Raw genomic sequence first — 55373 nt, 5'->3', positions numbered from 1 at the left:
CCCCGTCGCGCGGGGGCTTTGTAGCACGTGATCCCCGGTCAGCCAAACCGGGGAATGTGCGGATGGTTGAACTCCAGCCCCTCTTTCAAATTCCAACGTGCCGCATGCGGCTGCGAGGAGAGACCTTTCGTGCTCGAACCCATAGACGGACCCGACGGCCAGCCGATGGATCCGATCCGTGTTCCCGAGGCCGACCTGGAGAGCATCGAGGCCAGCGTCCGCAAGCTCCTGGACCAGTCGGCCCAGCAGGCCCGGCAGCTCGACAGCCTGGCCGCCGCACCACCGGACCCGATGCCCTTCGCCGGCTTCTCCATGCCGGGCCTTCCCGGCATGCCCGCGCCCGTGCTGCCGCCCGACCCGAAGCCGATCCTCGAGCTGGACGGCGAAGAGCGGGAGAACGAACTCGACTCGCTGACCGACTGGGTAGAGGACTTCCTCATGCCGGTCTACGGCGCGGAGATCACCACCGCCGCGCCGTGGTGCGAACGGTGGCAGGAACACCTCGACGTCGTTGCCTGGCTGCACGCCCTGTGGATGGCCTACCAGCAGCACAAGGACCCCGAGGCCGGACCGTCGGGCATGTTCGTGTGGCACCGGGACTTCCTCACCCACGCGATGGCGGCCATCCGCTCGGCCGGCGGACCGCTGTCGGCCTGCCAGACCGACCCCGACCGCCCCGCGCACCGCCTGCTGCAAGGCCCCGGCCGATCCACCCGCCCCACGGCCACCGCGGCCGACGAAACGGGCCACGCCTTCGAGGCAGTCTCGTGAGCGGCAACGACCAACCCGCCTTCGGTCTGACCTTCGACCCCCGCGCCCTGACCGACCTCCTCCAGGCTCCGAGCGACATCCGCGACCTCGCGCTCGCCAAGCTCCAGGACGTCGTCAACGCCAACCTGTTCGGCGGGAAGCTCACCCACGAACTCGACGGGCTCCGCAAGGTCTACGTCGACTCCCGCTCGGCCTGGCGCATCGTCTACGCCACCCGCCGAGCTCCCGAAGGGGCTGCGTTCCGCAGCGAGATCCACGTCGTCGCGGTCCGGCCCCGGGAACAGAGCGACGTCTACCGCACCGCCGCCGCCCGCCTGGGGATCAAACGCCGGCCGGTCGATGCCCTCACCCACGCGGCCAGGGGCCGGTCTCCCCAGCTCGGCACCACTCGCACCATCCCCAAGCCCGGACCCCAGCCCTACGCGGTCCCCGGACTTCCCCAGCCCGCACTTCCCCTCACCCCGAAAGGCCCCACCCGTTGATGCCCTTCCCCAACTTCATCGACAGCTTCGCCACCAACATCACCGGTGCCACACCGCTTGAGACAAACCCTCAGCACCAGGCCCTTCTGGACGCCTTCATCGCTGTCCAGAACTGCGACCGGCGTCTGCTGACCGACATTGCCACCGCGATCGAGACCGGCAAGGGAACCGCCCAGCAGCTGGAAGCATGTGCCGATGCCCTGACCGAGCGCTTCATCGCCGGGGTCGAGCTGTCCAGGCTCCTGTCCGTGGACTGCTGCTGCGCGCAGGATGCCGAACCCTGTGTGCCGTGCGGTCTGGAACAGGGCGAGGAGTGCTGCCAGGACCCTGAACTGCCGGGCAGCCTGCTTGAAGCCTGCCTCGACGTGTTCGCCCAGCTTGGCGATCCGTATGCCGTGGCCTCCGCCGACCTCGTCGACGCCCTTCGAGACCTGCCCGGCACCGCCGGGAACCACTGGCGATACAGCGACCTCACCCAGGCCCGGCTCGCACAGCTCTTGGCCCCGCACGGCATGCGGACCCGCGACATCACCCTGCCGGACGGCCGACGCCGCAAGTCCTACCAGCGCGACGCCCTCCTGGCGGCCATGGGCGTGTGCACCAGCTGCTGAACTCCAACGGTGCCACCCTCGTCCGGACCGCGGCCCTGGCCGACTGGCCGCTCATCGAGGCGTTCCACCGCAAGTGCTCCGAGCAGGCCCTGTACCGCCGCTGGGGCAGGACGCAGATCAGCCGCCGCGACATCGAGCGCCTTCTGGACCACTCCCGCTGCTGGATCGCTCTCCATGCCACCGACGGGGTGGTCGCCCTGGCTTCGGCCGGCCCCCTCAGCCGAGAGCCGGGCGTCTTCGACCTCGGCCTGCAGGTCGCCGACGCCCACCAGCGCCGAGGCATCGGCCTGGCCCTCGCCCGGCACGCCGCCACCCGCGCCCGATCCCGCGGCGCGCACACCCTCTCCGTGTACGCCGAGGCGTCGAACCTGCCGATCCTCGGCCTGGTCCGGCACTTCGGCCACCCCACCACCCTCCGCCACGAGGGCACCCACCTCGACGTCCGCGTACCGCTCCACGGAACCGGTGCCCACTGCCCGGCAATGCCACCACCGGCTCCCTTCTAGGAGGTGACCTTCTCGCCGTCCACCCCGCCCCCGTCGAGAACACCGACCGATCTCGACCACCGCGTCGAGGAGTCCAGCGGCCACGACATCGACAGCCTGTGGACCTACCACGATCGAGGCCTGCTCGATGAACCGCTGCACCAGCTCACCGAAGCCCACCGCGCCCTCGCCGACGCCGAGCGCAGTGTGACCTTCAACCAGAACCGCCTCCAGCGCCTCGCCTCTGGTGACCTGCCCTTCGACCAGGCGCTGTTCACGCGCATCGAGCGGGCCGTCGCGCAGCTCAAGGAGGCCGCCGCCACACGGGACATCCGCCAAGGCCATGCTCTCGCCGTGCTGGAGGCGCTGGACGTCGCGGCCCCGGCGCACACCACGGGGCAGAGCGTGGACCTGCTGGCCCACGAGTTCGCCGCGCTCCTGGCCATCAGCCAGGGAGCGAAGCTCCACCAAAACCTGCAGACCGGGCGGATGGCCGTCGTCACGGCCTCCGGTGCACGCATCGCCCATCCCCTCTACCAGCGCCTGGAGGACGCCCGCCTGGTGGCCCGCGATACCTCCCACCCCCTGCACGCCGGTCAGCCCATCTCGCTCACGGACATCGGCCGCACCACGCTGACCGGCACCACCCGCCGGCCCGCGGTGCCGGCCTCTGCGGTGCCGAGGGCGGGCGCCTGGCCGACCCCTGCCGCGCGGTCTCGCTGACCTTCCGGCGGCCACCAACCCCCTTGTACGAACGGAGCTCCATGCCGCCAACCGATCGCCGTCCTGATTTCCGCCTCGACGGGTTCGAGCCCGTCAGCGAGGCCGTCGAAGAGGCGTTCTGGAATCACCTCGACGCGGAGAGCGAGTCGATGACCACGCTCGCCACCCACCACAGCCCCGATGGCAGCAACAGCTTCTACGTGATCCACGACGGATCCGTCACCTGGGGAACCCCCGGCGATCCCCAGATCATCGCCGCGCACATCAGACGGGACGGCGCCACGGCGACGTACGACTTCGAGCACGCCGAGCTGCCGCTTCCGGCGATGGCCCAGTCCTGGCTCATCCGGCGCGGCTGCCCCGCCGAAGCCATCGCCTTGCCGCCGGGCATGGGGACCACGGCCGCCGACGCGGCCACGGTGGCTCTGCAACAGCGGCTCATGCGCGACGGAGACAACTTCGTGCTGCTCGACAGCCACACCGACGACACCGCGCCTCACACGGAGGTCGTGGTGCTCTTGCAAGCGCTCGGCGAGCGCGTACACAAGCCGTTCCGGGTCCTGCTGGAGCAGGCCGATCTCGACAGCTTCACCCACACCCTGCGCGAGGGCGCCTTCGAGACCTTGGAGGAAGCCGTCGACTGGATGGAGGACCGGTCCACTCCGCTGCCGGCGCCTGCACCGTCCACAGCCCGTACAACGGGCCCGAGCGCCCTCCCGAGCCCCCCGCCGAGGACGCCAGGGCGGACCCGATGAACGCGGCGGGCCCGGAACATAGCAGCACTTCCCCGGTCAGCCAAACCGGGGAATCTCCGGACCCTAGGAACAGGCCCACCACGCAGCAACGGGCGGCCCCTTCACCCTTCCCACCCCATGCCCTCATGGAGAGGACTTCGCCATGCCCGAAGAAGTCGACGACGTGCTCGGCGCATTCACCGAGCAGATCGAATCCCGCTTCCAGATGCCGCTGCACCAGCTCCGCCAGGCGGTGGCCGCGGCGCCCCAGGCGAACGCCCAGGCGACGACCGTGGCCCGCTGGTACGGACTGCTCGAGGAAGCCCAAGCGGCCCTCTCCGCCGCCGAGAACGACCTCCTCGCCGCGTTGGACCGCGCTCCGGCCGGCGAGCTCGACGACCCCGTGATGGCGCTCGCCGACCGCGTGAACACCCTCGTAACCGTGCGCGACGGCCGAGCCATGGTCGTCAGCCACTACCTCAACGACAACGCCCCCGGCAACCGCACACCGGGTCCTTGGCGCGGCACCGCCCGCACCGGGCCCGCCATCGCGACCACCCCCGTACCCCGGCCCGCCGCAGTGCCCGCCGTACCCGTCAGGGGAGGCACGCGATGAGCACCTGGACGAAGCCGTCCAGCCAGGACGCTCACCTCGAAGAGGCCTTCGGCACCCCGGTCGCGCAGCTCTACACCGCTGCGGCGGCAGGTGCCGCCACGCCCGCCGCACAACGGGCTCTGGAACTGCGTTCGTTCCTGGCACTGGCCGAAGAACAGGTTGCCCGCGTCCGCGACCGCGTCCACCGGAACACCGCCCCGGACGCCGACATGGGCACGCTGTCCGCCTCCGAGCTCCGCTTCGATGCGCAATGGATGGACGCAGCCCTCACCGCCCGCACCCAGTACGTCACGGCCCTGCGCGAACTCCTGCGCTCCATGCCGCCCCCGGGCACCGCACGCGAAGGGCCGCCGAAGCTGGACCAGCCATGGGCCACCACCCGTCCCGCCACCGCGACTGCGCCCGTCGGCGTGCGCCCGGCGGCACCGAGCGTGAGAGGCCGCTGATTGACCCACACCACATCCCGGCAGATCACCGAGCACATCGAAACCCTCTACGGCCGCCCGCGCGCCGAACTTGAAGCGCACGCCGACTCCACGACCCACCCGAACATGCTGTCCGCGCTCTTGGCCGCCAACAGCGCCATCGAGTTCGCCGAGACCGACATCGGCTTCCAACTCCAGCGCCTGCGCAAGCTGGTAGACCCCGAGCGCGAAGTCGGACGCCACGACGCCGGCCACATCTTCGACTGCGCCCGCCGCATCGGCGAAGCCGTCGCCGTCCGCGACACCCAGGCCCGGCACGTCTCCGCAGTGCTGCAGAGCCTGCACCGCACCCCCGCGCTGGAGACCACACCCGCCGCCCCGGTCCCACCACCGGCCCCCGCCGCCGTCCCGGCCTCCCGTACCCGCTGAACCTCGTCCCCACCTTCCAGGAGCACCCGCTTTGGCTACCACCGGCCTGCCCGAATCCATATCGTCCGACCTTTCCCGTGTCACCGAGAGCCTGCAGATGCTGTCCCCGCGGTGGAACGTCTGGGTGCTGCTGACCATGTCCGAGAAGCCGCTGCGCTACCGGGAGCTCAAGAGCGCACTGCCTTGGCTCCCCGACGGCCAGCTCCACCCCCGGCTCGTCAGGCTCACCAACTCAGGCCTTCTCGACCGAACCGAGTACGACGCCCAGGACGTGCTGTACGGCCTGTCCGCACGGGGCCGCGAGCTGCTGCCGGTCCTCGGCGTGATCGCTGCCTGGGGCGCCAAGCACCTGGAGAAGGAGATGGTGCTGGACCCGGCGACCGGTCAGCGTGTACCCAAGGCGGTGCCCCGCGCACAGGACATCGAGGACGCCATCGCTCTCATCGCCCCGCGACAGGCCACCCCGATCCTTTGGACACTGCGCGTACGCGGAACCTCCAGCCCCAAGGCCCTGGCCGCCACCGCCATGCCCGACCGCCACCTGACCGGCGTCTACGCCCCGCTCAACCGCCTGGCCGAGGACTTCCTCGTCACCAAGGACCGCGAGGGCCGCGTCGAACTCACGGCCGCCGGCCGAGACCTGGCCCCCGTCTACCAGGCACTGTCCGCCTGGGCCGCTGGCACTCCCCTCACCGAGGCCGTGACCCACCCGGTGTGGGCACCCACACCCACGCAGCCACAAGACCACCCGACGAAGTGGGCCACCACCCAGCCGCGCATCGCGGCGACGCCGACGCCCCAGGCCCGTCCGGCATGGAAGCGCCTCTTCTCCCACACCCCCACCGCGATCGGCCCCGCGGGCGGGCCGGGGACGGGAGGACGCACCCGATGAATCCCAACGACACCCACGCGAAGGCTCTGGTGCCGGCTACGGCCGCTCTGTCCCACCCGGGCCTCATCCGGATCGTCAGCGACCTCGACGACAACGGTCCGCTGGAACGACACCTCCTGAGCCGGACCCTCACCGGCCTCTCCCGCTGGCAGCGACGCCAGGCCTCCGCGGTCGGGCGCGCGCTGGGCCTGCTGCAGGCCTCCACCGACGAAGGCATACCGACCCTGGTCCTCACGCCGGCCGGTGAGGCGCTGGCCGAGGTCTACGACACGGCAGCCCGCTGGGCCCGCACCCACCACCACCCCAGCGACGTCAGCGACTTCGTCACACGGGTCCAGGCCACGCTCGCCCTGCTCGGCTCTGCCCAGCCCCTTCCCGGGCACGCACCGGAGCTGGATTACGACTCCCTGGACGAGCCCAGGACGGCACTCACCTCGTGGATCCGCGACCACGGGGCGACCCTGGCCGCGCAGCTCACCGGTGCCTCCCGCGACGAGATGGAGCTGGCCGCATGAGCACCACACCGCGCTCGGGGGCTATCACCGACCTGGGGACCAGCGAAGTGGCGCGCGTGGTCGGCATGGACCCGAACGTCTGGGCCTTCGCGGCGATGAAGGAAGCACCCGATCATGTGCAGCACATGGTCATGGCCGTGATGGACACGGCTTTCAGCATTGACACCGTGCAGCGGCAGCTCCTGGAGGACGCGGCTCGTGGCGTCGAAGAGCTGAACGCGACTCTCAGCGGCCGTGACATGCGGTGGGGCGGTCACCGCTGGACCGCAGGCCCCCTCGGCAGCCGAGCCGCCCGTATCGAAGCGGCTGGCCTCAGGCGCGGCTCCCTGTTCCGTCAGCTCGACACCCTCCTGGCCCTCTACCAGCAGGCCGTAGCCGAGCCGAGCCCCCCGGCCACTGCTTCGAATGCCCTGGGCGTGACGCCCCCGGCAAAGAACCCGCCGAAGCCGCGCGCACCGCGCCGCTGAACCGTTCCTGTCCTGCTCGCCGCGGCGGGCGTCTTCTTGCGTGAAAGCGACGATGACCGACCTTGTGATCGCCGGCCCACGGCACGCCCTCCTCCCGCAGCTGTCCCTGCTGCGCCGCATCTACCTCCCGCGTACTGCCGATGCCGGGGCGTTTGCCATGAGCACGTACGGCATCCCGCTGATCGTGCTGGCCACCACCCGTTCAGCAACCCTCACCGGGCTGGCGTTCGCGCTGGAGTGGATTCCCCGCCTCGCCGCGTTCTCGCTGGCTGGGACGATGGTCGACCGGCACGGAACGAAGAGGGTCTTCCGTGTCGCCTCCGTGCTGCGGGCTCTCGTGGTCCTGGCTGCGGCGGTCATCCTGCCCACCCAGGCTGGCGGCCCCGGAGCGACGATCACGGTGATGGCGCTCGCCGCGATCACCGGCGTGGCCACCGAGTTCTCCTACATCGCGGCCGAGACGGCCGGGGCGGCGGCCAGCAAGGACGCGGGGGAGCGGGCCCACCGGGTGCAGTCGGCGCTCCTGGGCATCGACCAGACCGCTACCCTTGCCGGTCCCGCAGCCGCCGGATTCCTCCTGCACTGGGCTGGAGTCACCGGCACCCTGATCACCATCGCCGCCTGCTCCCTCCTGGGCGCCGCCCTCGCACCCTGGCACCGCGAGACCCGCCTGGCCCCGGCCGCCGCGTCCGCGCTCACCGGACTGCGCACCGGATGGAAGACCCTCGTCTCCCTGCCGGCCCTCGCGTGGCTGATCGCCGGACTCACCGTCTCCAACCTGGCCACCGGCATGCTCCAGGCCGCCGCCCCGATCATCGTCGTTCAGCACCTGGGCTACTCCAGCGCCGCCGTCGGCGTGATCTGGTCGGCCGCCGCCGCAGCCTCCCTCGTCACGGTCGCCTGCTGCCGCTTCGCCATCGACCGCGTCGGCCTGTGGCCCACCGGGGCCGCCAGCGCGCTGGTCGCAGCCCTGGCCGGCCTCGCCGTCTCCCAGGCCGGTACCTACCACCAACTCCTCGTACTGACCGCCGTACTGATGGCCGGCGAGGGCGGCATGACCGTCGTCCTGCGCACCCTGCGCTCCCACCTCATCCCCGAGCGGGTCTTCGGCGCCACCCTCAGCATCACCATCCTGATCATGCTCGCCCCGTTCCCGCTCGCCGGAATCCTCGTCGCCCTCACCCCCGCAGCGGCACTCGGACACGTCCTGACCGGCTGCGCCGCCCTCCAGGCCATCGGCCTCCTCGCCGCGTTCTGGCGCCTTCGCCAAGAACCCGCCATGCGCCACCACCGCTCTCCCGCGCACAAGCGGGCCTGACCTTCCCACTGCTCACCCGACCAGGGAGCCCCATGCCTCCGAACTCTTCGGCCATCTCCTCGCTCCACGCGGACCAGGCAGCCGCCGCGGGAAGCCTCGTCCGCCTGCTCACCGACCGCTTCGACACCCTGGCCACCGCCGAGACCACGGTCCTGGCCCAGACCCTGCTGGCCCACGACGGCCTCGTCGCCGACATCCACCAGCTGCTCCGCGCCGTATCCCACTGGGCGGGCACCACCGGCCCCACCCTCTACGAGGGACCGCTCCTTCTCGAAGTCCAAGACGCACTGGGCAAAGCGGCCGACCAGCTGGAACCGCTGGGGGCCCTCGCCAAGGAGACGTCCTTCCCGCTGTCCCCCTCTCGTAGGCAACCACCACCCGCTGCGGCGGTGCCCGCGTCCCACATCGCGGCCTCTGCCCAAGGCCCCGGCATGCGCCGCTGAACCTCCCCGCCCCGGTAGCTCCTCGCTCCCCGTCTGTTCCGAAAGGCCTCCTGAACCTTGACCCCGTCCAAAAACCTCCGTACTGCCCCGGCTCGCCCCGTCGTCCTGGTCGTCGCGCCCAACGACGAGCTGTACCGCGGCTACTGCCTCGAGTCCGTGGCCGCCGCCTACGACACCGTGGTCATCACGCCGGCCGCCCTCTCCTGGGAGAAGTCCCTCGTCGTCGACCACGAGGTTGCCGACCCGTACGACATCGAGTCGCTGCTGGCAGCGGGGGAGGCGCTGGCCGCACGGCAGCCCATATCCGCCGTGCTCACCTGGAACGAGATGCTCCTGGTGAACACCGCTGTCCTGGCCCAGCACATGCTGGTGGCCACCGACGGCCCGGACGTTCTCCACGGATGCCGTGACAAGTCCCTCAGCCGCGAGCTCTTCGACCTCCACAGGGTTCCCTCCGCCCGGTCGATGAAGTCCGCCGGCCTCCTGGAGGCAGCCCTCGCTGCCGAGTTCATCGGCTACCCCGTCGTCGTCAAACCGTCCGGGCAGGCCGGCAGCGTCGGCGTCATCCGCGTCGACCGTGCCGAAGAACTCGCCGCCGGCTTCGAGTTCGCGACCGAAGGGGCGAGCCTGTGGGGCGGCGAGTCCACCGACGTCCTGGTCGAGGAGTACCTCGACGGCGAAGAGATATCCGTCGAATGCGTCACCCACCACGGAGTCACCACCCCGGTCGCCGTCACCCGTAAGCAGCTGGCCTTCGCCCCGTACTTCGAGGAAGTCGGCCACACCGTGGACGGGTCCGACCCCCTGCTCCGCCGCGTCGGCCCCGTCGCCCAGGCCGCCATCGCCGCCCTGGGGATCACCACCGGCATCCAGCACGTGGAGATGCGCCTCACGGCCACCGGCCCGCGGATCATCGAAGTGAACGGCAGGATCGGCGGCGACCTGATCGGCAAGCTCGTCCTGCTCGCCACCGGCATCGACCTGCCGCGCGCCGCCGCCGACCTCGCCCTCGGCCTCCAGCCCGACCTCACCCCCACCCGGCAGCAGGCCGCAGCCGTCGCCCTCCTCTACCCCGAGGTCTCCGGCACCGTCGTCGCCCGCGGCATCGACCCGGAGTTCGCGAAGGCCACCGACTGGCTGGAGCAGACCAGCTGGATCCTCTCCCCGGGCGAACAGGTCACCCTGCCGCCGGAGGGCGACGTCGATGTCGCCCGCGTCGGCCTCCTCGTCGTCACCGCCCCCGACGCCGACCAGGCCGCAGCACGCATCCAGGCCGCCCGCGACCACCTCACGATCACCGTCACGCCGACCGCGTAGCCGCCACCCACCCCAGCCTCCTGGACTGCTCTTTGACCGACATCGCACCTGACCCGATCGAGGGCGACGTCTACGTCACCCCCCGCTACCTGGCCGGCAGCGCCTGGATCGGAGACCCAGCCCTCCAACCCCTGTTCGAACTCGGCTGGGACCGCCACCACGACGACGTCGGAAACCTGTACGTCGCCTCCCCGGACCGCAAGGTCCGGCTCGGCTTCCTCCCCGAAGGCGACGATGACGGCCTGTGGCGCATCACGGCCTACCGCGACCCCTTCGCTGCTCCCGCCTGGGGAGTGTGCTTCAGCGACATGACCCCCACGGAGCTGGTCACCGCCTTCACCACCGCCCTCGCCGCCGCGTACACCCAGGGCCCCGACGCTTACCTCGACAAGGAGCCGCGCGACCGGTTCGAGGCCGTAGACCCGCTCCTGAAGGGAGGTTGGGAACTCCAGCACCCCCGTTGGGGCGTTCTGGAACTCCAGAGCGGGGACGGCCTGGCAGGCCTGGAGTACGTCACCGGCCGGCTCGACGAGACCAAGGAGCTGACCACCTTGGAGGCTCGCTGGTACATGTGGGGCGGCCCGAAGGGGCCCCGCTGGTACGCCACCGCCTCCACCGGCACCCCAGTCCACCTGGTTACCGCGATCACCACCGCCCTGGCCGACCCGGCCCCCGTTCCTCGCTGGCAGGAAGGGATCCTCTCCTCGCTGCTCCCGCACATCCAGCTCACGCCGATCGTCCCGCCCCCGCCGCCGGCGCCCACTCCGCTCGATGTGCACCGCCGCACGGCGGCCCGACCGCGGCCGGCGCTCACCACTACTAGCGTGCCGCGCTGGAGCACCAGCACCACCCCAGCACCCGCCCGCCGCTGACCATGACCTGGAGGTTCACCTGTCCCTGCACGCACCGGAGTTCTTCGCCGAACTCCAGCCACCCTTCCCCGTCGGCGCAGTCGTCGGGAACACCTACTACGGCAGCCCCGCAGCCGATTCCCCGATACGGATCCGCATCGACTTCCAGAGCACGATCCGCCACCGGGAATACGGCGGCCTGAGCCTGGCGGCCATCCATCCCGACCGGGGAACCCTGGACACGGCCTACCTCTCCTTCGCCGACCACCAGACCTTCGCCCGGCGTGACGCCGCAAAGGGCATCGGCCCCGGATGGGACGGCTACGCCCGCATCCGCGACTGGCACGAGAACGGGCCCCCGCCCTGGAAGGGCGCCGACCTGACCGGCCTCCGCCGCGCCATCACGCACTACACCCAGATCTGGGCTCCGGCTCCGGCACCCGATCACTCCCGCCCGAGTCTGCCCACCCTGCCTACCGCGCGCCCCGCCGCCGGCCGCTCTCGCTGACCTCCGGCCTCCTACGCCGCCCCGGCACACCGCCCTCCACGATCAAGGACACCACTACCTCCATGCACTCCAGCGCCACCAGCCGCTTCCCGACCGTAGTCACCGCAACCGTGGCGGCCCTCGTGGCGAGCACCCTGCTCAGCGCCCCGACCGCCTGGGCGGAAGCCCCCGAACCGCAGCCCGGCACCGTCGAGGTCACCAAGAAGGACCCCGACGGAGCCCTCCTCGCAGGCGTCGAGTTCAACCTGCTCGACACCCTCAACGGGACCAAGGCCCTGACCGGCAAGACCAACGCGGACGGCGTCCTTCGCTTCGAAGGCGTCGCCCCCGGCGTCTGGCGACTCAAGGAGACCGCCACCGGCAGCCCGCTCCACGACCTCGCACCGGACCAGGACGTCATCGTCACCCCCGGACAGACCGTGAAGCTCGCCATCGTCGACCCGTTCAAGCCCGCCGACCTCACGGTCACCAAGACCGACAAGGCCAGCGGCAAGCCGCTGGCCGGCGCCGTCATCAACATCATTCCCGCCTCCGGCGACGGCAAGCCGCTCACCCTGACCACCGGCAAGGACGGCACTGCCACGACCAAGCTCCCGGTTACCGCCCGCGCCGGCACCAGCTACACCGCCACCGAGACCAAGGCCCCCGACGGCTACCAGCTGAACTCCACCCCGGCGAAGATCACCGCCAAGCCCGGCGCCCCGGTCACCGCCGCCTTCACCAACACGAAGAAGGAGCAGCCGACCCAGCCGCCCACCACCCCGGCACCTACCCCGACGAACCCCACCACCCCGCCCGCCACACCGTCGGGCAAGCCGACCCCGAGCACGCCGGCCACCTCCCAGCCCCCCACCAGCTCCGCGGCCCCCACCCCGGAACAGACCACCTCCAGCACCTCCTCGCCCGCCCCCACGGGCTCCCTCGCCCAGACCGGCGCGGACGCCACCGGATGGCTGCTCGCCGGAGCGGGAGTGCTGATCGCCGCAGGCGGAGGCGCACTGATCGCCGTACGTCGGCGCCGCGATGCTGACAAGGATGACCAGACCACCGGCTGACCAGACCGCCACCCAGAACTGATCACCAACGCCAAGGCCCCAGGAACCGAGCCCGACCGGTTCCTGGGGCCTTCGCGCGTCTCCGCTGCGGGCTGCTCGCCAGCAGACGTCCCTCTCCGCCCTGACCGCGGAACTCGTGGGCTCCACGGAATCGGGTACTCAACTGCTGCAGTGTGGTCCGACAGTCGCGGCGCATGTCGAACGCTCCGCCGGCGAATCGACCTGCTCACAGCGCAGTCGAACTGTCGGGCCGAGATGCTCGCGGCCCTTGCCCGGATCAGCCTGGGCTGCCTCGAAAGCGTCGGTGTCGAGATCCAGTGACGTTTACCGAGTCGAGATCGGGGCGCGGGGCCTGGCCGGGCACGGGGTCCTGCCAGGTGGACGGCGGGCGATCCCCCGCAGTCCGCCCGAGGGTGGGAGCAATGGCAGGCGCACTCCGGTCCCAAACGCTGGGGACCAACACCCTGTTCTCTCCGTAGTGCACCTTGATGCTGTCCTGGCGCGTCGTGCGCATCCACAACGGAGCCCCAATCAGGATGCGGCTGACGCCCTCCAACTCCGGTTCTCCTCGGAGGTTCCAGCGGCTCGGCGTGAGCGTCACGTCCTTGTAGATGACGGCCACGTACTCAGTCGCGTCGAACCCCATAACCGTGTAGCCGCGGGTTTCGGGACGCCCCCGGTGATCAGCCAGGGCTCCGTAGATGCCCTGCGTCAGCGCGACCTTGAGGATCTCCAGGGCAGCCCCCTCATCGTCGAGCGAATACGCCGGTCCCCTCCTGGCGCTCGCCTCCGCGCCCCTGAGGGCCATGAACTCCTCGATCAACGGAGCATTCGACGAGGTCCATCCGCCGGCAGAGTCTTCCTCCGGGACCTCGTAACCCCTCAGGTTCTTCAGGCTCCCGAACAGGCAGAGGTCGACACGGCGGCCCTGCTGAGTGACGGTCTGTATGTGCGTCAGGGCGGTTCGCCCCGGAAGGCGGTGCTCCGGAAACCCCCACCGCTGGAACTCCGCCACCTCGGCCCAGCCCGCTCCCTGAACGTACTGCCCGGAAGTCGGGGCGTCGAAATCCGTGACGATAGACCTGCGGAGCTTCCTCTTAAGCTTCTCGGCAACGTCGAAAGTGGTGTTCTCGCGGTCCCGGCTGGCGAGATTGACGCCGTTCCCCGCCAGACCAAGATTCAAGGCGGGCTTGATGCGATGGTCCAGTCGAATCCCGTTGTCGTCGATCACCTCACCGACGAGCCTCTCGGACCAGTAGACGTATCTGCCTACAGGCTTGGGCAAGGCCGACCTCCGCAGGAAATCAGGCCCGGCTACGGACGCGAGGCCACTGACCCTGCAAGACGATCGCCAGACGGCACCAGTTCCCGATGTCACCCATTCCGGTGACTCCCTTACCACTCGGTAAAGTTGGGCATTCCGAAGGGAGCCGCCTCCTTGGGTTCCGTGAGAAGGGGCGACTGGCTGTCCGACTTCGGTAGGGTGCTGCCCTTCACGGAGGTACGACCATGACCGACGAACCCCTCGAACGCTGGGCCGCACGCCGTCAGGGGCGTCTGCGCAAGCCCGGCGAACGAAAGGCTGTCACCCTCGGCACCGGCCCGCAGCGCGCCAACCATGTTGACCCTGAAGCCCCACGCATGATCCTGGAATGGGATGGGTTCGCCTGGCAGCCACTGATGCCCGTGGCCAACTACGCGGCGGCCTGCCGCGTCCTCAACTCGCCATCTGGAGACTGGTCCGTTGAAGAGGTCGAGACGACCGGCCCCGTTGTAGGGCGCAACCCGCTGGCCCCAGGTACTGGTCGTCACCGGAAGCCGCCGCCGTGAATCATGCCGATGACCTGAGTGCATCGGCCGCCTCCGGCAACGGCTTGCCTGCCGCATGGGTCCCTGGCCCTGGTGGGAGAAAGTGCCCTGGACCGACTGCTGGCCGGAGGAGAAGCCTCATCGGCCAGCGTCGGCTCTCACGCTGCTGCCGGAGGCACGTACGGCTGATCGAGCACCCAGGAAGCGGCCAGGTCCTGGCATGCACTCTCCCGGGAGGCAGTCAGTTCGTCCGCCACCACACCAGCCGCTGTAACCCATCCGTATGTGAATCCATCGCCGTAGCCGAGATGGGTAGGGACCACGCTGAAGGTCCAGCCGAGGAGAGTTCGGTCGGGGTTCTCGCCGAGGACGGGGACCAGGTCGAAGGCGCGACGGTGGGCGGAACGCACCCGCGTCCGAGCCTGGTCGTCTTGCCAATGTTCCGCCGGCCCGTCGAGGTGCTTCAGCAGAGCGGCAGCCGCGACACCTGGGTCTGAGTACATGCGGCGGCTCACCGCATCGGCGGCAGTAACCCACGAGGCCTGGCCAAGGGCTTCGGTGCTGGTGTGGTACGTCCACCCTGCGACTCGTCCGCCCGCATCCTGAACCGGACGGAACAGATGCGCGGCGGGATGGACGTGCGCGACGGCGTGGCGAGCGCTCTGCGTCTCGTTCAGTTCCCGCCGGCGTGCCTGGCGCAGGGCCTCGGCGGCCTCGTCCTGTGAGGAATAGCGGGGCTGTTCGGTCTGGGCGTCAGCCGTTACCCAGCCGAATTCCCGGTTGTAGACGCCGTACACCCACCCCACGGTCTGGCCGCCGTCGGTCGTCTCCATGTAGCTGTGGCCGCGCTGCCGGTGAATGCGGGCGGCCTCCAGCAGGGCAGCTCCCCGGATCCGAAACGCGATTTGTTCGGGCAGGTCATCACCAGGAACAGGCGGCGCGACAGGGGCAGGAATGCTGACCGACACAGGCGTACGATCCCGCGCCCCATGCTCCGCGACCCACTCCAGCCGTCCGAGGTGAGTGACGACGGCAAGCCCTTCACGCTCCAGCTCTTCGAAGGCGCGCCTGTCGATGCCGGCGCTGGAGTGGACTGCCCCGTACCGATCGTGCAGTGCCTGCCGGGCCTTCCTCGCACGCGGAGACAGCTTCACGGGCGGACGGAATCCGAGGTTGGTACGGGTCATGGAGAAGGCCTTCCCGGGAACGTAGACGGCGCGCTCACGGGGTTCGGAGCACGCGACACCAGCCCGTGCCGGTGGCGGGCTGCATCCCCACGCACGCGGGGACCACGGGGAGGCCGGCTGTGCTCCAGGAGTAAGTCTGCCCTCCTGCACGGTCCCGGCTCTACCTTTTCCAGGAGGACGGGACCAAAGCCTCAGGCGACCGGGTAGGGCCTCGGATAGCCCATCCGCTCGTACTCCGCAGCCTTCGCGTCGACTTCTTCTAGCGCGCGGACACGGCCAAGGGCCTCCAGTGCCATGACCGCGGTGCACACCGAGATGGCATGGACCTGATCGGGTAGCGCCAGGTCCCCCACCGCGGCGGTAAGTCCCGTCTGCCGCAACGCGACGCGGCGTACAGCCGACGTCGTCTCGAATTCGTTCTCCATGGGGGACAGGGCTGCCATCGCGTCGATCTCCCGTACCGCCATGGATGGCTCGCCCAGCCGGTCGAAGAGCTCATCGTGTTCGAGGACGAGCCAGGCCAGCACACGCTCTATCCGATTGGTGTCCAGGCCGGCGACACACTCCGCAACCTGGGCCCGGTTCTGGGAGAGGTAGGCGCGTGTCAGGTCGGTAGCCCGCCAGATTGCATCGATCAGCCATGGGTCATCGAATTTCACCATGCCCCTGTCCTATCGGAATCCGGGGAGCTGTAGGGGTAGTCCTCCTACCTTTACTGCTATCGGTACACGCGGCGGCATCTCGAATACCGCCGGCAGCAGCCGTAAACAGGGCATCACGGCCTGGCCTATCTCTTGACGGACCGTTCCGAAGTGCCAGTTCGCCCGGGGCAGACAAGAAAGAGCCCCAAAAGACTGGTGCAACGTCGAAACGGATGTCAACGTAGACACCTTCCCAAGAAACCCCAGGTCAGAGAGGTGTGCGGTTGACTCTGGATGCGGCGAAGTCCGGATTCTCTACGACGATCGAGGCACTCCGATTGCGCACGTGGCTGCTCGGCGCCGGGAATCAGGGCATGGTGATCGACCAGTTCACCGACGAGGACTTCAAGTTCGTCGTCGATGACCGGGCCGACATGCACATCAGCTCCCGCGACGGCTGCTTCTATCTCGGATGGTTCCCCGAGGGCCGGCCCGGAACCAAGGGCGCCGGCTGGGTGCTCGCCGTCACAGGGACGGCTACCACGCCTGGGTATCGCGTCACCTTCGACACCGAGACCCCTGCCCAAGTCGTAGCCGCGGTGGTGGCCGAGGTTATCGCCACATCCGCACCCGTACGCTCACGCTGACCCCTGCCCTGCGTGCGCCGTGGGCACGAACCCCGCGCGCGTCCTGATGATGAAGGAGACCACATTGGACCCGGAGTACACCGTCGGCGAGATCATCGACCGGCTCTCCGCCTTCGACCGTGACGCCACCTTCCGGCTGGCCATCAACCCGCTCTGCCCGATGGAGCACACAGCAGGCTCCATCGTCGGCGTCGTCGATCCGCAGGGCCGGACGGTGGTCTATCTCGCCGAACGCGGCGAGCAGCTCGGCCCCGTACCCAAGTCCGTTGCCGTTGACCTGGCCTGGCACGAGCCGATCGAAGCCCCGCCGCGCAGGCGCCGAAGCGCCACCGGCGATCAGTAAGACATCCCGCTTGTCCCTGCTGCCCTGGAGGCGCCCCTGAACACCAGCCCTTCGCGCTACCCGTCCACCCCCGACCCCGGCCCGTTCTACTGGGTCACGCCCCGCCACCTTGCCGGCGACGACGGTGCCCTCGCCGACCGGATCTGCGACACCCTCGCCGAGTCCGGCTGGACGAGCTGGACGACCGCCCGCAGCACGCTGCTCCTGCTGAGCCCGAACAGGCTGTGTGCCGCCGAGTGGATCCGTACCGACCACGCCTTCCTGCTCGGCGGGCTGCCGGTGGCCTGGCAGATATCCGCCCGCACCCACCGTGACGGCGCTCTGCCCGAGTGGAACGCGTACTTCACCCCCGGCACCCCGCACGAGGCCATCGCTGACTTCCTCCTCGCCGTCGAGGCGCGCACGGATCCCGTCGTCAACTACAGCGGCCCGGACAGCGTCATGTCGGCCCTGACGGCGCTTGGCTGGCTCCGCGACTTCGACCAGCCGGAGACCACCGCCTGGGACGCTGGAATGTCCGCCGGCTTCACCTGGGGGGAACTACCGCCGGGCATCCAGGACGGGGACCCGCGCCCGGATCTTGTGGGCTGGCAGGCGTGGGCCGAGCCGGTCCTCGGCGCCCCCTACCTCTGGTGCGCGACCTTCAGCGCCAGCACCCCGCACGACCTGGTCGCGGCCTTCGCCGGCGCAATCGCCTCTCCCGCCCCGGTACGGCGCCGCATCCTGCCGGAACTCGCCGCGGGACGTCTTACCTTCAGCCTCCCTGGCTAACCCTGCCTGCTTGCACCGCAACGGGCTGCCGACCGGCCTTCTCCCGGCCGACGGCAGCCCCTTCGGCACGCCCACTTCTCCGACGGCCAGGAGGCCCTTTGCCCTACCCGCTGATCCGATTCTCCACTGGCCGCACCAACGGCGTCGCCCACTACGGCGTGCTGTTCGAAACCGGCGAGCCCTTGACGGCGTGCGCCACGCACTCACCCGACCTCGCCCCGATCGGCGAGCGTACTGCCCACCAGACCTGCCAGAGCTGCACGAGGGCTCTCCTGGCGATGGCAACCCCGCCCCATCCCGGCGAGCTCGAGGCCCGGCCCGCGACCGGTGTGGGAAGGAGCGCAGCCGCGCACCGCCCGATCCCCGGCCACCTCCTCGGCTACTGCGGCAAGGCCCTTGACTACTGCCGCGCCACCGGCAAGCGGGCATGCGCAAACTGCGCCCAACTCACCAAGACCTTGGAGGCACTACGGGGGAGAGCGGGCGAAATCATCCTGCCCGCGGTCGAGCCTTGTCACAGCGACGACAGCCTGCTGTGGACTCCACCCGGCGCCGGCCCCCTCACCTTCGGCCACCGGCGCAACGGCGCCACCGGCCAGACGTACTGCGGTGAACGCCAGACCACCGTCCCGAACCCTGGGGCACACGAATGTCCCGCCTGCCTGCGGCTGTGGGCGGAGGAGGAGACCTTCCGCCAGATGTACGTACTGCCCGACATGCGGGAGCACGCCGCCGTGTGGGAGGCCGATGTGCACGGTGCCTTCGAGGAACGGGCGTGGGTGCTGGCGCAGGGCGACCGGTACACGATCTCGGGCTGCGCCGAAGCCCACCACGTGGTCGCCGTCTCGCGGCACCGCTACGTCAGCCACGTCGACCTCGTCGTCTATCTGCCCGGCGAGGACCGCGTCATCGACGCCCGAGTCCACCGCGACCGCCTTCTCGGTATCCAGCGTCCCTTCGCCGGCAGTAGCGCGAGCGCACTGCCCGCCCCGCAACGCCAGGCGTAGCGTGCCGTGTGCCGCCTGGGGAGATCCACCGAGCGGCCCTGGGCCACCCTGAGCACGGGGTGACCGCCCTCCAACACGCGTCGTCAGCCGGTCAGGCCCGGTTCCCGCTCCAGCAGGAGACGGGGACCGGGCCTGACGCGTACTACCCGCCCAGCGCCTACGCCGGTTCCGGCGGCCCACCGCTGTATGCACGTCGGCCCCGCCGGTCCTGGGGGAGCGGCGGGGCCGTACAGGCAGTGGGGTCAGCTTGCGGTGTTGGCCTTGGAGAGGGCCTTCTCCACGTGGGAGTCGACCAGGGCCGGTGATCCGGAGACGACGAGCAGGATGGTCCCGGTGCGGACGGCGGTCTGCTTCACGATGCTGTCCTGCCCGCCGGCGGTGAAGGTGAGGAGCTGGCTCCAGGCCTCGTCGCCCAGAGCGGGGGCGGCCAGCTTCTGCGTGGCGATCTTCACCGGCTTGCTGCCGATCACCAGCTGGTAGACGGGGCAGCCGTTCATCGCATCGAAGATCCTCTTCGTGCCGTCGGCCAGCTTCGGCGCGGTATCGCTGTAGAGCTCCTCGGAGATATCGGAGCCCGTGCTGCCGGTGTAGACGAATGTTGCCGTCGCCTTGTTCGGGAAGTTCAGGTTCCCGCCGACGGCGGCTTCGCCTCCGAGCTGCTCCAGTGCCGGGCAGCCGATCACCGTCGTGTCGTCGTGACGGGCGGTCTTCTCGGGCTTGCGCGTGTAGTCCTGGCCGAGATCGCCCTCGGCGAGGAGCCGTCCGGCAAGGGAGGAAGAGGACAGCGGAGTGGTGGACACCGGGGCGCCGGACTTGGTCTGCCCCGCCGGCTTCCCGAGGGGGGAGACGGAGTCTGCGGTTGTGCTGCCGGAGCAGCCGGAAATGGCGAGGCAGGCGGCGACGGCCAGGCCGGTGGCGATGGTGCGGATGCGCATGGGAACCCCTGTTGTTTCGTGCGGGTCTGACGGCCGGACCCCCGTGGGGTTCTCCTCCGGCGTTTCGGGTGGCAGGGGTAGGGGTCAGTGGCCGAGGAAGCGCAGGCATTCCTCGTATGTGGCGTGGTGTCCGGTGGTGGGCCCGCTGGTGCGGTTGTACCAGGCGGCGTCGAGCCCGGGCTCGACTTGCTCGTGGCCGGCCGGGCACCGCAGCCACACCCCGTCGGGGGTGCTGACGACGATCCACTTTCGATAGGCACCACACTCGGAGCAGGCGCGGACCTCACCGTCGAGGACGAGCGGAAAGTCGTGGGCCATCAGCATCCCGGCCAGCTCCTCGCGCGTCGGCAGGCGCAGGTCGGGCGGCAGGAAGTCGTCCACGACCGGCACAGCCGACTCCTGGTGGTCCGGGCCCAGCGGCGGCTCGACGTGCCCCGCGGTCCATGCTTCCCACCGCTGCTGGGCTTCGAGCCGTTCTCTGCGTTCGCGATTGCGTCCGAACATAAGGTTCCCCCCTCGTCCTTGTCCTGCCGGGCACCATAGATCGTGCACCACGCCCCTGTCGTCGTTCTACTCTAGAAACTCTCAAAGTCCACGGCCCCGGTCACGGCCATCTCGGAGGGCGTCTGCAAGGCCACTCGTGTGCGAACGCGATGGCTGGGCAGTGAAGTTCCCGGGGAGCGACATCGCGGACGCGCCGGCGGGAAGTCCGGCCAGGCGGCACAGCCGCCACACCAGGAGGCGGCCCCGCTGGTGCAGTACGGCCGGAGTGATTGGCTTTGGTGGGTCAATTTGGCCGCCTGCCCGGTTAGCCCTCGGGCGGGAGGAACAGGTGGGGACGGGGCAGGGGCGACCGTTGGCCGGAGCCGCGCCTTGGGACTTCAAATCCCGTGCGTCAGGCCGGTGGTCTTCGGTACGGTGATCTCTTCGCCTTCGGGCGGAGTCCTGTAGGAGACCGCGATGGCTTCACTGCCCACCGGCCTGTTCCCCGTGACCGACGCTGCACGCCATGCGAAGGGGCGGCAGAAGATGCACGGGCTCGCCCTCGCCATCACCCACGTATGGGAAGCCAGCGCCACCACCGAGACGTCACTGTGCCGCGATCACGGCATGCACGTCGACACCGAGCGCATCGCCCTGGAAGCCGCCCCCGCGCTCGCGGCCATCCGGACCGTTGACCACGAAGTGATCTACAACAGTCAGGCCCCCGCCGACAAGACCCGGTACGAGCAGCTCCGGAAGGACGACCCGCAAGGCCGCGTTGTCCGCGGCCTCACGCTGCTCCGCAACGCCGACACCCACGTGCCCGCGACCATCGACGTCCCCGCAGACCGCGTTGTCGGCGGCTCCGGCCTCGGATACCGCGTGATGCCAACCTGGCTTCCATTCGACCAGCTTCCCGCAGCCATCCAGAACAACCCGGAGAACAGGGCCAGTGTCGTCGAGGCCTACAAGGACGCAGTCGGCGGCCAACTCGTCATGGACACACTCCTCGACGCCTTCGCCTTCCTCCGGACCTGCGACCCCACCCTCGCCCGTTACGTCGGGGGCACGGACGACCTGGAGTACTTCCCGCTCCATCCGTACACGACCCACGACTACGACCGCCGCCACCCCGACCAGCCCAGCCGGCCCCGCCTCGAAGCGGAGATCCGACGGCGCACCCAGGAGAACCCGCCGTACGGCACAGGCCGGATCATCCTCCACAGCTTCACGCGCGACGGCCGGACGATCTACTGCGGTAACACTGTTCGCCACGACATCAACACCGCCTTCGTCGAGCCGGACGAGCAGGTGGCGAGGGACATCCGGGCCGGATTCCCGTACACCACAGTCGCCCCAGACGGCCGCAGCTTGAACGTCACCGCGAACGAGGACGGCGACCTGCTCGTAGACGGGGCCCTGCTCGCCGCCGTGCCGTTGCTTGCTCCTCAGCACCACGCGAACCCTGCGGTCTGCGAGGGCTGGTGGGAGCTGACCAGCAGCGACGCATTCCTGTACCGGAGGCAGCGGCACCTCCAGGACGGCATTCGCGATATTTGATGCCTCGCTGGCGGCGCTCAACGGGTCCGGTTGCGACTGTCCCGGTGGGTGCCTGCGGGGCCGCTCGTGTGCGAACGCGAGGGCTGAGCGGTGGAGTTTCCGGGGAGTGGCATCGCGGACGCGTCGGCGGGCAGTCCGGCCAGACGGCGCAGCCGCCACACCAGGACGTCACTGACCGAGGACGCGGTGTCCAACTCCCTTCGCCCAGTGGCCTGCACGAGGAGTTCAGCGGGATCGTGCCCAGCCGCTTCGGCGTCAGCAAGCGTCGAGGCGAGCGCCGGCCAGCCCGCCTCGGCCAGGATCTGCTCGGCGAGCTCCGGCACCGCTTCACGCAGGACGGCGGCATGCCGCCGCTGGAGCGCGGGGGGCAGGAGGCGGCCCCGCTGGTGCAGTACGGCCATGGGGTGGCCAGCCGCGGCCTGGTAGGCGGCGCGCAGGTGTTCGGCGGCCTGGAGGGCAGCAGCGGCCTGCTGGGCGTGCTCCTTCCTGCCGTGCCAGGCCGCGGCAGCGGTGACGAGGAAGAACACCATGTCGATCAGCATCGCGGTGCTTGCCCCGTCCTCCCCGCGGCCGAGTGCCGGCCCGCCGTGGATGAGGTCACGGGCAGCCTGACGCAGGGCACGATCGTGCCCTCGCGCCGCCCGGACGTGGGAGCGTGATGCCCGCTCGAACGCGGAGGCTGCTTGACCCAGTTGCTTGCGGGTGTGCGCGGCGGAGGTCTTGGCGAGCGCGTCCAGGACCTCGCCCGCCGCCGCGATGTGCGCGGAGATCACACTGTCTTCGCCGTCGTCGAAGATCAGCACCGCCTGCCACGCGGCGGTCGTCGTGGTACGCCGTGCGGAGGCGGGCCCGGGCACCGAGCGCAGCGGACCATCGGAGGTGACGCCCTCGCCGTCCTGGCCGGGGGACACCATGGCCGTCCAGCGCTCGCGGATCCGGGGCAGGGACAGGTCCGGGGCGAGCCGCGCACCGGGGTAGAACACCGGCTCACCGTCCTTGTTGCGGTCGTCGGGGAGCGCGACCTTGTACCCGAGGAGATCACCGGACGGGGCGACCCGCTTGTGGACGAGCAGGCCGGCGGCGGCCAGGCGGTCGAAGAACTCCCCTTCGTTCTGGGTGCCGGCCACCGCGCGGCGCACGGTCTCGCGTAGTTCTTCCCGGGGGGTGCGCTCGCGGCCCTGGCGCTCGGCCTTGTGGCGTTCGGCGCTGGTGGGGCGCTGGGCGGCCGTGCCGTCGCCGGTGTCCAGACGGCGCAGCCCATAGTCGATCTCGATCTGGCGGGCTTCGGCCTGGGATCGGGCTGCGTCGTTGTGCAGGCGGGGTTTGCGGCCGTCCTCGCGGACCAAGGTGGCGATGATGTGAATGTGGTCGTCCGCGTGGCGGACAGCGGCCCACCGGCAACCGGGTCGACCGTCGTCCGGGGCGATGCCTGTTGCGGAGACCATTCGGCGAGCGATGTCCGCCCACTGCTCGTCGGAGAGGACAGGATCCTCGGGGGCCGCTCGGACGGACAGGTGCCACACGTGTTTCGCCGGTCGCCGGCTCAGGGCTACGGAGTCGACCGGAAGGTCCAGAAGCTGCTGGAGCGCCTGGTGGGTGGCGTCGGGATCGCGTCCAGGGTCCGGTGCGAGACTGTCCCAGGCCGCGACCAGATGTGGGTCGACGTGCTCTTCGTGGGTGCCCGGACCGTACAGGTAGTACAGCAGGCCGATGGTGCGGGTGCCGCGCTTGTGAACTCTGGGAATCACCGCGCGGAGCCTCCCGATTCGACGTGCCGGCGCGTGAAATCGTCCACGCGTTGTGCCGCCCGGCGAACGGCGGTTAGCACAGCCTCCGCGTGGGGGGCATCCGCGCCGGAGTTCAAGGCCTTGGCCACCTGGTTGACGTTGTTGCCGATCTGGCCGAGGTGCCGGCGCAGGGCGAACAGCTCGTTCAGCATTTCGCGTTCTCCGGCGACCGCGGCAGCCGTACGCGAGAGATCGCGCGCTGCCGCGAGGGAGGCGTGAGCAAGGAATCCGGACACCGTCATCGCGCTGGCGCTGGCGGCGTCGAGAAGGCTCTGCTTTTCGGAGTCGTTGAATCGGCTGGCGATCATGTGGACACGCTTGTCGGCGGCGGACTTGCGTAGACGGTTACGGACGGACGGTTGCTCAGGCGCTCGATGCATGCAGAGCGGGTTGTGGCACGAGTGCTTCTCCTCCTGGGCATGCGATCCACCCTCGGACGCATCCTCCCTGTCCGGCGCCCCCTGGTGCTGGACAGGGCCCGCCTCCCCAGGGGCGGAGACACCATGAGTAGCACTCCCGACGGGAGTGCTACTCATGGGATAACTTGCTCGCCGCGAGAGCGAGTTGTCGTCCGGCTGATCTGGGTCGGTGGTTGCGCTGTTCGGCAGGTTCGTCATCGGTTCCGGGTCCTCGTGGAGCTCGTTCGGTCGGGGTGCGGCGGGGGCTTGCTGCCCGAGCGGCAGGCGGCCCGGCAGAAGTCCAGGCCGCCCTGTGGAGCGCCTCAGGCGGCGATCCGTCTGCCGTTATGGGTTGGTCATCCGCATTCGGGGCAGTGCGCGTAGTGCCGGGTGAGGGCTTCGGCCATGCGCTGCTTGGTGCCGAGGGCGGTTCGGGCGCTGGTCTTCGCCGGAGCGGTGCCCGGGTGGCGGGCCGCGTGGTTGCCGAGGTAGTGGATGTCCCGCTCGAAGTCGGCACGGATGCGGGTGAAGCGGGGGCAGGTCCTCATCTGGGGCTCCTCGTCTTGGTGTTGTCGTCGCGCAGCCGGGCGAGGACAGGGGTGAGGCGGTCGTTGCGGATGGGGATCTGTTGGGCCCGCATGATCGCGCGCAGCTGCACTCGGGTGACCGACTCGTTGCCGTCTCGTTCAAGTGCGCTCCGCACGTGGGGACGCAGCCGGTCGACGATCTCGTCCTCGGTGAGGCGGGAGCGGGACTGCGGTCCCCGTCCGGTGCGGGCCCGCTCCGGTAGGTGGTTCCCCGTCGCCCGCTTCGGTTTGGGGACCGGTCCCCGGCGCGACTTCGCGGGCGGGTCCTCGGGGTCGGTGTTACCCCGGTCCCCATCACGGTCCCCGGCGTTTTCCTGGTCCCCATCCGGCGCCGGGTGGGGACGGGGACCGTCCGCCTCGGCTCCGGGGACCGTCCCCCGGTGCTCCCCGGTCCCCGGGACCGAGGGGGCGCGGTCGTGTCGGGGACGGTCCCCGCTGACACCGTTGTTCCGCAGCGTTGCGGGCGCGTGGCCGAGACGGTCCCTCTTGGCAGCCTTGATGTTGGGGACCGCGCGGGGCTCGTTGCCGGTCCCCAGGGGGGTGCCGGTCCCCAGACGGTCCCCGTGCTGGGGACCGCCGGTCCCGTCGGGACGGTCCCCACGTTCGGGACCGTCGAGCCCCTTGGGACGGTCCCCTTGTGGGACGGGGACCGTGCGGGGACCGGGGTTCTGCGCGGGGACCGTGTCCGGCCGGTCCCCGTTGTGACGGTCCCCGGTCCCCAGACCGGGGACCGTCCCCGTTGGCTCCGCCGTATCGAGGCCGGTGGGGACCGGCGGGTCGGGGACCGTGTGGGGACCGTGCCTCTGCCCGGGGACCGTGCTTGTCCGGTCCCCATCAGAACGTTCCCCCGCATGATGGTCCCCACCGGCCGGGACCGCGGTCCCGTTACCGTCCTCTGGCTGCGCGGAAGGCTGGTCCCCAACGGTCGTCCGGACGGCCATCGAGCCTTCGGGGACGGTCTCCGTGGGGAGCGGAGCCCGGTCTTCGGCTGCGGCAACGTGCTGGTGAATCTGTCGCATCAGCACCCCGAAGGCCAACAAGGCAGCGGTGGGAGGGACGGCGGCGACGACGTAGTCCAGCACGGGGACCGGGTCGGTGCCGGTCCCGCTGACGCCGGCGACGTTCAGCGCGATGGAGCCGATCGATCCGATGGCGGTGAGGGCCACGGCCCACCAGTCGGTGACCTTGCGCAGTCCCGCCCGCAGCATCAGCAGCTCGCCGATGACGATGAAGGCATCCAAGGTGCCCGGCCAGGCCCACTGCCTCTCGGGCGACTTGCCCAGCCCGTGCTGCCCGGCGACCTCGGCCAGGTGCGCGTAGGACAGCCAGAACGCGGCGGCGGTCAGGGCCGCGATGACGGCGCCGGCGGCGGCGAGGGTGACCCGCTCCGTGGACTCGGTGCTCCTCGTGGCCCTGGGGCCCGGTCCGCAGGTCATACGGCCTCCCGGAGGTTGTTGAGCAGGGCCTGTGTCTGCACGTGGCGAGCCACCGGCCGTGGCTTCCGCTCCACGACCTTGCCCCGCCTGTCCTTGCGGGGAATGCTGCGGTCGCGCTCGGGGCCGTCACCGTCGTGGGCTTTGCCGGAGCGCGGGGGCTGCTGCCCGTCGAGGGCGGCCTGCCGTGCGGTCTCGACCGGATTGGGATCCGAGGCGAGGTTGTCGCGGTCGCGGTTCTCGATGGCGCGGGCCTCCACCCGGAGCAGGTCACGGGCCCACTCGACGCCGATCTGGAGGGTGTGTGCCAGGCGGTTCGGGGTCCAGCCCTGGGCGCTCGCGTAGCGGGTAAGGGTCTTTCGCTCGAGTCGGCTCAGCTGGACGTCCCGGCCTTCGATCGCGGCCTTCACCCGGCTGTAGTCCAGTCGGTTCTCGACCTGGTCGTGCCATGTCGCGCGCTCGGCCTCGGTCAGGCCGCCCCAGACGCCCTCCTTGACTTCGTTGTCCAGGGCGTAGTTGAAGCATTCGCGGCGGACCGGGCACCAGCTGCACATTTCCTTCGCCTCCGCGATGGCGTAGTCGTCGTTGGGTGTGTGGAAGAACAGCTCGTCCGCGGTGGAGGGGTCGACCCCGTTGCAGGTGGCGCGGGCGTGCCAGCTGATATCGGCGACGCCGTGGAGGTCGGTGGGAGGGACGTTGGTGGTGATGTAGCGCATGGGATGTTTCTCCGGGTACGCCTCAGAGGCCGGCGGGCGGCAGCGCGGCACACCAGCCGTGAAGTGGTGTGGGTGCGCGCCGGCGGCGAGGCAGGGCAAGGGGGAGCGGCTTCGGGGCCGCCCCGAAGGGGGAGAGGGTGCGGAAGGGCCGATCAGTCGCGGAGGAAACGGCGATCCGGGCCGTTGAACTCGACCCCGGTACACATCCCGGACAGCCGGGAGAGGACCCGGTCACCGACCTTGTCGCGAAGCACCGGGTGGTACTGGTCCATGTGCTCGGTACGCACCGGCGCCAGGTTGGTGGTGACCAGCGTCGGGAGGTGGTGCTCGTCGCGCCAGGCCAGGAGCCGGAAGGTGATGTCCTCGTTCCATTCGCTGGGCTTGGCGGTGCCAAGGTCGTCCAGGAGGAGGAGTGGCACCCGGACGATGCTGCGGAGCAGCCACTCGACGTCCACACCGGTCCGCTGGCGCATCTGCCCGAAGAGGTCGGTTGCCTTGACCGCGTGCCAGGGCACTGCGCACCCGGCGGCGGTCAGCGAGCGGATCGCGCCGAATGCCTCATGGGTCTTGCCTGCCCCGGTGTTCCCCCAGAGCAGCAGCGAGGGTCCACGGGCGATCACCCGGCGCCCACCGCTGCCCCAGTGCGGGTTGTGTGCATCGGCGTTCGGCGCGGTCGCGGATGCCACGATCGTCCGAACCCAGGTGATGACGGCGGGGTGGCTGGCGAAGGCGTCCCGGTAGGCGTACGGGATGCGCCGCTGGGCCGCCTCCAGGGCCGGGATCGGCTCCGGAGTGTCCGCGAGGGCCGTGGAGGCCGGGTCGATGCCGCGCTCGGCGAGGCGGGCGGCGAGGCGAGCCTGCAGACGGTCGGAGACGGCCAGCTGCGGGTCGGCGAGACGGGTGCGGGTCACAGGCTTCCTCCGAACGTGGTGGGCGCGGGCGCCGGATTGCGGTAGGGCGTGTAGGCGGATCCGGTGCTGGCCCATGGCCCCGCGCCGGAGGCGGAGGCCGACGGGGAGCCGACCGCCTGCGGTGAGGCGTTGACGACCTGGTTCACCAGGCTGGGCAGGACACTCGGGTGCAGGCCCTTGTCCCGCAGCAGCTCCAGGGCGGCGCGGATGTCCCTGGGCGCGAAGTCCTCGTCGAGGAGGATCTTGATTTTGCGACCGAGGAGGCCGAGCGTGTCGCTCGGGGGGCGCCGCTTGCAGCTCTTGGTGTACTCGGTCACCAGATCCTTCGCGGACACCTTCTCCGGGACGCTGCCAGACGCTGGCGTCTCGCGCCCCGTAGGTACTGATCCAGGATCCAAGATCCTAGATCCAGACGACGAGCCCTCGCGCATTTGTATCGAGCCCTCGTCGAAGGTCGTCTGACCTGCGGTTTTTCCAGCCAGGTGGGAAAGTGGCTCCTGGGTGGCCACCGGAGCGGATCGCGGGGCCGCACCGAGGCCGACGGGTCCGGGGCCCGGGTTCGCCGTCAGCGCGGAATCCGGCGAAATCGGCTGATCGAGTACTCGACGAGTATTCGTCGAGTCCCGCGAGGCGGCAGCTGCCAGTCCAGCGGTGGTGGCCGGCGCCGACGCACTGCTAGGCGTGGAGGAGGCGGGGCAGGCCGTGTCGCCGCAGCCGCTGCAGCGGTGGTGAGCCTGGTGTGCGGGGCACCGCGGCATGCGCGATGCCGACGGCCGGTCGATCTTTTGGTGCTTGTCCCACGTCACGAAGTGCAGGTAGTTCTTGCCGTCGCACCCGGTGTAGCGGCAGATCAGCCCGGCGGCCTCCAGCTGCTCCAGGTCGTTGGCGACGTTCGCCGGGCCATGTTCGGCACGCAGCGGCCACAGGACTCCGGCGATGATCGCCGGATGGGCCAGGAACCGCCCGTTGTCGTCGGCCTGGGTGAGCAGCCCGAAAAAAGTCACCACCGCGGTGACGTCGACCGAGGCCAGGTCCTCGGACAGGAACGCCTCGGGCTTGATGGTCCGTATTCGCGCCATCAGGCAGCACCCCCCTGTCGGCGAGGGGTGAGGGCGGGCGTACGCTCCGGTCTTTTGCGCAGGGCGGTCGCCATGCGACACTCTCCTCTGTTGTGAACATCGCACCGGTGTGCCCGTGAGAAGGTCCGGTGCTGTGGTGATGGGTAGCTCTCCCGCCCTTGCCGGGGCGAACGTGCTACCAGAAGCGTCCGGCGTCTGAGAGGTTCTCTCGGGCGCCGTCGCTGTTTCCGGGCTCACCCAGCCCGTAAGGTCCATTCCTGGTGCATCCAGTCCCCCCTCCATGTCCTCCGGCGGGTCTGGTGACCCGCTGGGGACGACGAACATACGCAGAGCCTGCCGAAAGACCTAGACCTTGCTCTAGAACTCCTCACAGGTCGTGGCGCGGCCCTGACCAGGGCCGATGTCGCTTTGTGTGAGGCCGGGAGGCGCACACGGCGGAAGGGCTGGCACCATAGAGAGACGCGGCGCCCCCGAACACCAGGTGCGATACAGAAAAGTACGTTAGTTGAGCGGATGTATCAAGCCGTCCATTACAGTGCTCTAGACGCCGCTCAGATCGCCTAGACAGTCAATGCAGGAGTCCCAAGTGCCCCCACGCCAAATCGACGGCGCCCGCATACGTGCTGTCCGGCGTGGCAGAGACCTCAGCCAGCAGCAGCTGGGCAACATGGTGGGCGTTAGTGGCCCTGCCGTCTCGCGATGGGAAAACGGCCAGGACTTCCCCAAGGGCGAGAAGCTTCCCGCCATCGCCGAGGCGCTGCACACGCCGCTCGATGACCTCTTCCCTCACGACGGCCCACCGGACCTGCAGCTCCTGCGCTGCGACGCCGGCCTCAGCCACGCGCAGGCCGCCGAGATGATCAATGCCAGTCTTGCGCCGCTGGGCAACGCGGAGTCCGGCCGGCGCCGGCTCAGCGATGCCTACGTGAAGCCACTCGCCAAGGCCTACGGAGTAACCGAAGGCGAGCTGCTGGCCGCGCAGGACCGCTCCTTTGGCGTCCGAGTGCCGTCCCGTGATGAGCAGGCGTCCGGGCCCAGGACGATCGAGGAAAAGATCAACTTTCTCCTGCAGCACGGGTACGTGGGCCAGGAAGCCCCATCCGACGAGGAAATCGCACGCGCCGTCAACGAGCATGCGGGCGCGGCCACCGTCACCGCCGGCGACATCGTCGCGCTTCGGACGGGCGCCACTGCCGATGCCTCCGACGTAGTGCGAGCCGGGCTAGCGCACGCCCTCCAGGTCGATGCGGCCCTGTTCCAGGACGATGCGGAACTCGGTCCCGAGGCCCGGCAGCTGCTGGAAGCGTTCCGTTTCATCGGCTCGATCCACCGAGGGCAGATCCTCGGCCTGGCCGCCCGCGGTAACAGCCTGGGACTGTCCGCCGAAATGATGGCCACGATTAACAATCTTGTCGGAGAGCTGAAGGACAAGCTGCCGGACGTGCCGGGCGGGGAGTGACGCGGCCTGCTTGTAGGCCTGCCGGGGATTCGTGCGAGACGGCTCAGCGGTATGGGCCGGGCTCTGTAGAACCCGCGCTCTTCGCGCCCAGTGTTGACCGCTGGTTGCGCGTAGGGGCAGAGCTTGTCGGCCGCCGGGCGGCAACGAAGAACGGGGCTACGGTGCCGCACCGTTTATCCGGTGCAACGCCGTAGCCCCGCGGCCGTTCGTAAGGGTTTGCTCGAGCGCCCCAAACGGGACCTCGGGTGGGTGGAGCGCCTTGGTGTCCCCGACGCGCGCCGACGCCTCGCTACGGCGCCGCGGTGAGGTCCACGCCGAGCAGGTCCGAGAGATCTGCCACCGTCTGCTTGGGGTCCTTGTTGTGCACTCCTGCGAGGCCGAGCTTCTCTGCTGCCGTGACGTACGCCTCGGTGTCGTCGACAAAGACGCACTGCTCGGCGGACAGGTCCATGACCTTGAGGGTGGCTTCGAAGAGCGCCGGGTCGGGCTTACGCATCTGGTAGTGCTCGGAGATCACCACAGCGTCGTACAGGGTCTCAAGCTCGTAGCCGTCGTACAGGTCCCACGGGGCAAGGCCCACGCTGTTGGACAGGATGCCCACCTTGATCCCGGCGCGCCGTGCGGCCGCGGCCGCGTTGATCAGCAGAGGTTCGGGGCGCAGGCCGCCGAAGATCCTGCCCATCAGGTTGTCGGGGGACACGCCCAGCTTCTTGCCCGCGATCTCGTTCCACTCGGTCTGGCTGACCGCTCCACGCTCCAGGTCACTGGTCACCCGGACACCCTCTTCGTCCTGGTACAGCGCAGAGATGCACGCACCCTGGGGCAGCCCTTCACGCTGCTCGAAGGCCAACACGACAGGCAGCAGGGGGGTGGTGAGCACGCCTCCGAAATCGAGGATGAGGCCGGTACGGTTGGACATGCGGGAACTCCATTGCTGAGGCTTTGGACGCCTTCCAGACCGGATAGCGTCACGGACCCGGCTGCATAGGGCGACGGCATCATCTGCACGTCCCAGGCCCGGGTGAACTTACGAGGCGGAGCAAGGCCGAACAGTCCGCAGCACCAACGGTACCAGCCACGCCCATACGGCAGTCAGTGCCGAATGTCACTAACGATGCCGCGCTCAAGATCGGTTACTGATTTGGGCTCGGCTTCTATCTGTGCCGAGTGCTCCAGAAGAGTTCGAGCCTGGCCCGTCGATATCTGCGAGTAGACGGCACTTACTCGCGTTAGCCAAGCTGCTTCGCTATCGGTGTCAACGAACGGCTTCGGCTTCAAAGGGGAAGTGGCGTATCTGCTGGATTGGCCTGTCGCGGCAGCCTGGAGCGCGGCCTTGATCCAATAGGCTTCTGCGGCAGGCTCTGGGTCGGCATGCGAGACAGTTCTGTCCTCTGCGATGAACAGCAGTTCCTTCGGCGCATAATATCGAAGCTTTTCGCAGGCGTCGGCAATGTCCTGAGTCCAGCGATCCAGTCGAACATCGCTGGGAACGCGCATGTGGACGAGTTCTGCGAGGCGAGACCCCGGCGGGTAGAGACTGGTCCCAGGAAACGCCTCCACCAGACTGAACCAGAGTGGATAGATCTTGTAGAGGGTGCGCCAGGTCTTCCAGCGAACAGCGGCCGCTTGAGTGGTGGGGATGCTTGCGCCGGCCGCAACGATCAGGAACAGCACGTTCATCCATACTGCCGTTGCATCCACGAGGAACTCAACCGTGGAGGTACTCAGGGGGAACGCCACCGCGACCCAGAGAATGGCAACACGGGCCATGGTGTGGGCCAGACCCATCCACATCGAGAAACCCATCAAGCCCAGCCCGACGCGCATGCTGGTGCTCTCGGCCTGAGGTGCCGCCCTCGTCCACTGGTATCCGCAAACCGCAGTTGTGACCAGCGGGAAGAAGTAGAAAACGGTCATGTAGACCGCGGCACCCCATTGTCCAGCGTGATCGATGAGGAAACTTTGACTCGGCTTGGCGCGGTCCACCACGGTGAAGAATAGGACCGTCAGCAAGGTCACGCCTACCGCGCCTGCTCTATAGGATGCGCGGGCGATCCAGCGTGATACCGCGACATGTCGAGGCACGACGGCCTCAGAGCTCTTCCCGTAGCTGGTCGCAACATACGTCAAGGCCGCAAGGATGGCCGCCGTGCTGGCGAAGTGCCGGAGCAGGGCACTCAGATCGACGACAGGGACCCGTTCCACCGCCTGCATTACTACCGGCGTGTAGAGCCAAAGCGCCACGGCGAACCCGGCGTAGCCGCCCCAGAGGGCCCGGCGATGGGCATCGGCGTACCGAACTGCCGGGAATCGCCATACGGCAATAATGGTCATTACTGCTGCAGTTAGGTATTTGAAGAAGTCGAGCACGTAACCAACGCATATCTACGGGCCGGCTGGGCGCGCGCCAGCCCTGGAAGGCTGGTTGGCCGCAGTCGCGATTGACAGTGGGTGGAACGCGCGGCGGCCATCACAAAGCCTGGGCTCCATGCTCTGTGATCACCGGGCGCTTATGGCCGGCGTCGGCGCAGAGGTGGAGCGACGGGATGGGAAAGTGAGGACTCGAGGAGACTGACCATGTCGTCGCCGCCGATCGATGACTGGCGACGCGCCAGCCTCTTGATCAGCGAAGCCGAAAGCTCCGCCTGTTTTTCCTCGGGGCTGTCGAAATTGACGCGGCCTTGGACCAGCGCCGTCGGGAAACGCCGAACAACTTCCTCGCGGATGTGTTCCGGTACGTATCGCTCTATCTCGGCAGTCGTCAGGGTGGTGCCGTGGTCTAGCCACTCATGTGCGAGCTCATGAAGGATGATGTGTTCGGTCTGGTTGCGGCTCGAACGGCGGCGGTAGAGGACAATCGTGAACTCTGGCGCTTTAACCCGAAGGCCACACGCCGTGCCCAGGCCTCCATCGGGATCATCCAGAGGCACCAGGCGGATCTGGCGACCCAGCGCGCGTTCCATGTTTCGCACCAGCGCCTCGACGCTGAATGGAACAGGGATGGGAAGGTCCGTGAGTAGCCTCTCGCATTCCCTCACGAGGGCGCGCCGAGAACCATTCCGACGCCAACGCATAGTCACTCCCTTGAAGTGCCACTGAGGTGTCCGCTGTCGAGCCCCGATCTCGATTTACGCACGGGGGCGCTGGCAGCCAGAGGCTCGCACTTGCAGGGGTGCGGGGGCCGGGCGGTGCGTCCTGCCATGTTGGATCTTACAAGGGGGAAAGGGTGAGCCCTACAGTTCAGGCGTGTTGTGAAGGTCACCTAAGGGCAATAGCTGCATCATCTGGACGGCAAGATCGAATACCCCAAGATCAAATATCCGGATGTGCTTGATCCAATTTGGCAAGCATTGGAGATCGGATCCTTTGGCCTCGGGCGAATGGCGCCCATAGTGGAGAGCGCGGAGCAGGAGAAGCCATCTTCAGGGCGGTTGTTTGTACCGGGGTGCAGGGTCGAGACCGCAGAAAGCCGGGGTGACGTCCAGGCCCTCCGTGGGCGTTCGAGGCGCGGAACGGCGTACGGGTACCCCGCGAAGGCCCCGTGCGCGCGGCCCGAGCGGTGCCCTTGTTGGCCCGGTGCGAGCGGCCAGACCACCAGCAGCCGCCTGGTCTGGCCGGAACGCTCAGATCACCCGGGGCGAGGCTCATTTCCAGCTATCCAGGCCAGGACCGCACCCCTCGTCACCCGAACTTACCCAGGCCAGGAAGGAGCAGGACGCCCTCCGCTCCCAGCCGCACTGCGGTGTGCAGGGATTCACCCTCTGGAGTCCCTACGTAGATCCCCTTTGCGAGGGCGTCATGATTATGCGGAGCGCAGGCGTTCGAGGAGTTCATCGACGCCGGCCTCGGCTCGGTACGGGGCGAAGTCGTGTGCCATCTCCCTAACGAGGGCCACGCACCGGTCGGCGCCAATGCGTTCTGCGAGGTCGAGGGACTGGGTGGCGACTGCGGAGGCCTGCTCGATCTCACCGACCTTGACCAAGGAGCGCCCCTGGCTGAGGAGGAACACTGCGCGGGTCTTGTCACGGCTGGTGGGGAGCAGGGCCAGGCCTTCGTCGATCCGGGCGTGCGCTTCGCGGGCGTTACCAAGGTCGAGAAGGCACTGCCCCGCGTCGACGGACAGGTCCGCCGGACTCATCCAGGAGCACCAGGAGGGCGGAGGGGTGCCGGTGTCCGTGGTGATGGCCGTCTCCGCCGCGGTCAGGTCTCGGTAGCACTCGGCGCGGGCTCCGGCGGCTGCGTATGCCCGGGCCCGGCGCAGGTGCAGGAGGGAACGTGCGGCCGGGTGGGACGTGCGGGTGAGGGCATCGGTGAGGGGATCGACGGCCGCATGGGGGCGGCCGACCCAGATCGATTGGTACGCGAAGTCGGCAAGTACGCCGGCTCCGGCGTCGCGGTCGTCGGCTGCGTGGGCGTTGGTGAGGGCCGCGTTCCAGTAGACGCCGGCGGCATGGTGTTTTCCCTGGTCGAAGCGGTACCAGCCGCATGTGCTGGCCAGGCGGGCCGCGAGAGCGTGGAGCCGGATGCCGAGGTGCTGGGGATAGCGGCCGCCTTCGAGCAGGTCGGTGACCGTGTCGAGGTGGGCGTCCATCAGCTTGACGGTGTGCTGACGGCGTTCGGTGGGCAGTGAGGTGAGGCCGGCGGCGGTCGTCTCCAGCCAGTCCACGAGCTCGGTGTCCACAGGCCGTCCGTCGAGTGAGCTCGTGAGGCGGTCCGGTTCGAGGCTCGCCCACTGGGCGGACAGCCCCGACAGCGCGACCGCGCTGAAGGCCATGAAGTTGCGGCGTTCCATGGATGCTCTCTGTGCTTCTCGGAGGGCCCGGACGGTGTACGCCGAGCCGAGGGGTAAGAGGTCCGCCCGGCCGGGTAGCCAGTGCGGCCACGGGTAGAGGTCGAGATCCGCGGGCGGGACGCCGAAGGCTTCGGCGATGAGCAGCTGGGATTCGGCGCTGGGTGTCTTGCGCCAGTTCTCCCACCTGCTGACCGCCGTCTTGTCGGCGCCGGTCCGCAGGCCTTCCGGTCGGCTCGCGGCTGCCTTGCGCATCTGGGCGACCAGGTCGGTCTGGGACCAGCCGCGCAGTTCCCGGGCGTAGGTCAGCGGATGGCCGATCAGTACGTCCACGTTCCCTGCCCTTCGCCGAAGCGTCCCACGGTATCGACAACCCCGCCGGGACAACACCGGGACAACGTCCGACACCTGTTCGAGTGGGGTGTGTTGGCGGTGTACTCGTCAGCCCGGAGCAAACCTGCACCGGGAGGGCGCCTGCCTTCGGAGCCCCTGATCCGCCTCGGCCTCGGCAGGCAGGGCGGAGGCACTCTCCATCCGACAGGCCGGGACCGGCTACCGCCGGCTCCGGCAACCACGGGAAAAGGGGGACACCCAATGGCACAGGCACAGGACGAGCTGCTCATCGGCGTCGAGAGCCTCATCAAGATCCAGGATCGCTTCACCGCCGCCGCTGCCGAATCCGACTCCACCGGAACGTCTACGGGCGACGACGGCGAGAACCGCGACGGCCTCAACCTCCCCCAGGAGTAACACCTTTCCCAGGCGCACGGCACAAAGCGGGGGCCCGTCACCACCGGTGGGCCCCCGCCCTCGCTCCCGTGACACAGGACCGGAGGAAGACATGGACCACCGCTTCGTCACCGCGCTGGAGAAGGCCTTGGGCTGGACCGGCTCAGCCCTGCTCGGCACCGGCTTCGCCCGCGGCACGATCGAAGACCTCGACCTGCTCGACCGCCTCCTTAACCCGCAGCGCCTCCTCGACCTCGTCATGCGCCGCAGCGTCAACACCCCCCAGTTCCGCATCTTCCAGAACGGTTCCGAGCTCCACCCCGGCCGCTACATCGAACCCGCCGTCACCCGCCGAGGCCAGGCCATCCCCATGGCCGACATGCACCGCGTCGGCGCCCTGATGCGGGAGGGCTGCACGATGGTCCTGGACGAGATCGACTTTTTCGACCCGACCATGGAGGCCACCTGCCGCGCCCTGCAGTGGTGGGCCCGTGAACTCGTCCAGGCCAACGCCTACCTCACCACCAATGACGCAAGCGGCTTCAACCTCCACTGGGACGACCACGACACCCTGATCATCCAGCTCGCCGGACAGAAGACCTGGGACGTACGCGGTGCGTCGCGCCCGGCTCCCATGTACCGGGACTCCGCCCCCAACGCCGAGCCCAGCGAAGAGATCGTCTGGCAGGGAACCCTGCGGGCCGGCGACGTCATGCACATCCCGCGCGGCTTCTGGCACCAGGCCACCCGCGGCGACCAAGGCGAGGGATACAGCCTCCACGCCACCTTCGGCATCGTGAAGCGCGTTGGGGCGAACTGGCTGGCGTGGCTCGCGGACCAGGCCCGTGCGCAGGAGCTCTTCCGCCGCGACCTCGATCGCTGGAACACCCCTGAAGGGTGGGAGCACCAGCAGCGCGCCCTGGCCCAGGCCGTGGCCCGGATGGCCGGGGAGCTGAGCCCGCAGGACTTCCTCGACGCCCGAGAACGAGAGCGCCGCGCAGCCCGGCATCTCCCCGCCGTCGGCCTGTTCGGCCGGCCCGAAGCCATCGTGTGCGTGACGGACTTCGAACCGGTCATCGAGCGACACGAGCACGCCGTGGACGTCCTGGCCGCGGGCAAGAAGATCACCTTCGCGGCGAAGGCGTACCCCGCCCTGACACTGCTGCTCAGTGGTCACCCCGTCCGTATCGCCGATGCCGCCGCGACGACCGGCGTCGATGTCGCCCAGCTCGCCGAGATCCTGGTCAAGGAGGAAGTGTGCACGGAGCTGACCTCCGACTTGTCCTCGGGCTACACCGGTCTGGTCACCGCCGCGACATCCTGACCGCGGCGCTCGACCTCGGAGTGGACGCACTCGACACCGCCGCCCCGTACCACGGGCACCTTTCCCACCAGACGCTCGCCAGGACCGCCGGCGACTTGCTGTCGAAGTTCGCGATCTCCACGAAGGTCGGCTACTTCCCAGGCCTCGGACACTCCCTTGACCCGGCCCGTTTGCGAAGGGGCGTCGAGCTGGCCGTACGGGATCTTGGACGGGAGCCGGACCTGGTGTTCCTGCACAACCCCGAGCAGAGCCTGACCGGCGCACCCACGGGCATCCTCGCCGATCGCCTTGCCGCGGCGTGCGCCGTCCTGGAGACGGCGGTGGAACAGGGGCTGTGCCGGACGTGGGGGGTGTCGTCGTGGGACCCCCGCTCCCTGTCCGTCATCGACCTCGGCCGGCTGCCCCGCCCAGAGACCCTGATGGTGCGGGCTGGCCTGCTCGTCGGAGTCGAAGTCCTCGACGCCGCCGAGGTGGTGCGCGAGATGTGGAAACCGGCGACTGCCTGGGGCATGAGCCCCTTCGGCGGGAGCCCTACGCAGCCCGTGTGGGAGGCCTTCGACCCGCGCCCGTTCCTGCACGGTGCCCGCGACAGGCACAGCAGGACACAGGCCGCGTTCCGTGTCGCCTTCCGCGTGCCCGCTGTGGACGCCGTAGCTGTCGGCACGGACAACCCAGTCCATCTGCGAGAGCTGGCCGAGGCCCTGCACCTCACCGTCGACGAGCAAGCCGTCGACCGGTACTTACGGCACCTGAGGCGGCAGCGTCACGACTGAAGATCATTCACTAGCCGTGCCGCCTCTCGCCGTGCCGGCATCAGCAGGGGATCGTCCTCGTACGCGTGAGGGCCCACGATCTTCGACAGGAAGAAGAGCGTCATCAGCTTGCCGTCCCGGTTCTCCAGCTCCGCCTGCCGCTCGCGGTAGACCCGGTTGGCGAGGTCCGGGACGGCCAGCGCGTTCCCCCAGAGCGTCGCCGCGTCCAGGCCGCGGGGGGCCATGCCCCAGTCCTCCCAGTCGATGAGGCAGAACTCCGGCCCCATCACGTTCGCCCACGTCAGATCTCCGTGAGCCGGAACCCATCTTCCGACGGTGGTGTCCGTCACCGCGGAGAACACCTCGCCCAGCTTCCTGGTGACCAGCTCCTGCGTGATCCGCTCCGTGTCCGGGGTAGCGACCCGGTACGTCTGCTGCGAGGAAAGGGCATCCAGCGAGCCGTTCAGCCCAGCCCACCAGGCTTCGGGAAGCGCAGGATCCTCACGTAGGAGGGCGCCCTTGCCGACCGGCTGCGCAGCGATCAGCTCCAGCTCGTCGGCCCGCCACATCACCGGCTCGCCGGTCTCCCGCCACGACACTCCCTGATGCCACTGGGGCATCAGGACCCCATGCAGCACCGCGGCAGCCTCGGTGCCGTTCCAGCCCTGCTGGCCGATCCGGTCAAAGCCCCGGCGCTCGATCCGAACCCAGGTCCCTCGCTCCGTACGGGCCCCGAGGGAGCGGCGCTTACGCACCAAGGTGTCCCGGTTCAGGGGCACGTTCAGGCCCTGCTCAACCCGGATCAGCACCTCTTCAACGGGCTGGCTGCGCAAGTCCACGGCAGCAGGTACAGAACCGACCATCGAACCTCCTCGGCAAGTCCACGACCGTAGCAAGGGCTCAGGCCCGCGCGGGGGCTGCGGCGCGAGCGGAGGTGCCGTGGATACGCGTCCAACGTTGCGATCCTCCGCAGAACTGGTGCTGGGCTGTGCTGCTCGATACCGACCGACCAGGGGTGCTGTGGGCGGGGTGGTGCTCGGCCGCGTCCGCGAGGCCGGCACCCTCATCCAGCGCTCTAGCCGTCCGTTGTACTTGATTCGGCAGCGAGGGGGCCGTGGTGAACGGCGGCAACGCGTTCGACTGCCGGTGCTTGCACCCGCACGAGGAGGTAGTCCCCGAGCCCGTCGGGGAGCTGATCGGAGGCCCATTGGTGCACCCACGATGCGAGTGCGGCGGAATCCGACCGAAGCCTGTCCATGCCGTCGAGGGAGCCGAGTTCCTGCATGTGGAGTGGGCCGTGCGCGCCCGCTAGTGTGCCGGTGGCGACACGGAGGTCACGGGTGACGTCGTCCGTCACGAGTTCTCTCGGTGCCCTCAACTCGATCTCCAGGTCGTAGTCGTGGCCGTGCGGTTTGTGGCAGGGATGCCAGCTCGGCAGAAGCGGGAGCTGGTGGTACGCAGCCACCCTCAGGCGGTGTCCGCTGGTGAGAGTGCCCACCGATCCCCCTTGAACTTGGTCGCTCTTGCTGCCGATTGTGAGTCTGCCAGCCAGAAGCCGTCCGTATCAGGCGTTCCGGAGCACGGGGCGGGGTGGCCTGGCCGACGAGCGAGGCCTGTCCCGGGTAGTCCGCCGGGCCGAAGGCCCGGACCGGACTCAGCCCTTCGCTGTGTACCGGGAGATCAGGCCCGGCAGTTTGTCCTCGCTGAGGGTTAGGTGGTGGACGGGCTCCGAGTCGTTCAGATGGCGGGTGACGACGATCTCGAAGAGGTCGACGCGCTGGTCGTCCGCGTAGTACTCGGTGAGCTGATACCAGTGGTGGAAGACCTGTCAGGAAACCCGGTCCGGGGCGGGGCGGGCCTGGCGGTCGAGCTCCAGGTGGTGATGCGCATGGGCTGCGGCGATCTGAGAGCGGAGAGACTCGGGCACGACTGTGGCGTCGGATGCCCGGCCGAGGATCTCCGCGAGGTCCTCGGCGCTGCTCTTCGCCGACGACCGGCTCGAGATCACCCTGCTACGCGACGAGTTCGCCAACCTCCACCTCGGCAGCATCAACCACTGACTGTGGCACGCGCCGACCGCCCAGTGCCAAAACCAGCTCCCGAAGGAGCAGCGGGGACAGGCCCCGCTCCTGGGCGCCTGCCAGCCCTCCCGCTGCCGCAACTCCGTCCTCACCCTCGCGCACGAGCGGATCTGGCGACTGGAGGAGGTCGACCTCGTACGACTACTCAAGACGAAACTGTCGAAGCCGTTGCGGGAGCAAGCCCTGGTCCGGCTCGCCGACGTCCGTACGGGCACCGCACAGTTCGACAAGCTGAAGGACAACGTCTGATGCCCGTATCCGCCGCGACCGAGACCAAGCTCCGCGAAGCGATGGCCCGCCTGCTGGCCGGCGAGCCCCTGCACACCGACGGCTCCCTCACCAAGGAGAACCTCGCCCGCGAGGCAAGGGTCAGCCATGCGACCGTCCACCGCGCCGAGGAGATCCTGGGCGAGTGGAACGCCAAGGTCGCCCGTCCTGTCCGACGCACCCCCGGTGAAGTGCAGCGCGACGAGACGATCGCGGAGCTGCGCAAGCAACTCCGCGAGACCAAGGCCAAAGCCAACGAGCTGCAGGGCAAGCTGGACGCGCTCGCCACGGTTACCGCCAACTTGTACTTCGAGAACCGGGAGCTGAAGGAGAAGGAGAGCACGCGGCCAGAGCCGGGTGGCCGTTCTCCCCGCCACCGGACCCTGGAGGGAGTGAGATCAGGGGAGGGCGCGCGATGGCCGGAACGTCCGCGAAGGCCCGAGCACGTACTGAGACCAAGAGGCTATGAACAGGATCATGGGACGTAGACACTCACGTGATCACTGGCAGCCGTGCCTGCTGCGTATCCCCACCCACCCGCTCAGCACGGTCAGTTGGGGCGAACCCGATCAAGTCGACTTCGTGACGAGGCCCTGACAGGCGGGACGGCCTAATTCGTCAGCCACCCATTTCGTCAGGCAGGTCTTGCGTAGGAGAGGTACGCCTGCGGGGGATGATCGAGAAGTGGTCCGGGACGACGACGATGGTGGCCTTCGGGCGGGGTGACGGCGCAACGAGGTCGAGTTGCTGCCAGGTCTGCACGATTGCCCCGAGCGTGATCAACAGCTGTGCCCAGGCGAGGTTCTCCCCGATGCAGTTGCGACGGCCGGCCCCGAAGGGGACGTAGGCGATGCGCATGGCGGCGGTCTTCCGCTCCTCGGTCCACCGTTCGGGGTCGAACCGGTCCGGTTCCGGAAACACTGCGGGATCGCGCTGGAGGAGGTAAGGGCTGTATCCGACGGTGGCGCCTTCAGGGAGGACGTGTCCGCCGAGTGTGACAGTTCGGGCGGTGACACGAGTGATAAGCCAGCCGAACCCGTACAGCCGGATGACCTCCTGGAGCACGCGGCGGCTGTAGGGAAGGTGGTCAAGATCCTCGTAGCGCATCGGTCGGGCGCCGCATACGTTCGTGATTTCCTCGCGTACCCGCTGCTGGACCTCGGGGTGCCGGATGAGCTCGAAGAGGGTCCAGGACGTACCGATGGCGCTGGTCTCGATCGCGCCGGCCAGCAGGGTGATGAGCTCGTCCTGCAACTGCCTCTGCGAGATCGGACCGGTCTGCGGGTGATGGGCTGTGAGCAACGTGGAGAACAGCCCGCCCGGCTCCTGCGAGGCGGCATGCGGGCACCCGGGTGCCACATGGTTTGTCCCCTGGTTCAGCTCGATGATCTCGCCGATCAATTCGCGCAGGCGGGTCATGTGACGGACATGCCTGGTGTTGACGGGCAGTGGCAAGCGGGTGAACCAAGGGGGCAAGACCGCATACCGACCGACGCCGTCAAACACGAGGGGCACAAGCCGGACGAGTTCACGCTGCACGTGGGGGGGAATATCAGCACCGAACAACGCTGCCAGGAACATACGCAGCGCGAGCTCGCTCATCTCGTCGACCACGTTCTCCTGAGCCACCCCCTCAGCCCAGGAGCCGACGAGCCCCCGCGCTGCCCTGATCATGGCCTCACCGCGGGTGGCGATGTGCGCCTTGTTGAACATGGGCTGCATCAGCCTGCGGTTGCTCAGGTGGGCCTGGTCGTCCGGGATGGTTCCCACCCCATCGCCCATGAAGGCGCGCAACCCTTCTATGAGGCTTCCCCCTTTTGGGTAGTCCTTGGCGTCCGTGACCAGGACCTTGCGGGTCAGGGCCGGATCAGTGACCACATATGTCGGGGTGGGTCCGAGGAAGACGCGCACGAGGGGGCCCTGTTCACGCAGTGATTCCATGAAGAGCAGTGGCTGCCGGGCCAGGTGGTGGGCATGTCCGAGGAAGGGCAGCCGGCCAGGCGCGGTGGGTGCGGAGGAAGCGGCCATCAGGTGTAACTTCTTTCGTCAGCTTCGCGTAGTCACTGGGATGGATCGGGGGAGCCTGGCCCGACGGTTGACGGACGCGCTCCATCTCTGTGGCGCTGGATGGGCATCGTGAAGGCGGTGTTCCGCGTCGTGCGCTTCGGCCGAACCGTCACCCTGGGGGATTCTGTACCGGGCCGGACCCCTGGTTCTCATGACACACAGCCCTTCTCACCCTGACAGTCCGATGGCTGTACCGGTGGTTTGTTAAACCGGGGAGTAGAGATCAAGGGCGTGGCCGGTGCCGACGGCGTCGATCAGGGCTTGGAGTTCGGGTGGCGGTGGTGCGTTGGTCCAGGCTCGCCAGCAGCGTTGGAGGGCGATCCAGGGGTCGAGCCAGGCCCGGACGTCACGGATGGCCTTGGGCCAGCAGGCCGGTTGGGGCTGGTGGGGGCGGTGTGGGCCCCCTCTTGGGCCGGTCCCGTTTCTCGGGCGGCCGCGGTGGGGCTTGAGGGCCATGACGAAGGGCAGGCCGGCCTCGCGCAGGGTGTGGCGGAACTCGTCGTTGTCTCCGTAGCCGCAGTCGGCGACCACCGCCCGGAACGGCACCCCGGCATCGTGGGCCCGGCGGGCGAGCGTGGTGGCGAGTGCGGGCTTGGTCTGGAAGTCGGGGTCGTTGCGCTTCTTGGGGAAGTGGTGGGCGGGCGGGTAGGGGACGGCGTGCAGTGGGTAGTACAGGCGGGCGTCGGCACAGACCGTGGTCACCGTGACGATGCCGTTGTCGGTCTTGCCGTAGCGGCCCAGCCACTGACGTCCCACTCGAGCGGTGGCGGTGCCGGCCTTGCGATCCCCGGAGTCGTCGATGACCAGCACGCCCTGGTCGTGCGGGGCGGTGGCACGGTCTGCCAGCAGCAGCTCGACGCGCCGGTCGTTGATCCTGTCGTGCTTCCAGGTGGACTCGGACAGGAAGAACTGCAGCCGCTGGACAGCCGGATTCTGGGCTCCGGCTACCGGTTCGGCAACAGCCAGGCAGGTCAGCGTCTTGTTTCGGTCCCGTGGGGCCAGCGGCCCGGTCAGGTACTCGCGGAAGCCGCGCCGCTGGGCGAGAGAGACCAACAGGTCGTCAAACCGGGCCGCGTACTCCTCCAGCGGCCCCGGTGCGGGCGGACAGGGACGCCGTGCGGTCATCAGGAACCCCCTACAGCCTGCGAAAACCCCAACTTCAGACGTATCGCCGACCTGACCTACCGTCACCCCTTGTTACTCACCGGTGCACTAAACCACTGGTACGGGGTGAGGCCGCCGAGCTGGAGGTCACGCCGGAGAAAGCCCGCGCATCGCCACGCCGACCGTAAGCGACAGCAGGTTGGTCTGCCTGGTGGCTCGGTCAACGGGGACTAACAGGGCCTCCGCTGGTGAGGCGCCCGGTGCTTGGCGGGCAAGACGGGGCTAAAGGAGGCACAGATCTGCGGCTTCTGAGTCTTCATCTGCCCCCACCACACCAGGACTCTGTCCTGAGCACCCGGCCAGGTGCTCAGGTGAATGGTTCCGCCGTCCGGATCTTGCTACCCAACGCGGCCATCCGCAAAACCGATGGCCCACGCCTGGGAGATCGAAGGCGGCTCCGCTACCCAGAGTGACCAGCCGGGGGGGCTGCCGACGACGTTCTGCTCACGATCCACCAACACAATCAGTGCTCATCGCGCGCGGATTCCGACGTTGTCGCTGGAGTCCGTGCTCACGAAACTGCGGACCCTACACCGCTGGCCGCCGCGACCGCCGGCACGCTCGCTCTCGTCCTGGACGTGCCGACCGTCCTCGCCGTCGGCGCGCTCCTCCAGGTCGCGCCGACGGTCCTGTCGGCACCACGACCGACGCCACCCGCTGTCCGGCGAGGTGACGGGTGACCTCCGTCGGCTGCAGCGCGGGCGGTTGGGCGCCCAACGCCAGGCAGCGGAAGCCGTCGTTCTCCAGAATTCGCTGTGTCTCATGGGACATGGCGATCAGTCGCTCCGGCGAGCAAGTAGGAATTGCGAGGTTCAGGCGTAACCCGTCTGGGTAGCCCACGTGGGCTTGACCAACACCTCACCGTCGGAGCCAGCTTGGTGACGAGCGGCGTATCCGAGCGGGAGGAAGCAGACCAACGTGGAGGTTCAGTGTCCGAATCAGGGTTCTCGGGTTCTCTGGCTGCCGGGAGCCTCGGGCTTCTCGTTGGCCCTGTCGATCCGGGGTCGGTGGATGTGCTGACCGTGGCTCCGGCGGCTCGTCTGTCTTGTCTCACTGAGGCGCAGGATCTGGTCGGGCCTGCGCTGCGTAGCGCGGTGGATCGGCTGCCGGGACCGGTGCGGCACATAGCCGGCTATCACCTCGGTTGGTGGGATGAGCACGGGCGGCCTGTTGACGGGGATGGCGGAAAGGCGATACGCGCGGCGCTGGTGCTTTTGGCCGCGCGCGCTGTCGGCGGTTCCGTGACTGCGGCGGTCCCAGCTGCTGTTGCCGTGGAGTTGGTGCACAACTTCTCGCTCTTGCACGACGACGTCATGGACGGGGACCGGACTCGGCGCGGCCGTACTGCAGCATGGGCAGCGTTCGGTTCAGCCGAGGCAATTCTGACCGGGGACGCCATGCTGTCCCTGGCCTTCTCCGTACTGTCTGAGGCCGACGCGCAGGCCACCTCAGGTGGTGCCGAGTGCCCGGAGCGGGGTCTGCCCGTGCTCTTGGCTGCGGTCTTCGAGCTAGTCGAGGGGCAGGCGCAGGACCTGGCGTTCGAGAAGCGTGACGATGTCACATTGCGCGAGTGCCTGGCGATGGCCTCGGGGAAGACGGCCTCGTTGCTGGCGTGCGCATGCGGGCTCGGTGCTCTATTCGGCGGCGGCGAACGCTCCCGGATCGAGTTGCTGAAACGTTTCGGCCGAGACCTTGGTTTGGCATTCCAGCTGGTCGACGACCTTCTGGGCATCTGGGGCGACCCTCAGCTGACGGGGAAACCGGCTGGCTCGGATCTGCTCCACCACAAGAAGTCTCTTCCTGTGGTTGCTGCCTTGATGCATGAGAGCGCTGCTGCTGAGGAGCTGGCTCGGCTGTATCTGCACCGCGGGACACTCGAAAACGACCAGGTCGCGCGCGCTGCCGAACTCGTCGAGGAGGCCGGAGGCCGGCGATGGGCCGTCAGAGAAACGGAGATGCGCTTGGAAGCCGCGGCATCCCACCTGCGCGCAATCCAGCCGGACCCAGAGGCAGCCGAACAGTTACTGCGCCTGACTCAACTGGTGGCCCAGCGAGACAAGTAGCCCAGGCGACGAGAGTCGTTGCGCGTGAGACGGCGTAGTCAGTGACCCGGATGTTGGACACCACAGACACTTGGATCTTGACGGTCCAGGTGGACAGGGAGAACCCGTGACGATCCGAACCGCCCAGCACAAGCTGCTGGGTATCTCCGACCTCAGGCCTCTGGGACCCGCTCGCGTGAACCCGCGGTCGGCCGAGGTGGACGAGATCGCCGAGGACCAGTGCCGTCGGCTGGGCATCTGGCATCCGACTTACCCGCACTACACGACCATGTGCTACTTCCTGTATCCGCGGGCAAGCGTGGAGCACTTGGTGCCGATCACCGTCTTCCACAATCTGCTCTTCTACCTGGACGAGGTCTTCACCTCACCGGGAGAGGAGGCCCTCACACCTGCCACTACGGCCGCAGCCGCACTCATGGAGGACGCTCTGGAGCTCTTCTGCCGAGGCGTCGGCGGGGCCAGTGACCGGAAAGTCCACCAGGCATGCCGTGAGCTGCGAACGACGATCCTTGGGATGAGCCCAGGCGCGCCCTGGTTCGCACGCCTGTCGGGCGCGTTACGAAGTCATCTCAGGGCGGCCACCGACCCGCTGGACACGGTCATCACCGACGGCGTGGTGGACCTGGACAAATTCATCGCGGCGCGTGGATCGGACGGAGGGATGTACACCACAGTCGAGTTCATCGAGTTCGCGGACGGCTACGTCCTGCCCGACAGCCTGCTGCACGACCCGGACATCGACGGACTCAGGCGCTGCACTATTCTGATCGGCGCCCTGATGAACGACATCTTCTCCTACCACAAGGAAGTCGTCGTGGGCGGAACCAGGTTCAACCTGATCAACGTGATCAGCGAGAGAGAGTCCTGCGGCTTCACCGAGGCGGCGCACCTGGCCGTGACCCAGGTCAACGCGCTGTCCGACTCCTACACCCGCCTCGCGGAGCGGGTGACCGCCACATACCGCGGAACGGCGCACGCCCGGACAGTCGATTCCTACCTGGCAGCCCTGCTCGAACAAAACAGCGCCACATACCACTGGCAATGGTCCACGAACCGGTACCGCTCGCCCGATCAGGTCTTCCCCGAACTGCGCGGCATGCTGTGAGCGGCAAGGATCCGACCCCCAGCACGGCGCAGTCGGCCCAGGCTCCTTTGGCGAACATCTCGGCGTCGGGTGAAGACTGACCGCTGAACGGCGGATCAACGGTGACCCAACCGGCGCCGGATTCCGCCCGAGGTTTTCGACCTCTCGTGGAGCCGCTCAGCGCGGGATTCTGCCTGGCCTCGCCCGAAGAGCCGTCCGTGGTGAACCTATTCTTCTTCCTCCACATGCCGGGCGGCAACAGGCTACTCAGACGACAAGCCCGCTCAGCTGGTGAACCACCTGCTCGACGGCTTGACGCCGGGCGGTTATCTCTCAGTGACCCACATCGGATCAGAGTTCGGGCCCGCACTCCAGCGGGGCATTGACGCAGTCGCGGCCGTTGGCGTGGCTGCTCAATCTCGGTCACACGAAGAACTGGCTGCCTTCTTCACCGGTCTGGACCTGGTGGACCCGGGCCTGCAAGTGGCGCACCGCCGGAGGCCCGACATCCACGCACACCAGCCCGCCCGACCTGCAGTTTTCACGATGGATACCGCCCAATGCACAGGGCCGCGCCCACGGGGGTGATGGAAGGCCCGCATGCGTGCTCCGCGGGTTGTCAGCGGGGGCAGATAGAGTCCAGCGCCATGCCGATACCCAACGACTCTCCGCTGCCGCTACTGGAGATTCGGACCGACGTCATCGCGCCGAGCCGAGGCGAACTGGAATGGGCCTGCGCCGATCCCCTGGATCCCACCGCGCCCGCTGTTCTGCCCGCGGCGCCGGGCGTGTACTGCTGGGCCGCTCGCCGTAACGGCGGCATCTACTACGCCGGCCGGGCGACTGGACGGTACGGCCTGCGGGGGCGGCTGGGGCGTGACGAGATGCGCTGGGTCCGCACCGGTACTCGCTCTGTCGAGGAAGAAGGCACGGACGCCGCCCACATGGCCGACAACTGGGAGAGCTTCAGCCGGGTCATGGTCACGGTGGATGCCGTGGTGTGGTGGGCGACCGCCGCAAGCGTGGACGAGGCCAAGGCATGGGAGCGACGACTGCTGCAGCAGTCGATCCGGTTGACGGGCGTAGTGCCGGCGGTCAATGGCGGCGCCTGGTGGAACCGGTCGCAGGCTTGGGTTGACGCACGCACGTGGGCTCACCAGGCGGACGGAGAGGTCCAGTTCGGCCCGGGCATCAGCTACGTGCCCGGGGCGATAGCAGCGTTCGCATAGCCGCGTCGTCATCCTGGACCGTTGGGTCGGCGCCCTCCCCGCGCCTGAGGGAGCGCGCCCGGAGACGCCGCCCGGGCCACCCGGTGTCGGGCTACGCGTTTTGCGGATCGAGGTCTCCTGCCCGGATGATCACGCGCTCGCCCTGCGGCCCCGGGGACTCCACCCTGATCTCGCCGTCCAAGGTGAGCACCACCGCCCGTCGCACTCCGCCGTCCTGGCCAGGAACCACGAGAACAACCTCGTAGCCCGGCGGTGGCCCTGGCAGCACAGTGCGGTGCTCGTCGTCCATCAACCAGGCCGGACGGACTACCTCGCCTTCGCGTCCCTCGTCCTCGCCGCCGACCACCCGTACCCGTGTACGTGGCAGCAGGCCCGCCGGCCGCTCGGCAGCAAGCGCGTCCTGCGCCGCAGCAGCGGCCCAATGCGTGATCACATCGACCGCGGGCTCCGACGAACCGCGCGCGATCCCTCGGGGCATTCCGTCGCTATTGGCCAGAGAAGGCGCGTTCGGCCAACGGCGGATCAACCAGGCCCACCCGGACGCCGCTTCGGCCGGCTGCGCGCCCTCGGCCGACAGCCCCATCGCGTCAGCGAGCTCGCGCACCATCGCCGGCCCTTGGTCGAGGTGCCACAGGACGCTACCGATGTCTACCTCTGCAGCGGGCAGCCCCTGCCGCCCGGCCAGACCCGCGAGCGTCACAGCGAGAACCCCGCGAATCGCCCGCCCGTCCCACGTGTCCGCTGGGTGGAGGCCCAGAGCCGCGATCTGATCGGAGCGCTCCACCGACTGAGCCCACTCGACCGGACGTCCTTCGGTCATGCCGTGAGCTCCCAGGTCTCGAACGAGTAACGCTTGTTGGCGACTTCTGAGACACCCAAGATCCTAGCCCGTCGTACAACGCCAGGCCGAGGATCGGTGCCCTCGTGAGACAGCGAGGGCCTTGAGACACCCGAACTGTTCATAACCAGGGCGGGGTCGGGTAGACCTCTACCGATCCCGCGCGTCATCCCGTCCCACCGCAACTCCGGAACCTGCGGGAGCTGGCGCAGGTCCGATGGGACGTGCACCGCGGCTCGCTTGTCGATGACGGGTGTCTTGGGGGCGCGCGTGTCCCACGCACGGGTCAGCCACGCCCAGCAGCCGGCCACCGGGTCACCGGGCTCGGCGGTTGGAGCCAGGTCGTGGCCGCCGCTGGTGAGGGCGGCGGTCGCCAGGTCGGTTACCCGGGCGTCGTCGCGCAGCTGCCACAGCACTTGCTGCCAGCGGATGTCCCCGACGGGCTGGCGGTTGCGCAGGTGCAGGCTGTAGAGGGTGACGGCAAGGATCCCGCGGATCGCCACGTCGTCCCAGCAGCGTTCGTCCATCCCGCCGGGTGTGCGGGCGGAGGTCAGGGCGGTGGCACGTTGGACGGCGGCGTCCCACGAGGGGTGCTGTTCGTGACGGGACACGGAAGTTGCTCCTGCTGGTCTGTCGGGACTGGGAACGCCGGTCTCGCCGGCACCGGCGGTCAGATGCTTATGCGGTACACGGACCTCTCGCCGAACAGGGTGCCGAGGCCGAGGGCCAGGGCCGTTGCGTGGCGGTCTCCGAGTGCGTCGGCGGGGTGCTCGGTGAGCAGATGCCGCCAGAGCCGTGCGACGGGATCGTCGGTGGAGTCGAGGTCGTGCCCGAGTCCCTTCAGTCGTGCCTCCCACCGCTCCGGGACAGTGGACCAGTCCGCGGCACCAGGGTCTCCGGCTTCGTCACCGGCTGCGAGCAGGTAGCGGACGTCCTCCAGCCGGATGTTGGCGACCGTGGAGTGGGTGCTGCTGCCCAGCAGGTACAGGGCGAGGGTCAGGCCCGCGCATCCGTCGCTGATGCGTCCGCTGGTGACTCGGTAGCGGGCGAAGTGGCGTTCGGCCATCTCCACGGTGCGTGTCCAGGCGTCCTGCCACACTGCGGGCCCGCCCTCGGCCTGCCATGCTTTGAGCCGGTCGGTGACCAAGAGCCTGCTGGGAGCCCACTTTTCGCTCTCCAGTTTCAGGTCGGCCACCAGGGTGTGCACGGTGTCGACCAGGGCGTGGCCGTCGCTGCTGTTGCGGACGGCCGGTTCGCTGAGGGCGGCGTGGACCTGGAGGAGGAGCAGGGTCAGGGCCCGGCCCTCGTGGCGTTCGGGCAGCCGCGGCTTCAGTGCCGTCTCCAGGGCCGTGACCACGTCGCCGGTAGTGAGGTCGATGGCCTCGACCAGAGCGACGTCCTCACCGTGCGGGCCCTCGTACCAACGGCTGCCCCGGGCTTCCTGTTCACGCGCGTGGTACTCCGCGAGGGGCGGCATCAGGAGGCGGGCCGTGGAGGCGGGGTCCGCGGCGGCGAGGATGAGCCGCTTGAGGATGCGCCGACCTACGTCATCGGGGCCGGCCGCGCTCGGCGACATGATCGTGACCCCGCAGCGGCAGTGCAGGGTAAGGGGGTCACCCCACCGGCCCTCGACGAGGAAGTGCTCGCGGCTGCCGCAGGCCGGGCACGCCAGGGTCTCCAGGCCGGTCTCGTGCTGGTAGGCCGGCTCGCTGATAGAGGAGTCCTCGGAGATCGCCTCGTTCCACCGGTGGACCCCGGCATCCCAGCGCTCCACCAGGATCCGGCCGACGTTGATCTGCCACACATGGTCGGGGGCCTGACCTGGGGGAGCGTCCTCCGTGATCTCCCCGGCGTGGTAGCCGACAGTGGGCAGGGCGACGCGCCGACCCGCTTCCGGGGTGGGGTCGCCCACATGGGCCGGTGCGGTACGGGTAAGGGCCGGGGCCCGGTGGCCGAGAGTGCACTCGTGGTTGGACTCGCGCAGCCCGTACGGGCAGTCCTTCATGTTCATATCGATCGTGTGCGCGGCCAACAGACAGAGGTCGGCGAGGAAGCCGGCGTCGGTGCGGGCCAGGCGCTTGACCGGCACGGTGACCCCCGCGATGTCCTGGCTCTCGGGCGCGACGAAGCCCGCGAGAGCAGCCCGGGCCTGCTCCGGATCGCGCAGCACGGACAGGACCCGGCTGATGACCAGGCTCTCCAGCTCCGTAGCGGGGACGCCGTCCTGGCGGGCTTGAAGGTCGAGCACCGACCCCAGCATCAGCGCGAGTGCCGTGGTGCTGGTACCCGGCAGGCTCGCCTCGGAGGGCCGCAATGCCCAGCGGCGCCACATGTCGGCGTACTCACGGCGGGCCATCGGCGCTGTGTCGAGCACCCACTCCACCAGCACCGTCGCGTAGCCACAGCACAGCGCGGACAACGCCGGCTCCGGGGCGAAGCCCTCCTCCTGGGCGATCAGTAGCATGCCCATCAGCTTGTCGAGAGCGTCACCGGCCGCAGCACGCCGTCCCTCCGGTCCCAGCTGCTCACACACCTCGGCCACTGGCTCCGCCGCAGTCACCGCACGCATCACCCGCTTGAACTCCAAGGCAGCCGGCCCGAAGTGTTCCGCATCATCGGTCATGTGGCCGGGAAGCTCCGCTTGGTGCACGCGCAGCGCGGCCTGGCGCGCGACCACCACCAGGCGCCCCAGGGTGACCGGATCAGCCGCAACCTCGCCCAGCAGCCGGTCCATGCACGACCTGCAGCCCGCGTACGCAGCCCCCATCAGGACTCCGAGCAGCTCCTCGTCCACCTCGAGCCCGTCGGCGTCGCGCGGGCCTCCCGGCACCTTCACCGAACCGTGCTCGTGCGGTTGTTCCCCCATTGCGGACCCTCCAGCTCGCCTCGCCGTCACCCTAGCGCCGCGCCCTGCCCGGCACTGCCTGCCTGGCCAGGAAACGACCAGGCCAGGCGAACCGCCGGGCCCCCGCCAGCGCGCAAGGTCCCAGTCAGCCCCGTAGGTGCAGCGCGTGCCGTCGCTCGAAGGTGTAGATGTTCTGTTCCGGCCGCTGCCGCTCCCACACCAGCCACACCGTGCGAACGGTCGCGGAGGCGCGGACGCCGGGCCGGATGGCCTTTCCGATCTCGGAGGCGAACCGGTCCGAGCGGGCAGCCAGGTCCGGGGCGTCGGTGTCCTGCACCCCGTAGCCGCAGGATATGTGGCACCAGAAGTGCTCCTCGGCGGGCGGCAGCACCATCCCCGCCGTCTCTAGCCCCGCCCGGACCCTCCTGTTCAGTTCTGCCGGCCCCTGCTCGGGCCAGATCTCCACGATCCCCGCCGACCCAGACGCCCGTGCAGGCCCGATCTCGATATCGAACGGAGCCAGATCGTCGAGCCGGGCCTGGACCAGACCGGCCGCAGCGGTCAGCTGTTCCTCGTCCACCCGGATACCGTCGGCGTTGAACTGGCGGACGGACTGCACGGTCATGTGCAGGTCCGCGTCCGCGATGGGTGTGATCACGTCGTCGAACCGGGTGACGACCTCCCGCAGCCACCCGAAATATGCCATCACCTGCGGATCGTGCTGCGGGAGCCACAGCACGTGCGGCTTGATCCAGTCATCCTCCGGCCCGCCTGCGGTGCCCCACAAGCGCTCTGGTCGCATGAAGCGCCGCATCACCGCTCCCCGATGATCTCGGACGGCTCGATGGGGCGCACCACCGAGGCGTCCTCGGCCCCCAGACTCGGCTCGCGCTGGCCATCATGCCGAGGGGATACGCCGAGGCGGGTGTAGTACTCGGTTGAGATGATCGACTCCCGTACGTCTGCGGGGAGGCGGGCAAGGATCCCGGGCAGGGGACGCTCCCGGGCAGCCTCGCTGCGGTGGGAGAGAATGGCCGCCCACTTCTCGGTGAGGAAGCCACTCACATCGACCGTCGCCGTGATGTGCCTGTCCGGGACGGACAGCACCTTCTTACCGACCCGCGACAGCAACGCGCCCAGCTCGCCCACCCCCGAGTCCGGGTGGGTGGCCGCGTACAAGGCGGCAGGCTGCCAAGGGGCACCCGCCTTCGGGTACTGGTGTTCCAGGCCCGCGGCGTGGAAGGCCAAGGCGGCCGCTTGATGGGTGCGGACATGATCGGGGTGACCGGTCAACTGGCCGTAGGAGTCATGGGTCAAAACCAGCTGTGGCCGTACGGCACGGATGTGTCCGACGAGCATCTCCACGACCTCGTCGACGGGGGCGTCACACAGCCTCGGGCGGCCGCGGGCGGAGTCGGGGATGCGAGCGTCGGCGTAGCCGAGCATCCGAGGTTCTCCGGCCCCCAGAACCGCCAGTGCGTCGGCGAGTTCGGCGGCCCGACGACTTTCCGGGGACCAGGTCGTGGTAACGACCGCGGTGTCGGCACCGGCGGCGGCGTGCTGCGCGAGCACACCGCCGGCGAGGAGCGACTCATCGTCGGGGTGGGCGAAGACTGCGAGGAGGGAGGGCTTTGGTTGTGTCACGGGTGTCCAGACGGAGGAGTCGGTGTGCGGGGACGGGGTGGTTGGCGGTTACGGGCTTGCTACCCGGCCCTTGCCGGTGGCTGCGGCGGGCGGGACAGCGGACCCGGCGGTGGTGCGCTGCGCGGTCAGCAAGATCGCCGCGAGGGTGCCGGCCTCGGTGATCCGGCCATCGCGGCTCATCGTCACCGCTTCGTCCAAGGTGACCCAGCGCAGCTCCATGTCGGCCTCGCTCGGATCCCGGTGGTGCTCGCCGATGCTCAGGCCCCGGGCGAGGTACAGGTGCTCGCGGGTACGGGCGCCGGCAGGCATCCGCCACATCATCGTCAGCAGCTCGACCTCGGAGGCGCGGATCCCCGCTTCCTCAGCGAGTTCTCGGCGTGCGGCCGACAGGGGATCTTCGCCGGGCTGGCATCCGCCGCCGGGGCACATCAGCAGCCGTTGTCCGCAGACGTAGACGTTCTCCTCCACCAGGGCGATCCGGCCGCGGGCGTCAAGGGCCACGACGCGAACGCCGTCGGCGGACTCGGTGTACTCGTACGTCCCCATGCTCTGGTCGGTGCGTTGGACGGAGTCCCGGCGCACCACCACCCGGACTCCCGTGTACTGGACGGTCGACGAGACCGTGGTCCAGCCGTTGATCATTGCGACTCCTTCGTCTGGGACTGCTCCACCGGCTGGAGGCCCAAGGCTGCTCGGCGGGCGAAGCACGTCGTGGAGCGTGCACGAGGGCATGGCACGCCCAAGGTGGTGAGGGTGGTCTTGCGGGTCTCGAAGGCCCCAGGTTCACGCGGGCTCCGGTGGCCCGGTCGGGCTAGGGCTGGCCGAGCCGTTGGTAGGGCTGGAAGTGGGCGGGTGGGTGGTCGAGGGGGAGGGTGGGGTCCCAGGCGGTCATGCACTGGGCGCTCGGCACGAAGAGCGGCTGGGGCAGTGCGTCGGTGGGCCAGAACCTCCAGGACCCAAGGGCTTCCTCGCGCTGGTGGGGGGTGCCGGTCCAGCGGGTGACGAGGACGGGGACCGTGATCCGGGCGACGTCGCCCACCTGGTCCAAGAGTGTGCCCAGCACCTGCATGGCATCGGGGTCGGCCACGATCCCGGCCTCCTCGTTGAGTTCACGGATAGCGGCCTCGGCAAGGCTTTCGCCTGGCTCCACAGTTCCGCCGGCGAGCTCCCAGGCTCCGCGTCGGTGCAGTCCGAGCAGGACACCCTGCGGGCCGTGGACGATCACGCCGACGCCCAGCGCGGCCGTCGGCGCCGGGGGAGCGCTGCTGCGTGGGCGGCTCGGTACCCGCTCGGGGCGACGGGCAGCGTAGAGCCGGTAGGACACCGTGCTGTCCGGCTGCGGGGAGTCGATCGCGGTGATCGACTTCATGATGAGGCCGCGCTCGCCGAGGAGGTCCTCCCACAACTGCGGAGTCAGCGTCCACATGTTCACAGGATGGTCGTCGGTGGTACCGGGCAGCCGCAGGATCTCGGGCCGCGCAGCTACCTGGGTGGCGGGGCCGACCCCGGCGGAGTTCGTGTGCAGCGCGGAGAAGAGCAGGCGCCCGCCGGGCCGAAGAGCGTTCGTGAGGGCGGGCAGGAGCCGGGCCGGGTCCAGGTACGGGACCGAGCAGACGGAGTAGATCAGGTCGTACGGATCTGCGTCCCGCAGGTGCTCCACGGCATCCGCGCACACCAGGCGCAGGCCCGGAGTCTGCGGGTATCGGGCCAGCGCACGCTCATGCTGTGCGGGGGAGGCGTCCACGGCGGTGACGTTGGCGCCCGCGGCGGCCAGGCGGGCGGCATGGCGTCCGAGACCGCTGCCGAGGTCGAGGACCCGCAGCCCCGATACCTCGCCGAGGACCTCGATTCCGGGCCCGGCGCCCTCGATTCCCCAGTTCCACTGCTCCAGTTCGGGCAGCTCGATCCCGCGGGCGATTTGGTGTGTCCCGTAGGTATTCCAGATCGCGACGGTGTCCTTCTCCATGGTCGACAAGTCCTCCTTCAGGAAGCGGGGCAGAGGTTCAGGGGTGCAGGGCGAAGCAGCGGAGCACGTCGAGGTCGGCGGTCTGGACGCTGGACCAGCCGGAGGTGAGGAGTTCGGTCTCGGCGGGGCTGATCCC

General features: G+C 69.1%; 60 protein-coding genes and 2 pseudogenes (1 of these 62 running past the window's edge). 34 read left to right on the top strand and 28 right to left on the bottom strand.

Going from position 1 to position 55373, the window contains the following annotated elements; translation table 11 throughout:
- Positions 1-165 precede the first annotated feature (165 nt).
- The 18 genes from ACFV0Q_RS01865 to ACFV0Q_RS01780 all read left to right on the top strand — a co-directional run bounded on the left by ACFV0Q_RS01865 (position 166) and on the right by ACFV0Q_RS01780 (position 12642).
- The gene (locus tag ACFV0Q_RS01865; RefSeq protein WP_384998913.1) at positions 166-771 is read left to right on the top strand and encodes a DUF4913 domain-containing protein; all 606 of its coding nucleotides are present in this window, start codon (positions 166-168) and stop codon (positions 769-771) included.
- Positions 768-1253, top strand: a complete 486-nt coding sequence (locus ACFV0Q_RS01860; RefSeq protein ID WP_384998894.1) for a type II toxin-antitoxin system RelE/ParE family toxin — start codon at positions 768-770, stop codon at positions 1251-1253. The genes ACFV0Q_RS01865 and ACFV0Q_RS01860 overlap by 4 nt, the downstream gene beginning before the upstream one ends.
- The gene (locus ACFV0Q_RS01855; protein WP_384998891.1) at positions 1253-1864 is read left to right on the top strand and encodes a DUF3631 domain-containing protein; all 612 of its coding nucleotides are present in this window, start codon (positions 1253-1255) and stop codon (positions 1862-1864) included. The genes ACFV0Q_RS01860 and ACFV0Q_RS01855 overlap by 1 nt, the downstream gene beginning before the upstream one ends.
- A complete protein-coding gene (locus ACFV0Q_RS01850; protein WP_384998888.1) occupies positions 1849-2370 on the top strand; it encodes a GNAT family N-acetyltransferase in 522 nt (173 codons plus the stop codon). Before ACFV0Q_RS01855 ends, ACFV0Q_RS01850 begins: the two co-directional genes overlap by 16 nt.
- A 3-nt stretch (positions 2371-2373) precedes the next feature.
- Positions 2374-3072: a hypothetical protein gene (locus tag ACFV0Q_RS01845; protein ID WP_384998885.1), complete on the top strand. Its 699-nt coding sequence runs from the start codon at positions 2374-2376 to the stop codon at positions 3070-3072.
- Between the two features lie 41 nt (positions 3073-3113).
- Positions 3114-3827 carry a hypothetical protein gene (locus tag ACFV0Q_RS01840; RefSeq protein WP_384998883.1) on the top strand — a complete coding sequence of 238 codons (714 nt, stop codon included), beginning with the start codon at positions 3114-3116 and terminating at the stop codon, positions 3825-3827.
- 142 nt (positions 3828-3969) lie between these two features.
- Positions 3970-4422, top strand: a complete 453-nt coding sequence (locus ACFV0Q_RS01835; RefSeq protein ID WP_384998880.1) for a hypothetical protein — start codon at positions 3970-3972, stop codon at positions 4420-4422.
- Positions 4419-4868, top strand: a complete 450-nt coding sequence (locus tag ACFV0Q_RS01830) for a hypothetical protein (RefSeq protein WP_384998877.1) — start codon at positions 4419-4421, stop codon at positions 4866-4868. The genes ACFV0Q_RS01835 and ACFV0Q_RS01830 overlap by 4 nt, the downstream gene beginning before the upstream one ends.
- The gene (locus tag ACFV0Q_RS01825; RefSeq protein ID WP_384998874.1) at positions 4869-5276 is read left to right on the top strand and encodes a hypothetical protein; all 408 of its coding nucleotides are present in this window, start codon (positions 4869-4871) and stop codon (positions 5274-5276) included. It abuts the gene before it with no gap.
- Between the two features lie 31 nt (positions 5277-5307).
- Entirely contained in the window at positions 5308-6168 is an 861-nt protein-coding gene (locus ACFV0Q_RS01820) for a winged helix-turn-helix transcriptional regulator (protein WP_384998871.1), read from the top strand.
- A complete protein-coding gene (locus ACFV0Q_RS01815; RefSeq protein WP_384998868.1) occupies positions 6165-6683 on the top strand; it encodes a hypothetical protein in 519 nt (172 codons plus the stop codon). The genes ACFV0Q_RS01820 and ACFV0Q_RS01815 overlap by 4 nt, the downstream gene beginning before the upstream one ends.
- A complete protein-coding gene (locus ACFV0Q_RS01810; protein WP_384998865.1) occupies positions 6680-7150 on the top strand; it encodes a hypothetical protein in 471 nt (156 codons plus the stop codon). The genes ACFV0Q_RS01815 and ACFV0Q_RS01810 overlap by 4 nt, the downstream gene beginning before the upstream one ends.
- Before the next feature lie 52 nt (positions 7151-7202).
- On the top strand, positions 7203-8468 hold the full coding sequence (locus ACFV0Q_RS01805) for an MFS transporter (RefSeq protein ID WP_384998862.1): 1266 nt from the start codon (positions 7203-7205) through the stop codon (positions 8466-8468).
- A 32-nt stretch (positions 8469-8500) separates the two neighbouring features.
- Entirely contained in the window at positions 8501-8911 is a 411-nt protein-coding gene (locus tag ACFV0Q_RS01800) for a hypothetical protein (RefSeq protein WP_384998859.1), read from the top strand.
- A 57-nt stretch (positions 8912-8968) separates the two neighbouring features.
- Positions 8969-10228 carry an acetyl-CoA carboxylase biotin carboxylase subunit family protein gene (locus tag ACFV0Q_RS01795; RefSeq protein ID WP_384998855.1) on the top strand — a complete coding sequence of 420 codons (1260 nt, stop codon included), beginning with the start codon at positions 8969-8971 and terminating at the stop codon, positions 10226-10228.
- Positions 10229-10260: 32 nt separating this feature from the next.
- Positions 10261-11100 carry a DUF317 domain-containing protein gene (locus ACFV0Q_RS01790; RefSeq protein WP_384998852.1) on the top strand — a complete coding sequence of 280 codons (840 nt, stop codon included), beginning with the start codon at positions 10261-10263 and terminating at the stop codon, positions 11098-11100.
- Positions 11000-11587 (top strand): hypothetical protein, encoded by a 588-nt coding sequence (locus ACFV0Q_RS01785; RefSeq protein WP_384998849.1) that lies wholly within the window; start codon positions 11000-11002, stop codon positions 11585-11587. Before ACFV0Q_RS01790 ends, ACFV0Q_RS01785 begins: the two co-directional genes overlap by 101 nt.
- Positions 11588-11649: 62 nt before the next feature.
- Positions 11650-12642, top strand: coding sequence for a SpaA isopeptide-forming pilin-related protein (locus ACFV0Q_RS01780; protein ID WP_384998846.1), 993 nt, complete (start codon positions 11650-11652; stop codon positions 12640-12642).
- Between the two features lie 277 nt (positions 12643-12919).
- On the opposite strand, the gene ACFV0Q_RS01775 is transcribed toward ACFV0Q_RS01780, so the two are convergent.
- Positions 12920-13927: a hypothetical protein gene (locus ACFV0Q_RS01775; RefSeq protein ID WP_384998843.1), complete on the bottom strand. Its 1008-nt coding sequence runs from the start codon at positions 13925-13927 to the stop codon at positions 12920-12922.
- A gap of 224 nt (positions 13928-14151) precedes the next feature.
- Here ACFV0Q_RS01775 and ACFV0Q_RS01770 point away from each other — a divergent pair, with 224 nt between their 5' ends.
- Positions 14152-14472, top strand: coding sequence for a DUF6087 family protein (locus tag ACFV0Q_RS01770; RefSeq protein ID WP_384998840.1), 321 nt, complete (start codon positions 14152-14154; stop codon positions 14470-14472).
- A gap of 137 nt (positions 14473-14609) precedes the next feature.
- Here ACFV0Q_RS01770 and ACFV0Q_RS01765 read toward each other — a convergent pair whose 3' ends face one another.
- Positions 14610-15638, bottom strand: coding sequence for a hypothetical protein (locus ACFV0Q_RS01765; protein WP_384998837.1), 1029 nt, complete (start codon positions 15636-15638; stop codon positions 14610-14612).
- 191 nt (positions 15639-15829) lie between these two features.
- On the bottom strand, positions 15830-16300 hold the full coding sequence (locus ACFV0Q_RS01760; RefSeq protein WP_384998835.1) for a hypothetical protein: 471 nt from the start codon (positions 16298-16300) through the stop codon (positions 15830-15832).
- Positions 16301-16563: 263 nt separating this feature from the next.
- Here ACFV0Q_RS01760 and ACFV0Q_RS01755 point away from each other — a divergent pair, with 263 nt between their 5' ends.
- The 4 genes from ACFV0Q_RS01755 to ACFV0Q_RS01740 all read left to right on the top strand — a co-directional run bounded on the left by ACFV0Q_RS01755 (position 16564) and on the right by ACFV0Q_RS01740 (position 19047).
- Complete coding sequence (locus ACFV0Q_RS01755; protein WP_384998832.1) at positions 16564-16926, top strand: DUF317 domain-containing protein; 363 nt, start codon at positions 16564-16566, stop codon at positions 16924-16926.
- A 19-nt stretch (positions 16927-16945) separates the two neighbouring features.
- Positions 16946-17269: a hypothetical protein gene (locus ACFV0Q_RS01750; protein ID WP_384998829.1), complete on the top strand. Its 324-nt coding sequence runs from the start codon at positions 16946-16948 to the stop codon at positions 17267-17269.
- A gap of 24 nt (positions 17270-17293) precedes the next feature.
- Positions 17294-18040 carry a DUF317 domain-containing protein gene (locus tag ACFV0Q_RS01745; RefSeq protein ID WP_384998910.1) on the top strand — a complete coding sequence of 249 codons (747 nt, stop codon included), beginning with the start codon at positions 17294-17296 and terminating at the stop codon, positions 18038-18040.
- A gap of 98 nt (positions 18041-18138) precedes the next feature.
- A complete protein-coding gene (locus ACFV0Q_RS01740) occupies positions 18139-19047 on the top strand; it encodes a hypothetical protein (RefSeq protein WP_384998826.1) in 909 nt (302 codons plus the stop codon).
- A 242-nt stretch (positions 19048-19289) separates the two neighbouring features.
- On the opposite strand, the gene ACFV0Q_RS01735 is transcribed toward ACFV0Q_RS01740, so the two are convergent.
- Positions 19290-19982: a hypothetical protein gene (locus ACFV0Q_RS01735; protein ID WP_384998823.1), complete on the bottom strand. Its 693-nt coding sequence runs from the start codon at positions 19980-19982 to the stop codon at positions 19290-19292.
- Between the two features lie 84 nt (positions 19983-20066).
- Positions 20067-20486 (bottom strand): hypothetical protein, encoded by a 420-nt coding sequence (locus tag ACFV0Q_RS01730; protein WP_384998820.1) that lies wholly within the window; start codon positions 20484-20486, stop codon positions 20067-20069.
- Positions 20487-20942: 456 nt separating this feature from the next.
- Here ACFV0Q_RS01730 and ACFV0Q_RS01725 point away from each other — a divergent pair, with 456 nt between their 5' ends.
- Positions 20943-22025 carry a hypothetical protein gene (locus ACFV0Q_RS01725; protein ID WP_384998818.1) on the top strand — a complete coding sequence of 361 codons (1083 nt, stop codon included), beginning with the start codon at positions 20943-20945 and terminating at the stop codon, positions 22023-22025.
- Positions 22026-22042: 17 nt separating this feature from the next.
- Here the strand turns inward: ACFV0Q_RS01725 and ACFV0Q_RS01720 are convergent, their stop codons facing one another.
- The 7 genes and pseudogenes from ACFV0Q_RS01720 to ACFV0Q_RS01690 form a co-directional block, all read right to left on the bottom strand.
- Entirely contained in the window at positions 22043-23773 is a 1731-nt protein-coding gene (locus ACFV0Q_RS01720) for a relaxase/mobilization nuclease domain-containing protein (protein WP_384998815.1), read from the bottom strand.
- Positions 23770-24120, bottom strand: a complete 351-nt coding sequence (locus ACFV0Q_RS01715) for a plasmid mobilization protein (protein WP_384998812.1) — start codon at positions 24118-24120, stop codon at positions 23770-23772. Before ACFV0Q_RS01715 ends, ACFV0Q_RS01720 begins: the two co-directional genes overlap by 4 nt.
- A gap of 446 nt (positions 24121-24566) precedes the next feature.
- Entirely contained in the window at positions 24567-24758 is a 192-nt protein-coding gene (locus ACFV0Q_RS01710; RefSeq protein WP_376130132.1) for a hypothetical protein, read from the bottom strand.
- A 1033-nt stretch (positions 24759-25791) separates the two neighbouring features.
- Positions 25792-26233, bottom strand: a pseudogene (locus tag ACFV0Q_RS01705) (DUF2637 domain-containing protein); the annotation flags it as partial.
- The gene (locus ACFV0Q_RS01700; RefSeq protein ID WP_384998807.1) at positions 26230-26946 is read right to left on the bottom strand and encodes a WhiB family transcriptional regulator; all 717 of its coding nucleotides are present in this window, start codon (positions 26944-26946) and stop codon (positions 26230-26232) included. The gene ACFV0Q_RS01700 and the pseudogene ACFV0Q_RS01705, both read right to left, overlap by 4 nt.
- Positions 26947-27098: 152 nt before the next feature.
- On the bottom strand, positions 27099-27857 hold the full coding sequence (locus tag ACFV0Q_RS01695) for an ATP-binding protein (RefSeq protein ID WP_384998804.1): 759 nt from the start codon (positions 27855-27857) through the stop codon (positions 27099-27101).
- Positions 27854-28936 (bottom strand): hypothetical protein, encoded by a 1083-nt coding sequence (locus ACFV0Q_RS01690; RefSeq protein WP_384998801.1) that lies wholly within the window; start codon positions 28934-28936, stop codon positions 27854-27856. The genes ACFV0Q_RS01695 and ACFV0Q_RS01690 overlap by 4 nt, the downstream gene beginning before the upstream one ends.
- Before the next feature lie 586 nt (positions 28937-29522).
- Here ACFV0Q_RS01690 and ACFV0Q_RS01685 point away from each other — a divergent pair.
- On the top strand, positions 29523-30395 hold the full coding sequence (locus ACFV0Q_RS01685; RefSeq protein WP_384998798.1) for a helix-turn-helix domain-containing protein: 873 nt from the start codon (positions 29523-29525) through the stop codon (positions 30393-30395).
- A 289-nt stretch (positions 30396-30684) separates the two neighbouring features.
- Here the strand turns inward: ACFV0Q_RS01685 and ACFV0Q_RS01680 are convergent, their stop codons facing one another.
- The 4 genes from ACFV0Q_RS01680 to ACFV0Q_RS01665 form a co-directional block, all read right to left on the bottom strand.
- Complete coding sequence (locus ACFV0Q_RS01680; RefSeq protein ID WP_384998795.1) at positions 30685-31314, bottom strand: HAD-IA family hydrolase; 630 nt, start codon at positions 31312-31314, stop codon at positions 30685-30687.
- A gap of 173 nt (positions 31315-31487) precedes the next feature.
- Complete coding sequence (locus tag ACFV0Q_RS01675; protein ID WP_384998792.1) at positions 31488-32765, bottom strand: MAB_1171c family putative transporter; 1278 nt, start codon at positions 32763-32765, stop codon at positions 31488-31490.
- Between the two features lie 140 nt (positions 32766-32905).
- Complete coding sequence (locus ACFV0Q_RS01670; protein WP_384998789.1) at positions 32906-33358, bottom strand: hypothetical protein; 453 nt, start codon at positions 33356-33358, stop codon at positions 32906-32908.
- Positions 33359-34197: 839 nt separating this feature from the next.
- Positions 34198-35517, bottom strand: coding sequence for a helix-turn-helix transcriptional regulator (locus ACFV0Q_RS01665; protein ID WP_384998786.1), 1320 nt, complete (start codon positions 35515-35517; stop codon positions 34198-34200).
- Positions 35518-35778: 261 nt separating this feature from the next.
- On the opposite strand from ACFV0Q_RS01665, the gene ACFV0Q_RS01660 reads away from it, so the two are divergent.
- The 3 genes from ACFV0Q_RS01660 to ACFV0Q_RS01650 all read left to right on the top strand — a co-directional run bounded on the left by ACFV0Q_RS01660 (position 35779) and on the right by ACFV0Q_RS01650 (position 38010).
- Positions 35779-35934 (top strand): hypothetical protein, encoded by a 156-nt coding sequence (locus ACFV0Q_RS01660; protein ID WP_365953787.1) that lies wholly within the window; start codon positions 35779-35781, stop codon positions 35932-35934.
- A gap of 91 nt (positions 35935-36025) precedes the next feature.
- The gene (locus tag ACFV0Q_RS01655; RefSeq protein WP_384998781.1) at positions 36026-37237 is read left to right on the top strand and encodes a JmjC domain-containing protein; all 1212 of its coding nucleotides are present in this window, start codon (positions 36026-36028) and stop codon (positions 37235-37237) included.
- Complete coding sequence (locus ACFV0Q_RS01650) at positions 37171-38010, top strand: aldo/keto reductase (protein ID WP_384998778.1); 840 nt, start codon at positions 37171-37173, stop codon at positions 38008-38010. Before ACFV0Q_RS01655 ends, ACFV0Q_RS01650 begins: the two co-directional genes overlap by 67 nt.
- On the opposite strand, the gene ACFV0Q_RS01645 is transcribed toward ACFV0Q_RS01650, so the two are convergent.
- Both ACFV0Q_RS01645 and ACFV0Q_RS01640 read right to left on the bottom strand, forming a co-directional pair.
- Positions 38001-38852 carry a phosphotransferase gene (locus ACFV0Q_RS01645; RefSeq protein WP_384998775.1) on the bottom strand — a complete coding sequence of 284 codons (852 nt, stop codon included), beginning with the start codon at positions 38850-38852 and terminating at the stop codon, positions 38001-38003. The two genes, ACFV0Q_RS01650 and ACFV0Q_RS01645, sit on opposite strands and share 10 nt — an antisense overlap.
- Positions 38853-39064: 212 nt before the next feature.
- Entirely contained in the window at positions 39065-39487 is a 423-nt protein-coding gene (locus tag ACFV0Q_RS01640; RefSeq protein ID WP_384998773.1) for a 6-carboxytetrahydropterin synthase, read from the bottom strand.
- 433 nt (positions 39488-39920) lie between these two features.
- Between ACFV0Q_RS01640 and ACFV0Q_RS01635 the strand changes: the two genes are divergently transcribed.
- A complete protein-coding gene (locus tag ACFV0Q_RS01635; protein ID WP_384998770.1) occupies positions 39921-40049 on the top strand; it encodes a hypothetical protein in 129 nt (42 codons plus the stop codon).
- Positions 40050-40318: 269 nt separating this feature from the next.
- Positions 40319-40825 (top strand): hypothetical protein, encoded by a 507-nt coding sequence (locus tag ACFV0Q_RS01630; protein WP_384998767.1) that lies wholly within the window; start codon positions 40319-40321, stop codon positions 40823-40825.
- 130 nt (positions 40826-40955) lie between these two features.
- On the opposite strand, the gene ACFV0Q_RS01625 is transcribed toward ACFV0Q_RS01630, so the two are convergent.
- The gene (locus ACFV0Q_RS01625) at positions 40956-42365 is read right to left on the bottom strand and encodes a cytochrome P450 (RefSeq protein ID WP_384998764.1); all 1410 of its coding nucleotides are present in this window, start codon (positions 42363-42365) and stop codon (positions 40956-40958) included.
- Between the two features lie 243 nt (positions 42366-42608).
- Positions 42609-43529, bottom strand: a complete 921-nt coding sequence (locus ACFV0Q_RS01620) for a transposase (protein ID WP_384998761.1) — start codon at positions 43527-43529, stop codon at positions 42609-42611.
- 1046 nt (positions 43530-44575) lie between these two features.
- Here ACFV0Q_RS01620 and ACFV0Q_RS01615 point away from each other — a divergent pair.
- From ACFV0Q_RS01615 to ACFV0Q_RS01600, 4 genes and pseudogenes are all read left to right on the top strand, one after another.
- Complete coding sequence (locus ACFV0Q_RS01615; protein ID WP_384998759.1) at positions 44576-45631, top strand: polyprenyl synthetase family protein; 1056 nt, start codon at positions 44576-44578, stop codon at positions 45629-45631.
- Positions 45632-45737: 106 nt separating this feature from the next.
- Positions 45738-46736 (top strand): hypothetical protein, encoded by a 999-nt coding sequence (locus ACFV0Q_RS01610; RefSeq protein WP_384998756.1) that lies wholly within the window; start codon positions 45738-45740, stop codon positions 46734-46736.
- A 261-nt stretch (positions 46737-46997) separates the two neighbouring features.
- Positions 46998-47303, top strand: a pseudogene (locus ACFV0Q_RS01605) (SAM-dependent methyltransferase); the annotation flags it as partial.
- 59 nt (positions 47304-47362) lie between these two features.
- Positions 47363-47944, top strand: a complete 582-nt coding sequence (locus ACFV0Q_RS01600) for a hypothetical protein (RefSeq protein ID WP_384998753.1) — start codon at positions 47363-47365, stop codon at positions 47942-47944.
- 91 nt (positions 47945-48035) lie between these two features.
- Here ACFV0Q_RS01600 and ACFV0Q_RS01595 read toward each other — a convergent pair whose 3' ends face one another.
- From ACFV0Q_RS01595 to ACFV0Q_RS01560, 8 genes are all read right to left on the bottom strand, one after another.
- Positions 48036-48764, bottom strand: coding sequence for a hypothetical protein (locus ACFV0Q_RS01595; protein WP_384998750.1), 729 nt, complete (start codon positions 48762-48764; stop codon positions 48036-48038).
- The gene (locus tag ACFV0Q_RS01590; protein WP_384998747.1) at positions 48761-49393 is read right to left on the bottom strand and encodes a hypothetical protein; all 633 of its coding nucleotides are present in this window, start codon (positions 49391-49393) and stop codon (positions 48761-48763) included. The genes ACFV0Q_RS01595 and ACFV0Q_RS01590 overlap by 4 nt, the downstream gene beginning before the upstream one ends.
- A 59-nt stretch (positions 49394-49452) precedes the next feature.
- Positions 49453-51648 carry a hypothetical protein gene (locus ACFV0Q_RS01585; RefSeq protein WP_384998744.1) on the bottom strand — a complete coding sequence of 732 codons (2196 nt, stop codon included), beginning with the start codon at positions 51646-51648 and terminating at the stop codon, positions 49453-49455.
- A 124-nt stretch (positions 51649-51772) separates the two neighbouring features.
- A complete protein-coding gene (locus ACFV0Q_RS01580; RefSeq protein ID WP_384998741.1) occupies positions 51773-52429 on the bottom strand; it encodes a 2'-5' RNA ligase family protein in 657 nt (218 codons plus the stop codon).
- 11 nt (positions 52430-52440) lie between these two features.
- A complete protein-coding gene (locus ACFV0Q_RS01575) occupies positions 52441-53271 on the bottom strand; it encodes a PIG-L deacetylase family protein (protein ID WP_384998738.1) in 831 nt (276 codons plus the stop codon).
- A gap of 48 nt (positions 53272-53319) precedes the next feature.
- Complete coding sequence (locus ACFV0Q_RS01570) at positions 53320-53913, bottom strand: NUDIX domain-containing protein (RefSeq protein WP_384998735.1); 594 nt, start codon at positions 53911-53913, stop codon at positions 53320-53322.
- A 169-nt stretch (positions 53914-54082) separates the two neighbouring features.
- Positions 54083-55237 (bottom strand): NUDIX domain-containing protein, encoded by a 1155-nt coding sequence (locus ACFV0Q_RS01565; protein ID WP_384998732.1) that lies wholly within the window; start codon positions 55235-55237, stop codon positions 54083-54085.
- Positions 55238-55274: 37 nt separating this feature from the next.
- Positions 55275-55373, bottom strand: partial view of a class I SAM-dependent methyltransferase gene (locus tag ACFV0Q_RS01560; RefSeq protein WP_384998729.1) — the final stretch only. The gene runs 468 nt beyond the window's last position; 99 of the gene's 567 nt are visible here — the last part of the coding sequence; its start codon lies beyond the right edge, outside the window — the gene reads right to left on this strand; it ends in the stop codon at positions 55275-55277.

Origin of the sequence: Streptomyces sp. NPDC059564 (genome assembly GCF_042735575.1) — a bacterium.
In the GTDB taxonomy this organism is placed as follows: Bacteria; Actinomycetota; Actinomycetes; order Streptomycetales; family Streptomycetaceae; genus Streptomyces.
The sequence above is the reverse complement of the archived record's forward strand: the minus strand, read 5'-3'. Positions and strand labels throughout refer to the sequence as shown.

Excerpts from the sequence above, each read along its gene's own strand:
- ACFV0Q_RS01735 (WP_384998823.1), bottom strand. The coding sequence starts at position 19,982 with ATGCGCATCCGCACCATCGCCACCGGCCTGGCCGTCGCCGCCTGCCTC.
- ACFV0Q_RS01580 (WP_384998741.1), bottom strand. The coding sequence starts at position 52,429 with ATGCGACCAGAGCGCTTGTGGGGCACCGCAGGCGGGCCGGAGGATGAC.
- ACFV0Q_RS01670 (WP_384998789.1), bottom strand. The coding sequence starts at position 33,358 with ATGGAACGCGCGCTGGGTCGCCAGATCCGCCTGGTGCCTCTGGATGAT.
- ACFV0Q_RS01700 (WP_384998807.1), bottom strand. The coding sequence starts at position 26,946 with ATGCGCTACATCACCACCAACGTCCCTCCCACCGACCTCCACGGCGTC.
- ACFV0Q_RS01830 (WP_384998877.1), top strand. The coding sequence starts at position 4,419 with ATGAGCACCTGGACGAAGCCGTCCAGCCAGGACGCTCACCTCGAAGAG.
- ACFV0Q_RS01595 (WP_384998750.1), bottom strand. The coding sequence starts at position 48,764 with ATGACCGAAGGACGTCCGGTCGAGTGGGCTCAGTCGGTGGAGCGCTCC.
- ACFV0Q_RS01600 (WP_384998753.1), top strand. The coding sequence starts at position 47,363 with ATGCCGATACCCAACGACTCTCCGCTGCCGCTACTGGAGATTCGGACC.
- ACFV0Q_RS01655 (WP_384998781.1), top strand. The coding sequence starts at position 36,026 with ATGGACCACCGCTTCGTCACCGCGCTGGAGAAGGCCTTGGGCTGGACC.
- ACFV0Q_RS01565 (WP_384998732.1), bottom strand. The coding sequence starts at position 55,237 with ATGGAGAAGGACACCGTCGCGATCTGGAATACCTACGGGACACACCAA.
- ACFV0Q_RS01785 (WP_384998849.1), top strand. The coding sequence starts at position 11,000 with ATGTGCACCGCCGCACGGCGGCCCGACCGCGGCCGGCGCTCACCACTA.
- ACFV0Q_RS01815 (WP_384998868.1), top strand. The coding sequence starts at position 6,165 with ATGAATCCCAACGACACCCACGCGAAGGCTCTGGTGCCGGCTACGGCC.
- ACFV0Q_RS01645 (WP_384998775.1), bottom strand. The coding sequence starts at position 38,852 with ATGGTCGGTTCTGTACCTGCTGCCGTGGACTTGCGCAGCCAGCCCGTT.
- ACFV0Q_RS01805 (WP_384998862.1), top strand. The coding sequence starts at position 7,203 with ATGACCGACCTTGTGATCGCCGGCCCACGGCACGCCCTCCTCCCGCAG.
- ACFV0Q_RS01835 (WP_384998880.1), top strand. The coding sequence starts at position 3,970 with ATGCCCGAAGAAGTCGACGACGTGCTCGGCGCATTCACCGAGCAGATC.
- ACFV0Q_RS01725 (WP_384998818.1), top strand. The coding sequence starts at position 20,943 with ATGGCTTCACTGCCCACCGGCCTGTTCCCCGTGACCGACGCTGCACGC.
- ACFV0Q_RS01730 (WP_384998820.1), bottom strand. The coding sequence starts at position 20,486 with ATGTTCGGACGCAATCGCGAACGCAGAGAACGGCTCGAAGCCCAGCAG.
- ACFV0Q_RS01625 (WP_384998764.1), bottom strand. The coding sequence starts at position 42,365 with ATGGCCGCTTCCTCCGCACCCACCGCGCCTGGCCGGCTGCCCTTCCTC.
- ACFV0Q_RS01770 (WP_384998840.1), top strand. The coding sequence starts at position 14,152 with ATGACCGACGAACCCCTCGAACGCTGGGCCGCACGCCGTCAGGGGCGT.
- ACFV0Q_RS01710 (WP_376130132.1), bottom strand. The coding sequence starts at position 24,758 with ATGAGGACCTGCCCCCGCTTCACCCGCATCCGTGCCGACTTCGAGCGG.
- ACFV0Q_RS01620 (WP_384998761.1), bottom strand. The coding sequence starts at position 43,529 with ATGACCGCACGGCGTCCCTGTCCGCCCGCACCGGGGCCGCTGGAGGAG.
- ACFV0Q_RS01855 (WP_384998891.1), top strand. The coding sequence starts at position 1,253 with ATGCCCTTCCCCAACTTCATCGACAGCTTCGCCACCAACATCACCGGT.
- ACFV0Q_RS01765 (WP_384998837.1), bottom strand. The coding sequence starts at position 15,638 with ATGACCCGTACCAACCTCGGATTCCGTCCGCCCGTGAAGCTGTCTCCG.
- ACFV0Q_RS01840 (WP_384998883.1), top strand. The coding sequence starts at position 3,114 with ATGCCGCCAACCGATCGCCGTCCTGATTTCCGCCTCGACGGGTTCGAG.
- ACFV0Q_RS01715 (WP_384998812.1), bottom strand. The coding sequence starts at position 24,120 with ATGATCGCCAGCCGATTCAACGACTCCGAAAAGCAGAGCCTTCTCGAC.
- ACFV0Q_RS01865 (WP_384998913.1), top strand. The coding sequence starts at position 166 with ATGGATCCGATCCGTGTTCCCGAGGCCGACCTGGAGAGCATCGAGGCC.
- ACFV0Q_RS01760 (WP_384998835.1), bottom strand. The coding sequence starts at position 16,300 with ATGGTGAAATTCGATGACCCATGGCTGATCGATGCAATCTGGCGGGCT.
- ACFV0Q_RS01780 (WP_384998846.1), top strand. The coding sequence starts at position 11,650 with ATGCACTCCAGCGCCACCAGCCGCTTCCCGACCGTAGTCACCGCAACC.
- ACFV0Q_RS01810 (WP_384998865.1), top strand. The coding sequence starts at position 6,680 with ATGAGCACCACACCGCGCTCGGGGGCTATCACCGACCTGGGGACCAGC.
- ACFV0Q_RS01585 (WP_384998744.1), bottom strand. The coding sequence starts at position 51,648 with ATGGGGGAACAACCGCACGAGCACGGTTCGGTGAAGGTGCCGGGAGGC.
- ACFV0Q_RS01630 (WP_384998767.1), top strand. The coding sequence starts at position 40,319 with ATGCCCGTATCCGCCGCGACCGAGACCAAGCTCCGCGAAGCGATGGCC.
- ACFV0Q_RS01690 (WP_384998801.1), bottom strand. The coding sequence starts at position 28,936 with ATGGCGCGAATACGGACCATCAAGCCCGAGGCGTTCCTGTCCGAGGAC.
- ACFV0Q_RS01680 (WP_384998795.1), bottom strand. The coding sequence starts at position 31,314 with ATGTCCAACCGTACCGGCCTCATCCTCGATTTCGGAGGCGTGCTCACC.
- ACFV0Q_RS01660 (WP_365953787.1), top strand. The coding sequence starts at position 35,779 with ATGGCACAGGCACAGGACGAGCTGCTCATCGGCGTCGAGAGCCTCATC.
- ACFV0Q_RS01570 (WP_384998735.1), bottom strand. The coding sequence starts at position 53,913 with ATGATCAACGGCTGGACCACGGTCTCGTCGACCGTCCAGTACACGGGA.
- ACFV0Q_RS01800 (WP_384998859.1), top strand. The coding sequence starts at position 8,501 with ATGCCTCCGAACTCTTCGGCCATCTCCTCGCTCCACGCGGACCAGGCA.